This is a genomic window from Larkinella arboricola, from assembly GCF_003259745.1.
GTDB lineage: Bacteria > Bacteroidota > Bacteroidia > Cytophagales > Spirosomataceae > Larkinella > Larkinella arboricola.
In genome coordinates this window covers 57,672-115,342 of sequence record NZ_QLMC01000007.1, presented here as the reverse complement: position 1 = coordinate 115,342, position 57,671 = coordinate 57,672, and the positions used below count along the sequence as shown (strand labels likewise).

Here is a 57,671-nt window from a genome sequence, read left to right as displayed (position 1 = left end):
ATCTGGCCCATGCGCTCCATATGTACGCCCACGACCTGATGAAGACGGGGGATGTGGATCGGGCCATCGCGGAAATGAAACAGACTGACGCCATCGAACGGGATTTGTACCGCAGCGAAAAATACGATGCCATGTACGACTGGCATCATATCCATAACATCTCGCTGCTGGCGCTTTGCTACCAATACCAGGGCCGGATTGGGGAAGCGGAAAAACTGGTAAAGGAACGGTTTGAAACCAAACGACCTATCAATCAGGAGCGTACATTTTACAACAAGATGGGTTACCCCACGCTGCTGATTTCGCAGAACCGTTACGCCGAGGCTACGCCCATCGCCACCGAACTGACCCGGGGAAAAACGCCGGGCGAGCGCGTGATCGGGCATTACTTGCTGGGCTTGATGGCCCTTAAAAAGAATCAGCTTGAAGCGGCCCGAACGTCGCTGAAAGCTTCGCAAACGGAACTGGTGCAGGCCAAAAACGAAGCACATACCGACTGGCTGAATGCCTGGCTCGACCCGCATCCGAAGTTTCTGGCCGCACTCATTGCCCTTCACGATCCGAATGGCCGGGAAAAAGGACTGGCCGACATTCGCAAGTTCCAGACCAGCGCCCGCGACCAGACCGGTCCTGACCCCTGGATTGAGGCCCTGTTTCAACTGGAAATGATTGCGCAGGTGGCTTATCAACTTGAGTTAAACGGCTTTGCGGAAGAAGCGGCCAGCGTGTTGGCCGAGCACGACCCGGCCTATCCGGGCACGCATTTCGCTCTGGCCCGAATTGCCGACCGAAAAGGCGACAAAACAACCGCCAACCGGGAGTATCAACTGGCCCGGCAAGGCTGGTCGAAAGCCGATGCCGTCTTTCTGGCCCAAAACTTCCCGAAAAAATAAGCCGTAAGCCCCTAAAACCGTCCGTTCTGAGCGTACCCGCGCCTAGCCTGCCGGTTTCACCCGCCTTTTTAAGTAAGAGAAATTACAACAAAAGGCTTCCGGGTAACAATGTATCCAGGCCATTGCTCGTTGCAGCAAAGGAGCGCACCTACTCCTGATCTATGAGACAACTCTTCCTGCTGGTTTTCTTTTTCTTTGGCCTTCTGATTCAGTCACGGGCGCAATCGTCCAGGCAAAAACCGATCAGTCGGGCCGAATTTACGCGGTTGATGCAAACCATTGCCGACGGTTTAAACGAGAATAATGGACGGAAAGCCGCCGACTGTTTTGCGCTGGACGCCATTTATTCCGAACCGCCTAACAAACAGATTTACCGGGGCCGCGACCGGATTTTCGAGTTTTTCGGAGGCTGGAAAGGCCGCCCGAAAATTACGCAGATGGTGTGGCACCACCTGGCGTTTGATGAGCAGACACAAACCGGTTCCGGCGAATTCTCGCTCACCTATGGCTCAACGGTACACGGTATGGTCAGCATCCGCATCCGCGACGGACTCATCGGCAACTGGCGGGAATACGTCTACCAATCCGCACTGGACTGGAACGGTTTTGTGTTACAGAATCCGTTTTAATTTCAAAAATGCCTACCAGAAATTAATCCATTCTCTGGTGCAATATAAAAGCCCGTAGCAGACTGCCACGGGCTTTTGTGCTGTTTACTTCTTTATTTTTCAACCCGCCCCGCCAGTCGCACGTTCTTTCCCTGCCGTTTCTGCAAATCATCGCCCAAATCGGCGCGTGCTTCATCGGCTAGTTTTTCAAGAGCCGCCACGATATCCGGATTCTGCTCACGCACGTCATACCGTTCGCCGGGATCACGCCGGAGGTTGTACAGGGCCATCGGAAACTCGTGGTTCTCGGTATTCGGACCCGGTTGGCCGCCTTTGCCCGGCAGAAACCCTTCGTACGTACGGCCCGGATGCGCAAAAACCAGCTTCCAGTCGCCTTTCCGAACGGCTTCCAGGCTGTTCTGGCGGTAGTAGTAATAGAAATGGTCGCGGGGCGTAACCGTATCGTCACCCTTCAGCAGGGCCATCATGTCTACGCCGTCGATGGCTTTCTTCGGCAACCGGGCACCGCACAGTTTGGCCACCGTTGGCAGGATTTCCATTGTAGTCAGCAGTTTGTTGCAGACCCGCCCCGCCGGAACCACGCCCGGCCAGCGAATGATGCACGGAACCCGGTGGCCGCCCTCAAACGAGGTCCCTTTCCCTTCCCGAAAACCGCCCGCCGAACCGGCATGATCGCCGTAATTCAGCCACGGTCCGTTGTCGCTCGTGAAAATCACAATCGTATTTTTATCCAGTCCCTGCTGCTTGAGTTCCTGCAAAATCCGGCCCACCGACCAATCCAGTTCCATCATGACATCGCCCAGCAGCCCCGCCGAACTCTTGCCCCGAAACCGGCCCGAAGCCGCCAGCGGAACGTGCGGCAGGGGGTGCGGCACATACAGAAAGAACGGCTGTTTTTTGTGTTTGCGAATAAAACCGACGGCCCTTTCCGTAATGCCCGGCGTCAGCTCACTGGCATCTTCCAGCGTTTTGACTTCTTTGCCGGGTGTGTTGCCTTCGATCAGATGCAGGGGCGGATAATTCGCTCTGGCCTGGTTCGGGTGCAGCGGCCACATATCGTGTGAATGAGGCACACCGTAGTATTCGTCAAACCCGTGTTGCAGTGGCAGAAATTCTTTCTGACTTCCCAAATGCCATTTGCCAAAAATGCCGGTGGCATACCCTTTTTCTTTCAGTAATTCGGCAATCGTTTCTTCTTCGGGATTCAAACCAACCGGCGAGCCGGGCCCCAGCGCACCGGAAATCCCGATTCGGTTGGGGTAGCAACCCGTCAGCAAAGCCGCCCGTGAAGCACTGCAAACCGCCTGAGCCGCCAGAAAACTTGTGAATCGGGTGCCTTCGGCGGCCATCCGGTCGAGGTTGGGTGTCGTATAGCCCGCAGCGCCGTAGCAGGATAAATCGCCGTAGCCCATGTCGTCGATGAAAAACAATACCACGTTGGGCGGGCTGGCTTTTGGCGGGCTAACCCAGCTACTTAGCGGTGCCCAGACACCGGCAATTAAAAGCACATACAGAGACAGTCGAAGCAAGTTGTTTTTGGTTCGGGTCATTGAATTCGGAGCGGTTATGCGTCGAAGTTTTAGGTACCTGACTAATTCCGACTTGTATTTCAACTGCGAATGTATACAATTCCTGTAGTTTTACAGATTTTCAAGATAAACCGCCGGAAATACGACATTCGAAAGTAAAATCCGAATCATCCCAGGTACCTCGAGTTACAGCAACTGATGAAGCTCGACGGTTTTCGACTTTCGGGTCAATAAATGAATAATGACCCAAACCGTCAGGTACGTAAATCCGCAAATGGTGAAAAGAAGGTTGTAGCCACCCGCTAAATTCCCGGCGGCTTTGTAGGAATCAAGTAATTTCCCGACGAGCATCGGGAAAAAGATGCCCCCCACGGCACCGGCCATGCCCGCAATCCCCACGACGGAACTGACCACCTGTTTCGGAAATAAATCCGATGCAATCGTAAACACATTCGTAGCCCACGCCTGATGCACGGCGACGGCCAGACTGATGAGCGCAACCACCATCCAGACATTAGTCGCAAACTGCGCCAGAATAATCGAAACTTCCAGGATTGCAAAGACAATCAAGACGGTTTTTCGGGCTTTCAGGGTCGGCCAGCCTCGTTTGATCAGCATGGACGATAGATAGCCGCCCCCAATACTACCGACGGTCGTTGCCGTGTAAATAATCATCAGCTCCGGGCTAAATTGTTTTAAGTCGAGCGCGTAGGTTGTTGAAAAATACGAGGGGAGCCAGAACAGGAAAAACCAGAAAATTGGGTCGATAAACGCTTTGCCGGTGATGCAGGCCCAGGTTTGGGGCAGCGTAAAGAGCTTAAACCAGTTGATGGAAATTCGTTCGGATTCGCGCTCACTTTCGTCCTGCCCATTGGTAATCAGCGCAAATTCTTCGGCCGAAAGCCGCTTTTGTTTGGCCGGAATGTCGTAAAAAATAAGCCAGAAAATAAGCCAGACAAACCCCAACGCGCCGGTAATCCAGAAAACTTCCTGCCAGCCGTAATTCCTCAAAATCCAGGGAACCAGCATCAGCGCCACCACAACGCCGACGCTGGTTCCGGAGTTGAAAAGGCCGGTGGCCAGGGCCCGTTCTTTTTTGGGAAACCATTCCGCCACGGTTTTAACGGCCGCCGGAAAGTTGCCGGCTTCGCCCAGCCCCAGCCCCAGCCGGGCCAGCGCAAAGCCGGACGCCGAGCGGGCCACCGCGTGCAGCATTCCGGCCACACTCCAGAACACAATGGTAATGGCGTACCCCAGCTTCGTGCCGGTTTTGTCAATCATCCAGCCCGACAAGGCCAGACCAATGGCATAGGCCGCCGTGAAGGCCATTACAATCTGGGCGTAATCCGTTTCGCTCCAGTTAAATTCTTTTTCCAGAATGGGTTTTAATAAGCCGATAATCTGTCGGTCGAGGTAATTAATGGTCGTCGCAATAAAGACCAGTGCGACAATGAACCAGCGGTAATAGGTAAATTTAAAGGTAGACACAAGGCGAAGGGTTAGGTGAAAACTGGCAGGAATTAAAAGATTACGGGGTGGACTTTAATCCGTTTACAAACGATTGAAAATGGGTTTTTAAACCGTCCCAATCCTGGTTTTTAATCAGATTCCGGTCAAACAACTGCCCGCCAATGCCCAGCCCGTCGGCTCCGGCTTTCAAAAAATCGGCCATGTTCGTGAGACCCACTCCACCCGTCGGCACCAGCTTGATCTGGCTCAGCGGAGCTTTTACTTCTTTGATGTACGACGGCCCCAGCGAAGCCGCCGGAAACACCTTAATCATCGGCGCCCCGAGCGACCAGGCTTTGTAGATTTCGGATGGTGTAAAAGCACCCGGAAAAATGGGAATCTGGCGCTCTACACAGGTTTTAATGACGGTTTCATCGAGAATGGGCGTAACAATAAACTGCGCGCCCGCCAACAGCGCGCGTTCCAGATCCCGCTTTGTGCACACCGTTCCGGCGCCAATATTCAAGCCGCCCGGCTCCCGTTCGCGGGCATACCGGATAAGTTCTTCGGCACCGGGCGTGTTCATGGTAATCTCAATTGTGCTCAATCCGGCTTCGCGGTAAACCGGTAGCACCTTGACCACATCGTCCACCGCCATATTCCGGACAATCCCGATGATCGGTGTTTTGGTAAATAACTCCCACGAAAATTTAATCGGACTCATTTCGATAGACGGATACATTTAAATTCTGATTCTGAAAAACGATAACCTGACCCACTATCGCAGCCTGATCGACAACTTCCGCCGGAATAACCGTTGTCCGATCCGCCAGATTCAAATCGTTGATTGCCTGTTGATAAAAAGAAAACAAATTCGTGCCGCTACACAACACCAACTGCCAGTTTTGTTTTTCCCGCAGTGGTTTTAATTCGGCCCCAATCAGCAAACCACTCAGATAAAAAGCGTTCTGCTGCTTGTTTATTTTCCCGAATAACTGGTTGGTCCGGACTGTAAACAGGCGATTGAGAAGCGACGGCTCGGCCTGCTGAACCCCCGCCCGAAAAGCCGCCAGATTGCCCGCCGAGAAATCGTCCAAACGGTTTAACTCCACGGAATCTTTCAGAATGCTGCTGGTGGCCATCAAGTTGAAAACCTCGCCGGTCATGTAGGTTTCAAAATTGAGTAGTTGCCCACCCTGTACGTACATATGCTTGGAATGTGTTCCGGGAAAAATAAAAATGGCATCGCTGGGCCGCTGGCCTTCCCGATCAAGCAAAGCCGTCAGCCCGATCAACTGCGTTTCTTCCCCGCGCATGACATCTTCCTGACTTTTTACCCCCGAAATCAGAATCAGTTCGTGGGGAAACGTTTCGTCGGCTTCAATGTGCCGGACGCTGGCCTGGCTGCCATCCATCGCAAACGGCAGGGTTCCATACGGTATTTCTTCCATCCCGATGGAGGAAGAAGCCATGCCCGACACCGCCACCGGAATCTGGTCCAGATTGAGGGCCGTTTTATTGGCCAGAACCTCGATTTGCCGCTTCAGATTTTCCCGAAAAAACTGCTCCCTCGAAATACCATTCTTCTCACCGGCATTCTTCCAGGCATCAAAAACGGCGGCAACCCCCTGCTGCCCAATCAGTTCCTCTATCAGTTGATACGTCGCGCTATCGATCAGCCGTAGCCGAAACGAGGACGTACCCCAGTCGCAGCATAGTAAATAAGTAATCATTTAAATAGTTGTTTATTAGCTTCGGTTTTTCAGTTTACGGGATGCCGGGTTGCCCTGTCAACGGGCAGCCACGAATCCCGTAAACCGAAAACGGCAACCGTATGATTCATTACCAGTCGACCACCGAGCCATCCAGCGCGTTATAGCTTTCCGGATTTTTCCAGTCGTGACCGATTTTATCCTTCATCTGCGCGTCGTCCAGTTCAATGCCCAGCCCCGGTCCTGTCGGAACCAAGACCGTGCCATCCTTCTCCAGCTTAAACGGTTTTTTGAGGTAGCCTTCACCCAGCGACACCTGTTCCTGCACCAGAAAATTGGGCACACTGGCGGCCAGGTGCAGCCCCACGGCCAGCGAAATCGGCCCCATCGGGTTGTGCGGGGCAATGGGCACGTAATAGGCTTCGGCCATGCCCGCGATGATGCGGCCCTCGGTGATACCGCCCGCGTGGCAGAGGTCCGGCTGGATGATGCTGGCAGCCCGTTTTTCCAAGATTTCGCGAAAGCCCCATTTGGTAAAAATCCGCTCCCCGGTCGCAATCGGCAGGTGGGTTCCGCGGGCAATATCCACCAGCACATCCACGTTCTGGGCCTGCACCGGTTCCTCGACAAACATCGGTTTATACGGTTCCAGCTCCTTGATCAGCAGCTTGGACGTTTGCGGAGGAATTGCCCCGTGGAAGTCGATGGCAATGTCCATGTCCGGGCCACCCGCTTCCCGCAGCGAGGCAAAGTTATCAATAGCGTACTGAATGAATTTCGGATTTTCGACAATGTTGGCCGGATTTTTTTTGGCAACACCGGTTTTGATCACGGTATAGCCTTCGGCCTTCCGCTTCTTAATATCCTCGGCATTGCTGGCCCGCCCATAAATCCGGACCCGGTCGCGGGTGGGGCCGCCCAGCAGTTCGTACACCGGAACGTTGAGCAATTTGCCTTTGATGTCCCACAAGGCGTGGTCGATGCCGCTCAGGGCACTCGTCAGAATCGGGCCGCCCCGGTAAAAGGCGTGCCGGTAAATGGCCTGCCAGTGGTGGACAATGGCCCGGGGATCTTTGCCGATCAGGTACGGCTCCACCTCTTTGATAGCGGTCTGGATGGTTAAGGCCCGGCCTTCGAGCAGCGGTTCGCCCAGGCCCACAATGCCTACATCGGTGTGTATTTTGAGGAAAATCCAGCGGGGTTTGACCAGAAAGGTTTCCAGTTTGGTAATTTTCACTTTGCCATAATCGCGGAACTGGCCGGGGTTATGGGCGTACGAAGTTTCGGGTAAGGCCATGAGTCCGGCACCGGCCACGCCCAGAACGGATTGAATGGCGGAACGGCGGGTTAGTCTTGATGATGCCATGTATTAGAAAGGGTTTAAATTTATGGGAATAATTACACAGAGTTTATCAGAGGAGATCGGAGGTAATCAGGGTTGCTCTGCGTTACTCTGATGTTCTCTGATAAACTCTGTGTAATAGCTTAAATTCATTTCTTATCCCACCAGACGCGGGTGCTCAGTGTATTAGGCCCCTGCCGGGCGATGGCTTCGTTGACATTCTGCTGATTGACCACGGTTTCGCTGTCCGGGTACGGCATCCGGCGGATAAAGTCCTCGGTAATCTCCGAAGCCGGATACGGATTTTTCGCCAGGGCCGGAAAACCGCTCCGGCGGAAGTTGGCAAACAGTTCGGGGCCGTTCAGGAAGGAAGCCACCCAATATTGCGTGTTGATCTGCTCCAGCGCCCTGGCCGGATCGAACGGGTGGGCCGTCAGATACGCTTGGATAGCGGCTTCAGGAATAGCAGCAGCCGGGTCGAAAGTGGCCATTTGCTCCATGTTGGCCCGGACGCCTTTCGTGTAATAATCGGCGGCACTACCCGTAATCCAGCCCCGCTGAGCGGCTTCGGCCAACAGCAACTGGGTTTGGGAATAGGTGACGTGAAATTCCGGCGCATCGAGCTTTAGCACGGTTTTCAGGTTGACCTGCGAAAAATCCCACAGACTAGCCACCCCATACTGCGCCAGAACCGCCGGGGTCGAAATCGTCACGTTGTCGTAGCCCATCGGCATCCCAACCTGTACTTTCGGGTCGCTCGACGCCCGGGTATCTACCTGTTCCGGCCCACCTTTGGCCCCCACATACCGCACGGCAATCGATCCCAAACGCGGGTCGTTGTTGGTTTTCAAATAGTTTACAAAAGGAGCCGCCAGATAAAAATTGGTTTTCTCACGGGCCTGCAAGTGGTTGGCAATCCAGTTGTTATACAAAGCCGTATGCCGCATCACCGCGTTGTCGTCGTTGGACTGCATCACGCCCCCGGTTACGGCTTTCGTTACGTAATTTCGGGCCGTCGTGGGGTCTACTTTGACCAAACGCATTCCCGCCCGCAGCATCAGCGAATAGCCAAACCGCTTCCATTTCACGACATTGCCACCGTACAAAATATCAGTCGATTCGACGGCTTTGGCGGCATCCAGCCCCGCCGAGGCTTCGTCCAGTTCTTTCAGAATATCCCGGTAAATAAACTCCTGGCTGTCGTATTTCGGCGACGTAATTTCGCTGATGTACCCTTTGGCGGCTTCCGTATACGGAATATCGCCGTAGGTATCCGTCAGAATCATGAACGAATAGGCTTTCCAGATGCGGGCCATGTGGTACAGGTTGGTGCGGTTGGGGTCGTCTTTGGTTTTTTCCACCACATCCACGATCTGTTTCAGCACGTTCCGATAGAAATTCTGCCAGACGAGCGGGGTGTTGCTCACGTTGTTCTGGTTGTAATTGGCCCCAGCCAGCGAACTGCCGTAGGGCGTAATAATCTGCTGCACAATGCCAAACTCGTAACACAGCATTTGCAGCGTTCCAAAACCGTCGAGGTAGGTCGCGTCGATGATCGCTTTGTTCATCACAAACGACGGTGCCAGCGTGGTCGGGTCGACTTTATTGGTATTGATCTCGTCGAAATTATCGTCACAGCCGGAGAGCAGACAAAGCGCGGTCAGCAGGCCGAACAGGTAGTTGGTTTTCGTTTTCATGGCGAAAGTTGTCTTTTGTTCAACGGCTTAAAACTTGATGTTCAGGTTGAAACCCATGCTCCGCGTGGGCGGCAAACTCGGCCAGAAATCCAGCCCCGTTGCGTTGTCCGACGCGTTGTTGACCATTTCGGGGTCCATGTTTTCGGTCCATTTTTTCAGCACCGCCACGTTGTTGGCCACGGCGTTCAGCCGAAGTCCCTTGATGAAAAATTTCTGGGGCAGCAGCTTCGTAAAATCGTAGCCAATCGTAATCTGCCGCAGCTTCCAGAACCCGGCGTTGTAGATAAAGTCCTCGTAAATGCCGAGCACGTTGGGCGTTTCGTAGAACGGCTGAATTGGTGAGCGGGTGGTGTTGATTTCGCCGTCGGGGTTCACACCCTCGCCGATGACGTACCCCTGCTCCCGGCCCACCAGCGTTTTCTTGTGCAAACCGTGCCGCAGGTAATTCATGTTCTGCCCGCCAATCATTTTAAAGCCTAACTTGAAGTCAATCAGCGTTGTGAGCATAATGCCCTTGTAAGAGAAGCTGTTCGTAATCCCGCCAAAGTATTTCGGCAGGGCGTTCCCGACATTGACCGGCGTGTTGTTGCGCAGGGGCCGCCCGCTGCCTTTGTCGAACACCTGCCGCCCCTGCTCATCGCGGAGGTAGTTGAACGTAAACAGTTGCCCAATCGGTTTGCCCACCACCTGCCGGAGCGTACTGCCGCCCGAACCGCCGACAGTAATCATGGTATCGGCCGGCGACAGGCCCAGCGTCAGGACCTCCGAGGTGTTGTAGGCCAGGTTGGCGCTCACATCCCACTGAAAAGCCGAGGTCTGGATAGGCGTTCCGGTCAGCAGCACCTCAACGCCTTTGTTCATGCTCTTGCCGACGTTAATGAGCTTGTTGGTGTACGACGATGCATCCGAAATCTGGGTCGCCAGAATCTGGTCTTTCGTGATCTTGCGGTAATACGTGAAATCCAGTCCCAGCCGGTTATTGAAGAATTTCAACTCCGCTCCCACCTCGGCTTCCGACACCCGCAGGGGGCGTAGGTTTCGGTTGGGCACCGACGACGCGTTGATACCGCCCACCGGCACGAGCTGGCCCGAAGGAGTCGGGAAATTGTTGTTGTTGACGGCGTAAAACAGGGCGTTGGAATACGGGCTCACGTTGTCGTCGCCCACCTCGGCGTAAGCCGCCCGCAGTTTCCCGAACGTCAGCCAGGTGGGCAGGTTGCTGAAGGCCTGCGAGAACACGAAACTTCCGGTTACCGACGGGTAAAGAATGCTGCGGTTTTCGGGCGAGAGCGTCGAGAACCAGTCGTTGCGGGCCGTGGCATTCAGGTACAGAAACTCCTTGTACGAAAGGGTGGCAGCCGCGTATAGCGAGTTAATTTTCCGCTCCGACAGGCTGTACAACGGGTTTTTCACCCGGCCGTTCATGACGGTATACAAACCGGGCTGCACAAAATCCTGCACCGTTACGCTGTTGTAATCCATCCGGACAAACCGCTGGTTACCGCCCAGCGTCACATCCACGCCAAGGTTGCCGAAGGTGTGATTGCCGCCCAGAATAAAGTCGTAGTTCCGTTCGACAAACTTGCGCACATCCTGCGTGTACGAACCGTTGACGTAACCGGCGGGGGCTTTGGCAATGGGCGCATACCCGTTCGGAATGTTGTAGTCCTGATTCCGGGTGTACAAATCCTGCGCGAGTCGTCCCTGCAAATAGAGCCATTTGGTAAACTGATACTTCAGCGCGACATTGCCAAAAAGCCGGTCGCGCTTGATGTTTTCAAAGTGATAATAGGCGGAGTAATACGGGTTATTGCGCACCAGAAACCGGGAAAACACAAATTCATCGCCGTTGGGCATCACCGGGTGTTCTTTCAGCGCTTCGAGCGGCATGGAGTTGGCCAAGGTCATAATAACCGTCGGAATGGCAAAATCCTGGGTGTTGAGCTGCGTCGGGTTGCGGTTGTACTCGTTCGAGTAATTGATATTTCCGGAGGCCACCAGGTTTTTGTTGATGTTCTGCGAAAAGCCCAGGTTGATGGTTTTACGGTTAAAATCCGAGTTGGGCGTGATGGCCTTGTTGTCGGTATTGGCGAAGGACAGGCTGAAACCGCCGTTCTCACCGTTGTTGGAAACCGTCACGGTATTCGTAAAATTGGTGCCGATGTTATAGAACTTCCGGATTCGGTTACGCACCGGTTCGTAGGGGTAAACATCTCCGTCGAACAGCACCTGCGTCATACCGGGTTGAAACTTTTCGCCAAAACTCCAGACCCCCGAGGTCGGATACGGCGTGGTGGGCCGCACACCGCCCTCGCCCTGACCGTATTCGTACTGAAAATCCGTGAAATCCAGCGGAGTTTCGGTGGTAAAATTGGCATTGTATTCCACCCCGAACCCTTTGCCCGCGCCCCGGCTTTTGGTCGTAATCATCACCACACCGTCTTTGGCCCGCGAACCGTAAAGAGCGGCCGCCGTGGCTCCTTTCAATACCGTCATCGTCTCGATGTCGTCGGGGTTGATGCTCGAAAGACCGTCGCCCCCGTCGGAGTTGTTGGCCGACCGGTTGCCGTAGTTCCCACCGATGGCGTAGTTCGAGTTGTCGACCGGTACGCCATTAATCACGATCAGCGGGTTATTCTGCCCACTAAACGACGACTGCCCCCGAATCCGGATTTTGGAACTGCCGCCCGGTCCGGTCGACATGGTGGAGATGTTTACTCCCGCCATTTTCCCCTGCAAACTCGTCATCAGGTTCGGACTGCGGTTGGTCGAAATCTGGTCGGCATTGACGGTGGCTGTGGCATACCCCAGCGTTTTCGATTCCCGCTTGATCCCGAGCGCCGTCACCACCACTTCATTCAGACTCTTGGTATCCTCCACCAACTGAACGTTGATCACCGACCGGCCATTGACCGGAACCGTCTGGCTCACGTAACTGATATACGAGAACACAAGGGAAGCATTGGCCGGGGCATTAAGCGCATAATTGCCATCGGCGTCGGCCACCGTTCCCTGCGATGAGCCACTGATGAGCACGTTCACACCGGGCAGCGGTTTTCCATCCGAACCCGTTACATTACCGGTCACCCGGCTGGTCTGGGCAAAGCCGTAACCCTGCCCCAGCAACAGGAGCAGAACTAAGAGTTTTACAGGTTTTTTCATGGTTATGTTTAGGAATAATTGGTGAAATGAATGATGAGTTAGGAGTGATGAATGAAGAGTTAAGAGTGGGCTAGCGCGTCTTTTAACTCTTCATTCATCACTCCTAACTCCTACTTTTACCAGTTGTGGATGGAGCCGTCGGGGGCTTTCAGAATCGGATGCGGAAACTTGGTGTTGGACGCAATTTCCATCACAAATGTCGCCTTCTTCGGATCGAATTTCACCCCGAGACCAGGTTCGGGATTCAGGTAGAGCTTGCCGTTGTTAAACCGTATAAAGTCGTCGTTGAAGTAGGGTGGCCGTTCGGGTTCGCCCCCACCCAGTTCCATCAACGCGCGGGCCGGGCTGCTGGAGCCCAGAACGTGCACCAGCGTCGCCGTTGCCAGCGGACCGGTAAAGTGCGGTATCATGCCCACGTAATGGGTTTCGCACATTGAAGCCAGCTTTTTGAATTCCGAAATACCGCCGGTATTGGGGAGCGTAAACCGGGTGTAGTCGATCAGGTGCTGTTCGATAAAGTTATTGCTGTCCCAGCGGTCGCCAAACTGCTCGCCCACCGCAATCGGCACGGTGGTCATCTGTCGCACGGTTTTATACACATCCGGATTTTCCGACCGAATGATGTCTTCGACAAAATACGGTTCGAGCGATTCGAGCGCCTTGCAGATTTTAACGCCTTCGGTGGTGTCGAAGCGGGTGTGCAGGTCAATGGCCCAGTTGCCACTCCCCCCTACAGCGGCATCGATACGTTTGCAGAACTCAATGGTTTTCCTGGCGTTCTGGTAAAAATCAAACGGCTGATCGCCATTGCCGCCGGTGGGCCCAATGCGGTACGACCGCAACCCGGCTTTCAGGCAATCCTGAGCGCGTTCTTCCTCGGTTTTGGCTTTCGACGCCCGGAAGCCGGTGGCATAGCATTCCACATAATCGCGGGTGGCGCCCCCCAGTAATTCATACACCGGAACGCCCAGCGCCTTGCCTTTAATGTCCCAAAGCGCCATGTCGAGCGCCCCCTGCGCGTGCAGTTTTTCGCGGCCCGGCGGGTAGAACATACCCCGGTACAGGTTCTGCCAGATGTGCTCGATGCGGAACGGATTCTCGCCAATCATCATCTGGGCGCATTGTTCAATCATGTCTTTGGAACCACCTTCGCCAATGCCGATGATACCGCCGTCGGTTTCGATTTCGACAATGCCGCGCGCCTGGTTGAACAACGGCTTGTTGTAACCCGGAGCCGCATAATACCGGATTTTGGTAATTTTAAGTTTAGGAACAGCGGCTTCGCTTAACAATGGAAAACCGGTTAATAAAGCGCCGGAACCCAGCACGGCTGATTTCAGGAAGTTTCTTCGTAGCATAAGGCAAGCGTAAGGAATACGAGTTTAAACGATTAAGCACGACTATAAAATGAAAGGCAATCAGGCAACCGGCACTTTGAGTCGGGAGGAATCGCGTACCATGACCTGAGCCTGCATCAATATTTGCTGCTGCTCCGCATTCGAATTTTTTAGTTTGCTGACGAGAATTTCAACCGCCGTTTTGCCCAGTTCCTCCATAGGTTGCAGCACGTAGGTGATCGGGCAATAGTAAAGATCAAAGGCTTCGGCCTGCCCGAAACTGACAATGGCCAGATCATCCGGAACCTTCAACCCCAACGAATTAATGTATTTCAACCCAGCAATTGCCAGCCGGTAGGTCGCAAAAATCAAGGCATCGACTTTGTGATCGGAAGCCAGCATATCGTCGATGCCCGCTTTGATTTCCTCCTCAACGGTATGGAAAGCCACTTCTTTCAGCCACTCCGGCTGAAATGCAATCTGGCCCACTTCCAACGAATCCCGGTAGCCCCGAATCCGCTCCTTCATGTGAAAAAGCCGGGATTTGTACGCAATCAATCCGATGTTTCGGTAGCCCTGCTCAATCAGGTGCGCCCCGGCATCAAAAGCAGCTTTGTGGCTATCCAGGGAAACAAAATCGGTCGGCAGGTCGGGAAAATGACGGTCCAGCAAGACGAAAGCCACGTTTTTGTCGATCAGGTACTGAATCTGTTCTTCCGTGTTTTCGGAGGAGACGATGATAAAACCGTCCACCTGCCGGTTCAGCAGTACATTGATCAAATCCCAGGATTTCTCGGCCTGCTCGTCGGAACTCCCGATGATGACCGTATAGCCGTATTTTTTAGCTTCATCTTCCACAATCCGGGCAATGTTGGCAAAGAACGGATTCGAGATGTCGGCAATAATCAGCCCGATGGTCTGCGTTTTGCCACTGCGTAAACTTTTTGCCAGGTAATTCGGCTCGTAATTAAACTCCCTTGCAATCGCCTTGATTTTAGCCGCAATCTCGTGCCCCACCCGGCTTTCCTTCTCTTTCCCGTTCAACACGTACGAAACCAGCGCAGTTGAAACCTGCGCCTTTTCGGCAATATCCTTCAGGGAAACTTTCTTTTTATTCATAATAGAGGAAGCGGCTGTGCCAAATGTATGTTTAATCGATTAAACAAAAAACAAAATGGTATATTTTTTTTATTTACTTCTATTATTTCAATTCCAATCAATTAATTGTCTGAATCGGTAGGGCCAAAAACGGCTCAGCCCACGCTTGAAAGCGTGGGCTGAGCCGTTTTTAAATAGGTAGGTAACATGGATTAATCCATCGCTTTTCTGACTTTCCTCAACAACCGCCCAATGACCACATGCAGAGCGCCGTTTTCAAACCGGACCAGCATACTCCCGGTTTTGCCCCGAATGCATCGGCCATCAGCGCGCCGGACGGCATCGCACCCTTTTCCCTTTAATTGGGAATCGGTCATGCGATCTCCCAGGTACGTATATTCCATCGTCTGGCCTTGTGGATAAACCCTCCGGTCAAACCGTTTATTTCTTAAAACCGGATTGAAAAACGCGGTCCCAGAGGTCCGAGCTAACGCCGTAGCCGTGCTCCGGATCGGAGTAATGGTGCAGCATATGGTGCTTTTTAACGTTCTTCATAAACGAGCTTTTAAAGTTGTAATGGTGAATGGCATAATGCGTCATATCATACACCAGATAACCACTGATAAAGCCCGTAAAAAAACCGTAGTTATAGGTTGCCGGAAGCAGCCAGTCAAACAAAAAATAAAACAGGGCCGCCAGCGGAATACTGGCCGACGGCGGCATCACCAACCGTTTGGCGTCGTTCGGATAATCGTGATGAACACCGTGAAAAATAAAGTGCAGCCGCCTGCCGATTTCGTTTTGCGGTTCATAATGAAAAACAAACCGGTGCAGCACATATTCGGTCAGCGTCCAGATGAAAAGACCAGCCGCAAAAAGCCCAAGAAACTGCCAGATAGTCAGCCCGGCCACGAAGAGCCCCTGGTAAATTAAAAAGAAAATCAGCGGAATATAAATGACCAGAGGAACCCAGAAATGGACTTTTGAAAACACTTCCAGAAAATCGCTTTTAAACATCCGAATCGATTCCTGGGAATTAGAGACATAATTTTTGGCCATATCAGGAAGGTTTAATACGCTGCGTGACGGTTTTTCCCGTATCGGGATTTGTGCCCCTCAGCTCAATATAAAGGACGTTGGGGTGCCAGAAGGTTCCGCCGTCAATGCGAATAAAAATACGGTTTAAAATGCATTCCTTTTTATCAATATCGACATAAACATGATATTGATTGTCTGAATCTTTCCGGAGATACAACGGGATTTTATTGTACGCGACCGAACGCAATTCATAGGCATCGTTTCCGATGGATTTAGAATTAATACCGTAGGCAAACTTCCGCTGGATAAAGTTCAGATCTTTCCGGTGACCTCCCTCGGGATACCGGATCCAATATCCATGAATCGGATTGTTCTTTTCAAGTTTACCTCCTTTATCCAGATTCAATTCATAGCAAATGGTATTGGTATTCGGATCACGCTGGATGTAAAACATAAGACCGGGCGTTTTCTTCGGTACAGGAAACGCTTCCGGGCTCATCAGCGGGGTACGCGGGCGGGGTTCATCTTTCTGAGCAATGGCACGAGTGCCGTTTAATAGAACCAGCCAGAAAGTCACTACCAGAAAAAGAATACCCGCGTTTTTCATCGTTCGTTGATTTTATCGTGTTTTTTCGATTAAAAAGAAGACACCGTTGACGGTTTTTTGTTTCTGAATTTGCCGACCCGACGGTTTTTTAACACGTCTTCCACCGTCTCCGCCGTTCCGGAAAACGGCCCGGATGATTCGATTTTGAGCGTTGCCATCGCGGCACCAAATTCGCCGGATTCCTGTACGGAGGCTCCTTTTACCTTTTTCCACAGGTAACCCGCCATGTAGGTGTCCCCGCAACCGGTCGCATCGACCACCGCCGAGGGTTCGAAAGCCGGAATGGAGTGAAATTCACCGCCGGTGTAAACAATCGACCCTTTGCTGCCCAGTGTAATGATCACTTCCCGAACGCCCAGATCGGCCAGGTATTTCGCGCCTTCGTGGGGGTCTTCGCGGCCGGTAATCACTTCCATTTCGTGCTCGTTGGCCTTCAGAATGGCTACGTGCGGCAGGGCTTCCTGCTTGTCAACCCAGTCGCGGTACAGGACTTTTTTATTGCTCACATACCGCAGATAGCCCTGAATATCCAGCGAAACCAGCCCCTTCTGCGCCAGTGCTTTCAGCAGGTCCACCGAAATGTCGTCCGAAAGCAGGGGACCCAGATGGTAGATTTTTGCGTCGATGGCGGGCATCCCGTTCACGTCAAACGAATCCGCCTGATGGTGTACGTTCTGCTCCCGGTAATCCTGATCGAGGCTGTAGATATTTTCGAAAAATACCGTGTATTGGCTGGGCAACGCGCTGACGTCAATACCGTCCTGGCGAATACCGTCTACAATGTGGCTTTCCTTATCAGCCAGCGCCGTTACCAGCTTGTAGGCAACATCGAACTGCCGGAGCGCCTTGGAAAAATAAAAAGAGGTTCCGCCGGGCATGTAGTTAACCGATTGGCCGGTAACCACTTTGTCGAGGGTAATATGTCCAATCGTGCAGATATCGTACATGATCTTTAAGGTTAGTGTCGCACAATGCAATAACTTACTGGTAATCAGAAACCGTCTGAGCCGCCTTTCCCGACAAGCGAGTCAGTTGCTCCGGCAGTTGGGCAAAATCGGTAATCTCGGCATCCACTCCCTGAACGGATTCTCCAGTCCGGGACTCTCCAGTCCGGGGAGTATCTTCCCAACCGGCTACGTTGAGCCAGACGGTGCGGCAACCAAGCTGGTGGGCCGGTTGAATGTCTTTCGTATAGGAGTCGCCAATCACCACCGTATTTCCGGCGGGGAGTTGCAGGTAATCCACTCCAAGCTGGTAAATGGCCGGATCGGGTTTGCGGACGCCAACGACAGCGGATTCGATCACGGTCTGGAAAAGGGACCGAATACCGAAATCGTCCAGAACCGTGTTTAGATTCCCGTAAAAATTAGAAACCATCACCAGCGGATACTGTTTAGCCAGTTCCAGTAAAATGGGTTTAGCTTCCGCCACGGTTTGCCGGGCAAACGCGTTACAATCGGCCGCGATGGCTTCAACCGCGCTTTGATCGAGTGCAAAACCGGCTTCGGTCAGAAACTGGAACTGTTGGTCAATCTTTAGCCGCAACACCTCGTAAAACGTATGGTTTGGTTTCACAAGGGGGTTAATCGCCAGCGCCCGCTCTCCGAACGCATAGGCTTTATTAAATATGGCCTGATCGACCGGCACGCTGTATTTCTGATACCGCGCCCATAACACCCCGCCCCAATGCAGGCCGTTGGTGTCGATGGTGCCGCCGTAATCAAATAAAAGTCCTTGTATCATGGTTTCCAGTGGGTTATTCGTTTGTAATCAGTTCGGCGGGCTGGGGTACGGGTTTGGGACGCGCCACCCGCAGCAGGGCCAGTCCGATCAGAATCCAGACAAATTCCCGGATGCGCATGATTACGCCCATAAAAACACCACTCGCAGCCGGAAAACCGATCCACCGCAAGGCCAGCGCCAGACCGCCTTCGCGCGTGCCGAGCTGCATCGGAAAAAAGAAAATCAGGTTGGCAAACAGCGACGAGCCCGAACTGACAATCAGCGACTCCACCACCGACATATTCAGGTTCAGCGCCCGGGCAATAAAATAAATCTCCAGACAGCCCACTACCCGGCCTACAAACTCCAGCAGCAGCGACGCGTAAAAGCGTGGTTTGCGGTCGGCGTACAGAATCCGGATCTGGTGGTCGATTTCCAGCAGCGTTTCCGCTTTGTCCTGAGCCAACGCCCGCGCTTTTTTTCCAACCAGCGGCAATTTTTGGAGCAAACGAACCGTGCTGACGGTAAATCCTTTTTTATAGACCCGGATAAACCAGTAGCCCAGCGCCAGACCGACGGTCAGCAGGATGCCGCAGCCCCACAACATCAGGTCGGTCAGCGGCAGAAACGCAACGATCAGCACGATGGATACCAGCCAGAAAATAATGTGCGAAAACATATGCATCAGGCTGTACAGAATCACCGACGAGCTGGCTTTCCGAACGCCCAGCGCGGGTTTTAATTCCATAATCCGGTAGGGTTCGCCCCCCAGCGCCACAAACGGCGTGATGTAATTGATGGCATACCCGGCAATGGTGATGCGCAGCACCTGACCGAACGGCAGGTTGGTTTCGGGTAATTGCGGTTCCTGAATAACAGCATGGAAGGCCAGCGCATTCAGTACGTAGATGACAAGCCAGCTACCGACCACCGGCAAAAACCAGATGCCGGTTTTGGTGATGTTGAGCCAGATGGCCGCAAACCCCATGACATACATCATGTAGACCAGCGTAACGACCCCGATGGCAAAAAATAAGGCTTTATAGAGCTTTGTACTCATTCTCACGGGACGTTTGTAGCTGCTGGTAAAAATGACGGCTGACGGCTTCCTGCTTCACACACATGTAAATCAGAATGGGGTTCAGCACAAAAATGTCGAAGAGGAAATAAATCCAGGCCTGGTCGATGAACAGCCAGAGAAACAGAAACAGCACCCGCGTGTTGAACTGGACAATGTTCGTGTACTTCATCAGCGGCTTGTTCTGCGCCCGGAAGTCGGTCACCAGCTTAGGCGGCAAACCGTTCGGAAACCGCTGCCGAATGACGGCCAGCAGTTTTTGCAGATTGGGCGAAAGCCGTTCCTGTAACTTGGTATAATTGAGGTAGGTACGCGCAAATAGTTTCATTCCGAAGTCCCTACTCCACGAAAGCCGATCAAAGTCCTTCTGCAAATCGCGGCTGTTGTCCAGTTCACTGCCCGACGTTCCTTTGATGAAAAACAGGTGAACATTCCGGTAATAATCCGCCATAGCCGACTGCACCACGTGCGACAACCCCGCCAGCACCCCCGGCACCCAGATCAGCGCCGACCAGCCTTCGTTCATGCTCCGCAGACAGATGGCCACGTGGATGGAAATAAACCAGAAATCACCGGCTACCCCGTCCAGAATCCGGCCCAGACGGCTTTTGTTGTTGGTCATCCGGGCGAGCTGCCCGTCGGCACTATCCAGCGAATTGGCAAACACCAGCAGGAGCATTCCGATCACGTTGATCGTCAGCGACTGACTGTAAAAGAGAATACCGGCGGCCACCCCGAAAAAGATGCTGACGATGGTTACGGGGTTCGGGGTGATGCCGACCCAGGCACAAAACCGGGCGATCTGGTACCCAATGGGGCGGTAAAACCAGATATCGATTTGTTCCTCGGTATCGGACGACTTCAGGGAGTTCTGGAACGCGCTATTCGCAGGCTCCACGGTATCCGGTTCCGCAGGCTTCTTGCTCAACGTATTCATAACACAGGTTGGGTAAATTTCTGATACAATAAGGCGGCTATCGCGTCGGCGGCTTCCTGGCGGCAGGGCGCAAAACTCGGCCAGTCGTTCAGGTCAATGATGTAAAAAGAACCGTCTTTCGTCACGATGGCATCACCGCCGTAAATATCGACGCCCACCGCCTTTGCCGAAGCCGTCGCCACCCGTTGCAATTCCGCTTCGTCGAACGCGTGGTGGTGCGACTTTCCGTTTATAGCCTCATACTCAACGTACTTGTGATGATTATGTTCGTAGGGGTAAAACCAGAAGAAGAAATCCGTTCCGCGCACGCCGTAGAACTTAACCAGATCACCGGCCAGATGCTCGGAAATCAGGACATCAGGAATGTCGCGCCGGGCGTATTCCCGCAACATTTCGCGTCCCTCCTGACGGCTCCGCACAAATGTCACGTCCTCGCGGTGAATGGCGTGAAAATCGCCCCGTTTGATCCAGAAACCTTTGTCGGGCCACTGCTCAAGCCAGTCGTCATCTGTTGGTGTGGTGGGCACCACCAGGCTACGCGGCACCGGGATATTATTCTCTTCCAGGGCGTTATGCATGTTAATGCGGAAACAGTTTTCAATGCCAAATCCGGAATTGACCACCACCGTTCCAGCGTTTTCGACGGCCTGCAATTTCTGCACCACGGCCTTTTGCCGGGCCATCGTAAAAATGTACGGTTCCGGAATGGTTTCCAGTTTTAAAAATTCGTCTTCACTACAAATGCGAATCTGGTTTCCCAGTTTTTCGAGCGCCTGAGCGGTCAACGAAAAAATGGCATCATCATTTCCAATGTGATTCGGTGAAAACTTCTGATTTCTATATACTCCAAGTAATTTCAATGTGTTAGCTGGTAATCAGTGATTAATTAGTTGACCTCGCTTAAGAAAAGCTCCGCCGTCCGGATGTCCTGCACATGATCGACATCCACAATTTTAGAAAACGGAAAAGCCTTGATCGTTAAGCCGCTTTCGAGCAAATACCGCTGGTAATTCCGCATCCGGCTGGTTCCGCTCTGGATCACTTCGGCCACCGCATCCAGGGCTTTTCGGCGCAGGCAGTAGATACCGCCGGACACAAAAGCCGTTTGGTCGGTTTTCTGGTCGGTAAAAGCCGTGATGGTGCGATCCGGGCCGGCCGAAATAAACAGCGGGCTTTCGTCATCGACAAACGTGGTCACGGCCATTAGCCCATCAAGCTCCGGCTGGCGCTCAAATTCGGTGATGAAGGCCCCAAATTCATCCGCCTTAAATACCGTATCGGTTGTTGCCAGACACAAGGCGTCTACATCCGGGGCGGTTTTGAGCAGTTCGTGGAAACTGTGCAGCGAACTCGGTGTGGACTTCCGGACCAGATCGACGGGAAACGTTCTGCGCAGGGCCGACAGATGGTCTTCCAGCGGGGCCGACTGTTCGTTGATAATGACCCGAATGGACGCCGGACGGTTTTGACTAAAAATGCCGATCAGCCGGTCAATCAATCGTTCGCCGTGCAGGCTAACCATCGGTTTGGGTAGCGTAAAGCCTTCCTGAGCTAAACGCGACCCCTCTCCGGCGGCTATTATCGCGTAATTCATCATTCTCTATGTAGTTGGTGTCTACGGTCTGACGGGTAGACCGTTAAAAATCAAACTTAAACCGGGCCCGAATGCCCCATTCCGATACACCGGGATGGTCGAGGTACGTGAATCGCTTGACCAGATCGACCCGCAGCAGCTTGAAGATGTTGGCAATGCCCACGCTGCCTTCGATGTAGGGTTCCTTGCCCAGCGTATAGCTGATCGAGCGCCCCTGCTCATCAACCGGGAAACGGTAGACATCGGCCACCTTCGCCGGATCGTTCTCCGCCCGTAAGCCCCCCGCCAGCGCCTTAAAGCTTACAACCTCCCGCAGCTTCAAGTGTTTCAGCAGCGGCAGCTTGTTGAACAGAAAACCGTTCAGGTAATACTGCACGTTCACGCTGGCGTAGTGGTCGCTGACAAACTCCAGGAAGTTCATCAGGTTGTAGGAGTTCAACTGGTAGGCGTAGGTCTGGTTGGCCCGGTGAATTGTCAGCAGCGGAAACGGGATGTTCTTGCCCAGAATGTAGCCGCCCTCGGCCGTGGCATCCATATACCCAAACTGCGACAGATAAAACCGCTTCTCCACATTGGCCGCCAGGTTATGGTACTGATAGTCTCCGCCCAGCAGTTTCAGACCCGTGCTGTAGCGCAGGGTAAAGATCGGATACTTGTTGACAATCGGCGTGCGGTACACCTTGCCCTGGTAGAACTGTTCGTTGGGTGCATACCGCAGTTCCAGGCTCGCTTCCGAGTTGTGGAGCACTTCACCGGTGTTCAGATGGCCTTCCGGCACCGATTTGGTGTACTCCAGAATACCGGCCGGGCGCTGGGTTAACTGGCTAAAGCCGACTTTATACGAAAAATGGTTTTCAAACTCCTTGATGTATTCCAGGCGGTAAACGTCGTTGTATAACCAGCGGTTGTTCTCGCCCCGTTTGAACGACAACAGAAAGTTGTCTTCCTGCACAAACTGCAAATCCTGCCCCGGAATCTTGGTATCGCGCTGAAAGCTGGCCTTGACGAAGTGCAGCGGAAAAGCATACACCGACTGGTTGTTGATCGAGTAGGTTCCGCTCAGGAAATACTTCCATTTCTGATCCTTAAAGCCGTAGGCCGCGTAGGTTTCTCCGTACAGGCGTTTGCTTAAGGAAGGCGTGGTGCGCCCCCCAAACCGTAGACGGAAACCCTCGACGGGGTTAAAGCTGTAGAAGGCATTGACCGGTCCGATTTCAAAGGGTCCGGTGTTTTTATAGCCCGCAATCAGCAGCGTGGCATAACTCATCGTGCGCCGGAACGACGGGATGGTTTGCAGCGTGTCAACATTGTGGTAAATCCGGGTTTCCGACTTCTCCAGGGGGATCGGCCGCAGGTTGTTCCATACCGTTTCGTTGGGCTTTTCGGCCGGATTAAAGGCCACTTCTTCTAACGGTCCTACGTATACGCTATCAGGCCGAGTCTGATCAATCTGATAGTCCGAAAAGTGCACCACCCGCTGACCAAAAACACCCGGTGTATTGGGTCCTAAGGAGAACTCCATCGCCAGCGAGGTCTGGCTGGGATGGTAGCGGCCATTCGAACTTTTTTCAAACTCCAGCCGGGCCTCCAGGTCCTGCAAATAGTTCAGGTTGATGTCCTTGTTGACCGTCAGATAGGCATTCTGCACCGCATAATTACCGTCCAGCGTGACAAACAACTGGCCTTCAAACAGCAGGTCGGTTTTGTTGCGGGGCACAAAGCCCAGTTCAATCAGCCAGGGCTGCTGGGTTTTGACCGTATCGCGGATAAAGAACTTATAAAACGTCGGAGCGCTGTTGGCAATGGGACTCAAAAGCTGGTTGGTAGCAATTGAGATGTTGTTGTCATAAATATTGATGTTCTCGTAGAGCCGGTTGAAATACTTGCTCAATCCCTTATTGTCCACAAAGCGGGGGTCAAATTCGGCCCGTCGCTGGGCTTTGACCTGCTGCTTCCTGGCTTCGGGGCTCTTGCGGTAGTAGACCTGCGAGAGCTTTTCTTCCAGATACGCCGGCAGACGGTTTTTACCGTCGGTGGAGTCCGGTTCGGAAAACAGAAACTGATAGTTGCGGAAAATACGCCGGTTTTTAAACCGGTCTGAGAGATTGCTCAGGGCCAGCGATATTTTCTCGTACTGCTGGTATTCGACGTAGGCGTTGCTGCCCATCTGGTTCTGCTCCTTGTGGTCGATCACCTGCCGGATGAGCTGCACAGCCGGATTGTCGCGGTTGCGGTAATGGCTCTTGCCTTTGACCGTCACTTCTTTCAGCAGCGTGGCATCGACGGCCAGCTTGATGTTGATAACCTGCGTCTGACCAACGGTAATGGTTTTTTCCTGACTCAGGTAGCCGACGTAGGAAAACTTAATACGGTTTTTATCGGCCGGTACGCTGAGGCTATATTGTCCATCGGTATCGGAAGAGGTTCCGATGGTGGTTCCGGGTACGACCACACTCACAAAGGGCAGCGTTTCGCCGGTTTTGGCATCGGTAATCACGCCCTTGACGAGCGTGGATTGTGCGGAGGCTATTCTACTGATCAATAATAAGATACCAAGAATAAACGCTCCATTTTTCTGAATAGATCGTAACATTTTAGTACTGATTTCGGCAGTGGCCTTGGCCAGTCACTTCCAGGTGTGTATTCATTGTATTTTTAAAGCCATTGGTTGGCCCGGTACCACCGCAGCGTTTCGTCCAGTCCCTGCTTCAAGCCGTATTTTGGCTGGTAATTCAGGTCCCGTCGGGCCGCTTCAATGCTACAGATCCAGTTGGGAGCCATCAGCTCCCGCAATTTTTCCGGATTGAGTACCGGAGTTGATTTTGAAAACGAGTACCCGGTTTCTAGAGCCCCCGCCACCCCTTTCATCAGGCCGACGGGTAAATGGAGTCGTAACGCCCGGGTACCACTTAACTCCTGAAACAAGTCGGCCAGCGCATACCGGTTATAGGCTTCACCGTCCGAGATGTTATAAATTCGGTTCTGATCGTGGTTTTGCAGCAGTGCCGCTATCGTCACCTCGGCCAAATCCTTAACGTACACAAAACTCAACCGCTGCGGACTGCGCCCAATGTACAGGTCGAGTCGCTGGTGCAGGGTCTTGAACAAAATAAACAGATCCCGTTCGCGGGGTCCGTAGACTGCCGTTGGCCGGATGATGGTTAGCGGCAATCCCTGAACATTGGATACATACTGCTCGGCCAGGAGCTTACTTTTTCCGTAACTGGTGAGCGGCTGGGGCCGGGTGGTTTCGGTAATGGGCTCCCGTGCATCATACGGTATTGGGCCCAAGGCCGCCAGGCTGCTCATGAAAACAAACCGCTTCACGGGTTTTGAAACCCGTTGAGCCGCCTGCACCAGCCGCAGTGTGTACTCGGCATTGATGCGATTGTACGTTTGCTGGTCTTTTGCCCGGGTTGCTCCGGCGGCATGGATCACATACGCGTATCCCCCCTCTTCCAGCATCCGCTGCAACGCTTCTTTTGAACTGAAATCCGGATAAACAAAAGTCAGATTCTGTTCTTTCAGATGGGTCAGATCACTGGAAGGCCGAACGGCAGCCTGTACCTCCAATCCGGCCGCCTGAGCCGCCTGAATGAGATGATGCCCGATAAACCCGCTGGCCCCCGTAATCAAAACCCGTTCCTTCATAGTTCGTTCTCGTATAAGCGATACCGTTTGTACAGCACCCCGTTGATCTGCTCGATGGCATGATTCATCAGGTAATTGTCTTCCAGCATCCACGAACATTCTCCGCCCGTCACTTTGGTGCCGTAGGTGTTCTTGATGACCGACGCATACAGACACGCTTCGATGCCCATTTTGCGGTAGCCTTCCAGCACCCCCAAGGTCAACACCCGGATGCGGGTGATATTTTTCCGCTGCGTCAGCAGTCGGAAAAGTCCCAGCGGAAACAAACGTCCCCGCTTGTTTTTAATCAAAATCTGGTTGATGTCCGGAACGCCGAGAATAAACCCAACCACCTGGTCGTCTTTTTCGGCCACCAGACAGAAATTCGGGTCCAGAATCATCTTGAGGTCTTTCGCCAGATAATCGAACTCACTGTCGGTCATGGGCACAAATCCCAGATTTTTATCCCAGGCCCGGTTGTAGACCTCCCGGATTTTGGGCACTTCGGCTTTAAAATTCTTTACATCGACCTTCCGAATAACGATTCCGCTGCGTTTGAGCCGGTTCTGCAACGTGTCCAGCAATCTCAGCGAGCGTTCGTTGGCCGTAGCCACATTCAATTCGTAGGCCAGCAAATCCGTTTTTTTCCGAAGGCCGTTGGTTAGCAGAAGTTTGTCATAGTATGGTGCGTTATAAGGCATCATGGCCAACGGCGGACGATCAAAACCGTCGATCAGAACGCCACAGACATCATTGGTAGTCGGACTGGTCGGTCCAATTATTCCGGTAAGGCCCTGTTGTTTCAGCCAATCCGACGCGGTTTTTAGTAATAAATCGGCGGTTTCCTGATCATCAATGCAATCAAAAAAACCGAAAAAGCCGTCGTTTCGACCCGTAAACGCATTATGATTCCGGTTATGAATGGCCGCAATGCGCCCGATGATGGTGTCGCCCTCATACGCCAGAAATAATTGCAGCGTGGAGTGTTCGAAAAAAGGGTGTTTACCCGGGGTCAGCAGATCCCGCTGCCCAATGAAAATTTCCGGTACATAGTTTTTGTCATCCCGATATAAACTATGGGGAAAATCGATAAATTGAGTCAGTTCCTTCTTCGAGCTTACGGGGACTACACGCTTCATACGCTTTCCTGAATCGGCATGTGTTTAATGGTCCGGTACGCCCAAGTCAGTTTATCAATTGCTTCTTCAATCTGAGCGAAGGTGTGCGTCGCCATAATCGAGAAACGGATCAGGGAATCCTGCGGAGGAACAGCGGGTGATACCACCGGGTTGACAAACACGCCCTGATCCTGCAACATTTTGGTAATCAAAAAGGTATGCTCGTTATTCCGGATATATACCGGCAGAATCGGGCTCTCGCTCGGCCCCAGATCGAAATTGTTTTCGACCAGCAGGTCTTTGGCATACCGGGTATTGGCCCACAGCCGCTCGATGTGTTCGGGTTCGGTCTGCATGATTTCCAGCGCAGCCAGGGTGCTGGCTACCGCAGCGGGCGTCATACTGGCGCTGAAGATCAGGGAACGGGCCCGGTGACGCAGGTAATTAATCGTTTCGGCGTCGCTGGCGATAAAACCACCCAGGGAAGCCAGCGATTTGCTGAACGTACCCATAATGATGTCGGTCGTGTCGGTCAGTCCGAAGTGCGAAGCCGTTCCGGCCCCCTGATGCCCGATCACGCCCAGACTGTGCGCATCGTCCACCATAACGGAGGCATCAAATTCGGCGGCAATCTGGTTGAGCAGCGGCAGCTTGACAATGTCACCCTCCATGCTGAAAATACCGTCGGCCACAATCAGCTTGATGCCTTCTTCGGGCAACTGGCTCAGTTTTTTCCAGAGATCGTCCATGTCGTTGTGGGCGTACTTGATCACCTTCGAGAAGGACAACCGGCTGCCGTCGATGATGGACGCGTGGTTGCTTTCGTCCAGAATCAGGTAATCGTGACGACCCGTCAGACAGGACAGTGCGCCGAGGTTGGCCTGATAACCCGTGCTGAAGAGTGCTGCGGCTTCTTTGCCGGTAAAGGCCGCCAGCCGGCGTTCGAGCTCTTCGTGAATGTCGAGCGTTCCGTTCAGAAACCGTGATCCGGCGCAGCCTGTACCGTATTTTTCGGTTGCTTTTTTGGCTGCTTCTACCACCGCCGGATGGTTCGTTAGTCCCAGGTACGAATTGGAGCCAAACATCAGAACCCGTTTTCCGTCGATGACTACTTCGGTATCCTGGCCTGATTCAATGGGTCGGAAATATGGATAGATTCCCTTTGCTTTCGCCACCGCGACATCGGTATAAGCAGCGACTTTCGTGTGCAATTTTTTTCTCATGAATTCATTGGTGTCAGAAATGGGGCATTCTTTTCTTTACATACCATGGGTCCTTAATGTTTATAAATTTAATACAACGGCTTTGCGTACAGATAGCCAGTTGATTAGGATTGATTTATTCATGCAAAAACCGTTATGTAAATTCGTTATCAGATTGGCGAAAGGTAGACCCAAGCTCCCTTTTTTTGCCGTACATTTTGGCTGAACCGGCGAATCAACACCGTCAAGCACCCAATTTTTTAGATCAGTTAACAATCCGGTTTAAACAGATACGTCAGAATCATATCGGTAAAAACATTCTTGTTTTCCTGGGTAAAAGCGATAAATCCTTCTTCGTTCAGGTTAAATACGTGCATATACAGCGTCTTGCCGGCGAACGACTGCTTGATAGACGAAAAAACCGTCGACAGCAGAAACATCGGATTGACGGGCCGGATTTGCTTCTGCTGAATGGCTTCTTCCACCTGCCGGAAAAAACACGATTCTTGCAGGGCGGGCGAAACACACATTTTCTGCAACATCCCTTCGGGGTCGCGCTGCGTTTCGTTCATCAGAAATAAGATTATATCGGGATTTTGGGCGTGAAAATTAAATTGACGCTCAATCAGCTCAACTATTTTTTCTTTCAGGTTACTCGTCGGATTGTCCAGGGTAATTCGAATGCCTTCAATCCACTGCTCTAGTAAACTTTCAAAAACCAGCCAGAACAATTTTTCCTTACTCCGGAAATAATAGTGCGTGAGGGCACTGTTCATGCCAGCGGCATTGGCGATGTCCTTCATGGTGGCACCGTCAAAACCCTTCTCAAGAAAAACTGCCTTAGCGGCCTCCTTGATTTTTTCCTCCGTTCCTATTTCGTTCACTCTATGCGTCATGGCGCAAAAGTGTCACCTAAAAATAGAATTTCCAAAAAATTAACTAACTATTTTAACTAAACAGTTAAACCGTTACAAAAACTAGACAAAACCTAAATTAATTTACAATTAAAGAATCTATTTGCCTGTATTCAACTAAAAAATACAACTTACAGGAACGGCGATCAGAGCTGAACAGCGGTTAAGGTCGTCGCGTCACACTAGGAAATGTACTATTTCCAGTCTTTTTTAATATAGACCGTATTACCCGATTCGGTGGCTGGAAGTACTTAGCCAACAAAACGGCTTTGGGAAGTGAACAAAAACAAACCGCATTCTATTCCCGCATTTTAAGTACTTATCGACTTTATTTCCTAGCGCATCGCCCTGACAGGTTCCGGCTCCTGCTTTTTCATAAGACCGAATCCTCATCAATGCAGCCCCTTTTTCCAACCTTACTTCGCTATGCTGGTTTACTAACCAAATTCTGCTCCGATTGAGCAGAACTGAACAGAGCGACAACGTGGCCCCGACACCGGCCACGGTACAACGAAATCCGGATTCAATGGGAAAGAAACTACAACTGTATTCAATTGGCTTACTACTTCTGGGACTTGTTACAACAACCCGGGCCCAACAAACTATTTTTAACGTTTCCTCTTCCGACATTACCAAAGAAGGCAAAGTACTGGCGCAGGAACAACTCGAAATCCAGGACATGATCCGTTCGACCACGACGGTTTCCTACGGATTAAGCAAAGACTGGGAAGTGGGGCTTAACCTGTACAACCTGGATTTTACGCGGCAAAAACCCCACTTTATTCGCAACGATACGACGACCTCGATCCCTTTCGCCCCGCTCCTGCTGGTCAACGCCCAGAAAGCATTTAACCTCTCCCAAACCTTTAAAATCGGTATCGGCGGTCAGGGTGGTTTAAATCTTTCATCCGGGCGCTCGCAGGCGGTTTACTTCGCCTATGCCAATCTGGCCGCTTCGCTGATTGAGGAGCACTACAAGCTGGCGGTAGGCAGTTACAACGGAAACAGCCGCTTTCTGGGGGATGGGCCCCATACCGGTATTCAGGCCGCAGTGGACGCGGGACTTTGGTATCATAAAGTACATCTGCTGGCCGACTGGCTGTCGGGTTCCCATCAACTGGGACAGTTGTCGGTTGGCGTAGAGGTATTCCTGGGCGAGCATCTTCCCGTGGCGGTGGGCTGGCAACGGTCCAACCAGGATGGTTCGCAGGGTTTAATTTTACAAGTAACCTATACTCCTCAATAAACCCAGTGATTGACCGGCGGAAACCTATTATCCGCTTCCTTTTATCTATCATTTATTTTTATGCAGACAGTAGACATTCATAAACGTTCGCTTGGGGTCACCTTTCAGGACGGCATGGCCCGCGTACGGGTTTGGGCACCCGAGGCTGAATCGGTGGCCGTCACGCTGGAAAATCCGTCGCGCACCTTGCCACTCGAACCGCAGGAATATGGTTACTGGGCGCTAACGACCGACCAGATCAAACCCGGCAATCTTTACAAGATCAGGCTGAATCAGGAGCAGTCGTATCCAGACCCGGCTTCGATCGCTCAACCGCAGGATGTTCACAGCCCCTCGGAAGCGATGTGTCTAAACGAGTTTATCTGGAAAGATCAGGACTGGACCAATGTTCCGCTTGAGGAGTACCTGATTTATGAACTCCACGTCGGGACGTTTACACCCGAGGGTACCTTTGCCGCGCTGGAAGAAAAGCTCGATTATCTAAAGGAACTGGGTATCAATGCCATCGAGATTATGCCCGTGGCGCAGTTTCCCGGCGGGCGTAACTGGGGGTATGATGGCGTTTATCCCTATGCCGTTCAGAACACCTATGGCGGGGCGCGGGGCTTGCAGCATCTGGTCGATGCGTGCCACCGGAAAGGAATAGCCGTGGTGCTCGATGTCGTCTACAACCACATGGGGCCGGAAGGCAATTACTTCAGCCAGTTTGGGCCGTATTTTACGGCCAAATACTGCACCCCCTGGGGTAACGCCCTGAATTTCGACGACGCCTGGAGCGACGGGGTCCGGCAATATTTTATTGAAAACGCACTGATGTGGTTTCGGGATTTTCACATCGATGCGCTCCGGATGGATGCCGTTCATGCCATTAAGGATTTTAGTTCGAAGCATATCCTGCAACAAATCAGGGAGCATGTCGATCAGTTGCAGGCCGATACCGGACGGCCATACTACCTGATGGTTGAATCCGACCTGAACGACCCACGGTTTATCAACCCGCCCAACACGGGTGGATACGGGATGCAGGCGCAGTGGATCGACGAGTTTCACCACGCGCTGCGCGTAACGGCGGGGGAAGAACAACGGGGCTACTATTCCGACTTTAACGGTATTGTACACCTGGCCAAATCCTACCAAGATGCCTACGTATATGATGGACAGTTCTCGAACCACCGCAAGCGCGTTTTTGGTCTCAAAGCGGAAGCCAATTCCGGTCATCAGTTCATCGTCTTTTCGCAGAATCACGATCAGGTAGGTAACCGTATGCTCGGCGAGCGCACCAGTCAACTGGTGAGTTTTGAGATGCAGAAGCTGATGGCCGGAGCTGTGCTGGTAAGCCCGTACCTGCCGCTCCTGTTTATGGGAGAAGAGTGGAGCGAACCCAACCCGTTTCTCTATTTTATAAGCCATACCGAAGAGGAACTGGTGGAAGCCGTCCGCCAGGGCCGCAAGTCGGAGTTTGCCGATTTTCACGGACAGGGCGAGGTGCCGGACCCCTTTGCCGACGAAACCTTCCAGCGGTCCAAACTCCAGTGGGAACTGCTCCGGCAGGACCCTCACCAGACCATGTTCCGGTATTACCAGGCGCTTATTGCGCTGCGCAAACAGCAACCCGCCCTGCGCCAGTTGTCCCGCCAGCATCTGGAAGTTACCGTTCAGGAGGATCAGCAAACACTGGTGCTGCGTCGCTGGCATTCGGATCAGCAGGTGGTCTGTCTGATGAATTTTTCCAAACAGCCGCAATCCGTTTCGGTCCCGGCTTCGGCAGAACCCTGGGTTAAACTGCTGGATTCCGCCGATCCGATCTGGAAAGGGGCCGGTACGGCTCCGGAGGCTGCATCAGGCGGTTTTGTCATTTCCCTGCAACCCGAATCCCTGGTTATTTACACGACCACTCCGGCCCACCCCGAACAGGCAGGGCCCCGATCAGATAAGTAAAAAAAATTCAGAACAAGAGCTTGATTCACTTCAGGATTTCATACCGTTATGCTTAAAATCGGCTATCATGCTTCCCATGAACAATTTGCGCCCAGCACACTGCTGACGTACACTCAACTGGCCCAGCAGGCTGGCTTTACGGCGGGCTCCTGCTCCGACCATTTCCATCCGTGGAGTTCCAAACAGGGCGAAAGCGGTTTTGCCTGGTCGTGGCTGGCTGCGGCTCTACAGGCCACCACCTTACCCTTCGGGGTGGTTAACGCGCCTGGGCAACGCTACCATCCGGCCATCATTGCCCAGGCCGCAGCCACGCTGGCTGAAATGTTTCCGGAACGTTTCTGGATAGCCGTCGGTACCGGGCAGGCCCTCAACGAACACATTACCGGCGACAGATGGCCCTCCAAAGCCGACCGCAATGCCCGTTTGAAAGAGTGCGTCGACATTATCCGGGCGCTGTGGAACGGCGAAACCGTGTCGCACAAAGGCTTGGTAACGGTTGAAGATGCCAAATTATACACGCGTCCGGCGGTAAAACCCCTATTGATCGGCGCGGCTGTCACCAGCAAAACCGCCGAATGGGTTGGCGGCTGGGCCGACGGTTTACTGACCATCTCGCAGCCCAAAGACGAATTACAGCGGGTTATAGATGCCTTCCGCCGGGGCGGAGGAGAAGGCAAACCGATGTACCTGAAAGTGCAGTTGTCGTACGCTCCTACCCTCGACGAAGCGCGGCAGGGCGCGTATGAACAATGGCGGGCCAATATTTTCCCCAACAACATGCTGACGGAACTTCGTTTGCCGGAGCAGTTTGACGCGGCTGGCCAGTTTGTCAACTTGAGCGAGGTTGATAAAATGGTCCGGATTTCGGCCGACCCTTCCGAGCACATCGACTGGCTACAGCAGGATGCTGAAATGGGTTTTGAAAGGCTGATGCTGCACAACGTCAACCGCGACCAGCAACGCTTCATCGAAGATTTCGGCGCAAAAGTCCTGCCCGACCTGCTTAAATAATGGAACCGAACCTCCCGCAAACAACCTGACTGATGGCACAGCCGGAACCTTTTCAACATTCGTTTAAATACAAAGCCTGGCAGCGCAAACTGGAGCAAAATCAGATCCAGTTGAAGAATGTGCAGGACGTTTACACGCGTCACGGTAACGAGGGCCAGGTGCTGCATACCCTGGTCAAACTGGATGCTACGACGCCCGACGGGGCTAAATTGTCGCCCTTGTGTTTCATCAAGGGCGACGCAATCTCGATCCTCGTCGTTTTGATTGACGAAGAAACAGGCGACAAATTTGTGCTGATGGTCCGGCAACGGCGCGTTTGCGACGGTTCGGAAACCTACGAACACCCGGCGGGCATGATCGATGAGGGCGAAACCCCACCCGAAGTGGCTCTGCGCGAATTGAAGGAAGAAACCGGCCTGGAAATTCCACCGGATGAACTGATCCCGCTCGGCCCCAGGGCCTGGTATTCGGCCACCTCCACCAGCGACGAAGCCCTCTACTTCTTTTACTGCGAACGCCGGATGAGCGGTCCGGCCATTCGGGCGCTACACGGTAAATCGACGGGTAAGGCGTCGGAGCAGGAACAAACCCGGCTGCACGTCGCGCCCTTTGCCGAAGCCCACCGTCTGGTCAGCAACCTGCACGGTGTGCTGGGGCACTTGCTGTACCTGCGGGTCGTGGGGGATTATGCAACCCTGGAAACGCTGCCTTTTTAGCCTGCTTCCGCCCCCGGACCGTTTGCTTACGGGAACGCAGGCGGTTAAACGTTTTTTTTAGTACCCGGTTTTCCCTGAAAAAGCGCCGTGTGATTATGAGTGAGACTAGTGTGAGCAGTTGGAATGAGTTAATGGATTGCCTGTACGAGCATGCCTGGACACCGGCTCTGAACCGATTCCGTTCACCCTACGCCTTTCGGGGGTTGTCGAATGCTTCCTATTCGCTGAATACCTCCCTGATGCGGCTGGGGGATCATTATGCCCAACTGGAAGGTCATTTGCTGCGGAATTTCAAGAAATACGCCCACCAGGTCGTTACCAAAAGCGATTCGTTCTGGTACTGGCTGTCGGTGGCCCAGCACCACGGCCTGCCTACCCGGCTCATGGACTGGACGTTTTCGCCGTATGTGGCCCTGCATTTTGTTACGGCCTGTATTGACCAGTACGACCACGACGGGGTGGTGTGGTGCGTGGATTACAAGAAGGTGCACGCTCATTTACCCAAACAACTCACCGAATGCCTGACCACGGAAGGCGCCGATGTGTTCACGATTGATATGCTCACTCCGATCACTTCGCTTGCGGAGTTCGATGGGCTGACCGACCCCGCCTGTGCCTTATTTTTCGAGCCGCCTTCCATGGACGAGCGCATCGTGAATCAGTATGCCCTGTTTTCGGTGGTTTCCTCACCCACGCTGAGCCTGGACGAATGGCTGAAAAACCACCCGGACTGTTACCGCCGAATCCTGATTCCGCACACGCTCAAATGGGAAATTCGCGATAAGCTCGATCAGGCCAATATCAACGAACGGGTGTTGTTCCCCGGTCTGGATGGCCTGAGTAGCTGGCTGCGTCGTCAATATTTCCCAACGGTTGACCCGGAAACGGGCCGACCCAATCAGCGCGAGGAGGATATACAGCAGGAACGGGAAAAACAGGGGTTTCAAAACCTGTCGTAAGACGGTTTACGTCCAGTACAGAATAGGTGCGTCGGGAAACCGTCTGCGCCATTCGGTGTAGAAAAACGTTCGAAGCTCCTTCATGTCGTCGGGTCGATACACGTACTTCAGCCCCCCAAATTTGTTGCGTTTTTCCGCGCGTCCGGCTTCTTCCATTTCCAGGCTGGTGTTGGGATACCACTCCTGCAAAACGGTTTTACTGCCGGGTGTGAAGCGGTGCGTAATAAACTCAACGGTCAAATCGCAGTCAAAATCCAGCGCGTCCGCCAGCCGGTCGAGCAATTCCGTGTAGTGTTCCCGCCAGTTCGGAATCGGCATGATTGGGGCCAGCACCACCCCGACCGGATAGCCTCCTCCGCCCAACGGCGGGGGTAAAGCCAGTTTCCGGAGTGCCTGTAACCGGGCTTCGACCGAAGCCGTCCCGCCCTCCATGCGTCGGGCGATGGACTCGGCATTCAGACTCAGCCGGGCGCGGGTCCGGCCATTGTGCGGCAGGTCCAGCAGCGATTCCACCTGATCGTACTTACTCACAAACCGCAGATGGGCGTCGGGTCGACTACCAAAATACCGGATGCACTCAGCCAGACTTCCCGTCAGGTGTTCAATTCCGATCACGTCCGTATAGCAGCTTACTTCAAACGTGGTGATTTTTCCGGGTTGCTCGTACGAAGCCGTGTTTGCCAGCAATTGGGGCAGGTTGGCAAACACACGGGTAACCGGCGGCCCCTGCAAACTACCCGCCAGGTAACAGTACTGACAATGGGCCGGACAACCCTCGGCCAGGTTCATCTGCCAGTCGGCGGAGGGCGGAACGGGTTGCAGCCGCAACGAACTCGGGGGCGCCTTGACCACCGCCAGCGTATTTTTGGCAATCCGGTACGTCTCCCGATCATCTTTTCCGCGCAGGCCGGTCAGCCGGTTGTTTTTCAGGATTTCGATGGGCAAGTCCAGGGCGGACACCCGTTCATAAATCTGCTGTCCGAACGGTTCCTGCAACGCATCCGGCGTAAACAGTACCCGCTTGGGAAGCCAGAGCCGGGCGGAATGCTGGAGAGAATTGGATACGGTTTTTGACGGAGTAAGCAGTTCCGGTTGTGTAGGCATATCGCTGTAAAAAAGCTTTCTGGACGAATCGACTTTAATTGAATGTCGTCAATAAAATAACACGTTTTATCGCGATAAAATTCATCCAGACAGCTTGGCAATCACCAATCAAACCATTGATAAACAGTAGTTTATATAGCTATTAAAAAACAATTGCTAAAACATTACCATCCTCAAAACCACACCCTTAAACCGGTATAAAAACAGAGGGATAATCTGAAAGCTACGAAGCTGGAAGGCTCCCATTTCTCAGATTGTCCCTCATTCTTTAACCGGGTCCTAAAGGCGGCTTTGGCTATTCTTCCAGCGCCTGCCGAATGGCTTCTTCTACGGGTGAATAACCTCCTGTCGAACCCTCAATGACGGGTTCCTCCCTGAACAGCAAGGGCGGCTGCGCCAAAAACCGGGGTTCCGTTCCGTGGTGGGGCTGGGCTGCATGGACCAGGAAAGGATGGCACAGATAAACCGTACCCGCAGCCCCGGTGGCCAGTTGTTCGCTTCGTTCGGGCAGTTCGGCCAGTTGTTGGGCCAGCTCCAGAAAGGATAACCCCGGTTCTCCGGCGGGTTTGAGCAACCGGGCCACATCCCGGTGCGATCCGACACGAATCCGGGTTGGCGCGTCGTGTTCGCCCACGTCCGAAAACAGAAACAGCATCAGCAGCGCACGGGCTTTAGAACGAACATTCACCCGCCAGGCAAAGTAGTTGGCCGGATCGTCGGCCGGAAAACTGGCATCAACGTGCCAACCGCCGTCGCCGGGATCTTCTTCGGACGGAAACCGAACCGGAAAGGTGCCCATGCTCCGGCAGGGAAGCCACCGCCCCGGTCCAACCAACTGGTCAAAAGCCCGGTGTAACACGTCGGTATTGGCAGCCTGTACAAACGGTTCCTGCGAATACATACCCAGCCGGACGACCGGCCGGGTCCAGGTTGCCGGATTAGCTGGATCGGCGTCTATTTCCCGCCAGAGAATCGTTCGAACCGCGCGGGCGATTTCAGGAGAGAAAGCCTGATCAATGCGGACAAATCCATCCCGGATGAATTGCTCAATCTGGTCTTTTGTTAAGTCTTGCATAAATTTGAAGTGATGCAGTTGAAATGAGATTTTAGCTTTCACGCAGCCGTTGAACAACAACGAATCATTTCACCGTAGCGAACGGCGAATAGTCTGCGTAAAGACAATAGGGAACTGGGCCTTAGAAAAGGCAATCTGTCAGGGCGACAGCCGGGAAGGATTTTAGAGCATTGGTGCCATTCTCATACCCGTAAAGATAGAAAATGCCTCCCATGTAAGTCAAGCAGTGGCGGCCTTAAAAATCATCCTTTGTCGGCCCATCTCTCGTCCGCTTTTTACCCGTACCCTCAATTTTCGCTTATGATCCCAAACGCATTAACCGACAGCCGGTTGTTTTTTCAACTGCTATGCTGCAATAATCATATGCTGTAATAATCAACGCTCATGAGAAACATACCGCGCATAAGCGCCTGGAGTAGTGCTGTCGGCCTGGCTCGCGAAGGCTTCCCCTTTATCTACAACCGCTGTCGGCGTTTCCAGTCCGACCTTTTCGAAATCAAAGTTCCGTTTCTAAAAGTGCTTTGTATGAGCGGCCCCGAAGCTTCCCGGATTTTTTATGATCCGGAACGGTTTGTACGCCAGGGCGCTATTCCCAAGCGCATCCAGCGGACGCTGTTCGGTGAAAAAGGCGTACAAACCCTGGACGATGCGGCTCACCGTCGCCGGAAAGAACTGTTTATGTCCATCATGACCCCGGAAAATATCCAGCGGCTGTCGGATGTCATGCACGAGCAGTGGCGAATGGCCATCCGGAAGTGGGCGGGCACGGCGGGCCCGATCATTCTGTTCGACGAACTGAAGGAATTGTTGTGCCGGGCGGCCTGCGCCTGGGCGGGCGTTCCCATCAGCGAATCGGAAGTAAAGCAACGGGCGGGCCAGTTCTGGGAGCGGGTCGATGCCTTCGGAGCCGTGGGCCTGCGGCACCTCCGCGGTCGGAAAGCCCGCCAGCAAACCGAAGACTGGATGCGGGGCATCATTCTCGGTATCCGGGAAGGACGCATTACGGTCCCGGAAGGAACGTCGGCCTACGTCATGGCCCTGCACCGCGAACCGGACAGCAAACCGCTGGAGGCACAGGTGGCCGCCGTGGAGCTGATCAATACCGTCCGCCCGATTGTAGCCATTGCCAACTACATCGTTTTTGCGGCTCTGGCCCTGCACGAACATCCGGAGTGCCGGAACGGGTTACAGCATGGCGGCCCCGACGACATCGAGCGGTTTGTGCAGGAAGTTCGCCGGTATTATCCGTTTGCGCCGTTTCTGGGGGCCAAAGTTCGCTCGGCGTTCGACTGGCGAAACGTTCACTTTCCGAAAGGAGCGATGGTTCTGCTGGATGTATACGGCACCAACCGCCACCCCGATACCTGGGAACGGCCGCTCGAATTCTGGCCCGACCGGTTTCGGCAGTGGGACGGCAGTGCCTATAACTTTATTCCGCAGGGCGGTGGGGATCATTACAAAAACCACCGCTGCGCCGGTGAGTGGGTCACCATCGAAACGCTCAAAATAGCCCTGACCTACCTGACCAAACACATGGAATATACCGTACCACCCCAGGATTTATCGTTCAAACTGTCCCGTATGCCTACCTTTCCCCGAAGTGGATTCATCATAACTCAGGTCCGGGAGAAACTATAATCTCTTTCTCTCACCGAATGATCCGCACCTCTTTCGGACCGCTGACTTCCGTTTGAATTTTGCCGCTGGCCAGTTTGGTATGCTTCACCTTCACAATACCGTATGGCGTCGGGAAAGTACCTTCGGCGAAGGTCAAATCTTCCAGATGCGGTTCAATCTTGATGGCTTTGCAACCCGGTTCCACCACCTTGATACCGAGCACGTGCTCCGTCAGCCAGGAGGTGGGGCCGGACGCCCAGCCGTGCGCCAGACTGTGCCGAAAACCGATGTAGCAGTAAGCTCCGCAATCGCCGTGGATGTCTTTTTTGCCTTCCGGCACCAGCTCGTCAATGCGCCCGGCGTTTTTCACCCAGTCGAGGTTGAAGTCTTCCCAGAAGGTGGTCGCACCCAACGCCAGCATCCCGCCCCAGAACTGACGGATGTTGGCCAGAGCCCCCTTGTAGTCGCCCGCTTTGGCCTGCGCCTGAAGCATGTAATAGCCGTAGAAGGTCGAGAAATTCTGCGCACCGCCCACAGCCAGCACATCCCGGTTGGCTTTTTCGGCGGGCATCAGGCCGGAGAGCGCCAGCAAAGACGCCCCCTGTTTGGATTGGTTCGGATCGGGTACATACTGCTTTAACCGGGCCACGGCCTGGTCGCATTTTCGCGCCGTGGCCGGATCGCTCAGAATACGACTGATGTCTCCGGCGGCATTCAGCGACATCGCCATCATGGCCTGCAAACCCGCGTGAATTCCCTTCTGGTTTTCGCTCGAAGGCCAGTCCAGAAACCGGGTTCCGTCCAGCTTCTCGCTGTTTTTGTCATCAATTTTCGCAATCAGCAAATCCACCAGTTTAACCAGATACGGCTGCTGTTCTTTCAGATACGCCAGATTTCCGTTGTGCAGATACCAGTCTTTATGAATCAGAATCCACCACATCGAGTAGGTGCTGATGCCGTTCATCCAGCCGGGCAGGGGCGTAATGTCGCGCGCCAGGTCCAGACTTTTCGGCACCACTTCGTTAGAGCCAAACACGGCATTGATCGTGGACACTTCGGGGTGCATATCCCCCACCCACACCAGCCGGTCGCGTTTGATACCGTCCCAGAGGTAATCCTGCATGTTCAGGTGTACGGTATAGGCACCCGTTGCCCAGATTTGGTTGAGGAGCTGGTCGCTGCTCCGGAACGAACCGAGGTACGGAATATCGCGAAACACGAAAATGGCCCGCAACTCTTTCAATAACAATTCAGTATTGCCGTCCACCAGATCAATCCGGACGAACCGGAAGCCCGTGTTGCCGATTTCGAGTTTGCCCAGCCACGGCACCTGCACGGTCATATCCCGGATGGCGTGGTCGTTGGTCGCATTCTGCTTGGGTTCAATGTCCGCCATCGCTTCGCTGGCCGACTCACCGAACCGAATCCGGACGGTGATCGGTTTGCTTTCCCGCCACTGCCCGGTCACGATCTGTAAACCGCCGTGCAGTTCACGCCCAAAATCAAGCAGCAGACTCGGCTTGCCGTTGGCGTCACTTTTGAGCGAACACATGCCCTGGCCCGACAGATCGGCCTGCCCGTTGCCTACCTTCAACAGCCGTTCGGCGTTCTGGACCGTACCGGTTTGCCACAGAATTTTTACGGGCGACAAAAACCGCCGAACCGTGGCTTCGGTCTGCGCGTCTTTAGCGCGGGATGCTTCAAAAATCGGTGGAAGCTGGGCCTGAGCAATTCCGGCAAAACCAACGCACAGGCAAAAAACGAAGGAAACAAATTTCATAGAAAGGATTAGGTATTCAGTTTATAAGTAAAGGCTTATTGGTAACACTACGCTAGTTATTCCAGCCAGACCTGTTGCGTAAAAGCGCCGTTGACGGCGGCATCCCAGACCTCGACCCGCACCCATTTCCGGCCTTTCAGGTGGGTGTTAAAGGTAAATTGCTGCTTACCAAACGGCCGGGTCTGGGTCAGGTCGATGCGCTCACGGAACACGTTTTTGCCGTCGCCGGAAATGATTTCGGCAAACGTCAGTGGGAAGGTCCAGTCCACATCAAGCCGAATGGTAGTTTTACCGTTATCCGGCAGCCGGACGGTTTCGCCCGCCCCTTTTCCGTTCACCGAAAACGCCGGGAACAGCACTTCGCCGGTGGTAACAAAGAACTTGCCCTGCTTCATCACATCGAGCACCGGCTGCCAGCCCTGTTTGTAATCCGGCAGTTTATCCAGTTGCAGATAATTGACGTTCAGATGGGCATAGGTTTCGTTTTCCGGCTCCATCGTGAAAATATCTGTTTCCGCGATGACGTGTTTTTTGTGTCCCCAGTTGGCCATATCGTCCATCAAATCCAGCACCCGCCGACTCAGCCGGGGTTCCGACAAATCGGCGGGAATGTTTTTCCAGGCTGCACCGAAAAAGTGGTCCGATTTAAAAAACTCCTCTTCTTTGTACAGGTCCGGGTAGCCGGTCGAGCCTTTAGTGCGGGCGTGGGCCGTCCAGGCCAGACCGTTTTCCAGTTGCAGTAATTTCAGCATGTCATTCTTGTCGGCAACCCGGTACACTTTTCCGTACCTCGGATCGTCCGTTACAAACGGCATTTCCGGTTTCCGGGACATAATCCAGTAGACCGGTTTAGGGAAAAACTCCAGCCAGTGTCCGCCAAAAAAGTTATTCGGCTCCTCGCCGGGCAGCAACAGAAAATCCTTCGTCGAAAGCCGTTCACACTGTTCAAACAGAGCTTTCAGTTCCCGCAACCGCTGATCGTCGGGGCCTTTCGGATGGCCGGGACCGTGGAACTCCGCCAGATGCACAATGTCCACCCCCGAATTTTTGAACACGTCCACAAACGCCGGTTTTTCCGGAATCGGTTTGTTGGCCAGCACCACGTTCATTGTAAATTCGTTGTGAAAGTGGCTCGACAGGGTTTTATAACCGGCAATCGTCGGGTATTTGTCGTTGTGTGTAAACTGCTTGACCTCCGCCAGCGCCTGGGCGGGTTCGCCGGGACTCAGCAGGCAGAAAAAGTTGAGCCGCTGGCGGGTTCGGGGGGGCGCATTGACCCACGGCACCCAGCGCCGGTCGCCCATTAAATCCTGCCGGATGCCGATGCCGAATTGCGGAACCAGACTCCGATAACCGGCCCCGTACCATGTAAAATCAAGGTTAAACGCTTCGTCCAGCGGATAAAAATACTGGTGGGGCGCCGGAAAAACCGCCAGACTGCCCCGCTCACCCACGCCGATGATGGTGCGGTATTTGACGGCCTGCGCTTTATTGGGCTCGTCCAGCCGGGCCGGAATCTGTTGCAGTTTGTCATCCGTATCCGACCAGGCAATGTTCTTCCAGACGGGTTCGCGGGTTACCATTCCGGCGTCGTACAGGATGGCCGTTGAATCCACCTCGGTGGCCATCACCGCAGCCACATTGAACAACGGACTGCCGCTATAGACCGTAATTTCCAGTTCCCCGCTGAAGGTGGCGGCCTGAACCTCCGAAACCCGGATGACGGTGCGCGAACCGACCGTCTGGGCGCTGGCCTTCCGCTTGTTCAGGGCAACGGCGTAGGACTTATGGGGCAACCGGTTCGTTTTGTCGAAAAAGATATTCCAGCCATTCTGCGAAATCAGGTCCCGCTTGCCGATGGTCAGCACAAACGCCGGATCGAGGGCGCGGGCCACTTCCTGAAATTTCCCGCCCTGCGTTACCTGTAGGCTGTTAAACAACGGTTTCTGTCCGTCCAGACTCAGCACCAGCCGTCCCTGCTCCCGCCCCTGCGCTGGCCAGGTTACCACCAGATTAGGGCCCTGCTGGACAACCGTGGCCCCGTTTTGTTTCTGAAGCTTCGACAGATCGGCCTGGATTTGCGCCCGGGCCACAGAACTCAGCAGGATGAGCAGGAGCAGGATGTTTTTTTTCATGGAAACCCATTAATGGTGACGCATACATCCTGCAAACACCGCATTATCGGTTTTCTACTGAAATTCCGTGCTGAATCAACTCATCTTTTAATTGCTCCGGATTCAGAAAATGAATACCGTGAATGCCCAATTGCTCGGCGGCTTTGATATTGCGCAGGTTATCGTCGATGAACAGGGCCTCATCCGCCTGGACGGAATACCGGTTCAGGAGCGTCTGATAAAAGGAAGGAAACGGCTTACGGTCTTTTTCGGCCCCGGACATCACAATACCGTCAAACCAGGTCAGGAACTCGAACCGCTCCTGCGCAATCGGAAACGTTTCGGCCGACCAGTTGGTGAGCGCGTACAATTTATACCGACCGCTGGCTTTGAGTTGTTTCAGAATTTCGACCGTCCCGGCGATTTCACCGCCCAGCATCTCCGACCAGCGGCCGTAAAAGTGCCGGATGTTTTCTTCGTGTTCCGGAAACTGGCTGACCAGCAGTTCCGTGGCTTCCGCCAGCGGGCGTCCGCCGTCCTGTTCTTCGTTCCACTCCGGGGTGCAGACGGTCGCCAGAAAGTGGCGCATTTCTTCTTCCTGAAGAATTTTCGAATAGAGATAATGCGGGTTCCAGTCGATCAAAACGGCTCCCAGGTCAAAAATGATGGTGTTAATCATGAAGGCAAATGGCGTTACAACAACAATTTTCAATTCAGGCCCCAATAACTTAAAAATTATCCATTTCACCGCCCGGTGCTTTTGGTTAAACTCACTTGCTCCCACCATGACCCATTTTGAAATACCCAAAAATTAGTTTATGCAACAATGTTGCATAAACTAATTTTTAGTTACTTTTGCATTTCATCCGTGTTTCACGAAACGCACATTCACATGGCAACTTCTTACAGAATAGTCGATCCTGCTTATGAATTCATCAACTCCTCCCTTTGACGTGATTATCGTCGGGGGCAGTTACGCCGGTCTGAGTGCGGCTTTGCTCCTGGGCCGGTCACTGCGGACGGTGCTGGTGCTGGACAATGGCCAGCCCGCCAACCGGCAGACGCCCCATTCGCACAGCTTTCTGACCCGCGACGGCGAGACGCCCGCCCAACTCTCCGCCATCGCCCGCCAGCAGGCCCTGGCCTACCCCACCGTTCAGTTTCGGGACGCTACCGTAACGAAGGCCACGCGCTCCGGCGACGGTTTTATCGTCACAACCCATACCGGGGAAACGTTCACCGCCCAACGGCTTTTGTTAGCCACGGGCTTGAAGGATGTGTTGCCCGACCTGCCCGGTTTTGCCGAATGTTGGGGAATTTCGGTTCTGCACTGCCCGTTTTGCCACGGTTATGAGGTTAAGGATAAAGCCGTCGGGGTGTTGGGGAATGGCGATGCGGGTTTCGAAATGGTTAAAAAGATTCAGCACTGGAATCCGGGGCTGACCCTGTTCACCAATGGACCTTCGACGCTGACGCTGGACCAAACCGCCAAACTTCGCCAGCACGGTATCCGGATTCTGGAAACGCCCATCGTGGCCCTCCAGCACCAGAACGGCCAGCTTCAGGCGCTGGAACTAGCCGACCAGACCGCCCTGCCGCTCGACGCTCTTTACGCCCACCCGACGCTACGGCAGACTTCCGATCTGGCCGGACAACTGGGTTGCGCGCTGGACGAAAAAGGTCTGGTGATTATTGATGGGGCGGGTAAAACCACCGTGAAAGGGGTATTTGCGGCAGGTGATACGCACACCATGATGCGGCAGGTTCTGGTCGCGGCCCACAGCGGCCTGCAAGCCGCCTTTGCCATCAATATGGAACTGTTCGAAGAGAATTTTTAAGCGTATTGCTTTCTACTAAAAAACCGGCCTTGAGCAAGGCCGGTTTTTTAGTACGTCTCTACCTGTCCTGATTCCTTAGTCCACCAGTTTCACCTGTTTGGCTTTCGTGGGCAGCCAGACCTGCATCGGACTTTTGCCCCGGTTGGCCCACACGTAATAGGGAATTGCCGTGACGGTTTTCTTTTCGGTAACCACACTCGTCCCATCCGCCGACGGCCCGACTACCGGCAGGTTTGCCTGAATAGCCACAACGGGTTCGGTAAGGACCTGATACGCCTGGGTCGTAAACGTCGTTTGATCGGGTACCAGCAGGTTCCAGGCCTGGCCGTTGTTATCGGCTCCCTCCACGCAGTAGACCAGCGGCCCGCGCTGAATGGCCACCCGGTCGTTGGCGGCTACGAGTTCTTTGCGGGCGGCCACGCGTTTTACCTCCATCGGCAGGTTTAACTCAATTACGTCGCCTTTCTGCCAGGTCCGGCTGATGACGGCATACCCGTTTTCTTCCTTGTACTCAACCGGTTTTCCGTTGAGTTTAATGGTAAAGGCGGCTTTGCTTTCGTCCGCAAACCGGTACAGATCGCCCGGCACGGGCACGTTGCTCACCCAACCCGGAATCCGCAAACGGAGCGCATACGGCGTCTTTCTGGCCGGGTTGACCGTCAGCCGCACACTACCCTCCCACGGATAATTGGTTTCCATCTGAAGAGGTACATCGGTTTTGCCAATTTTAAGGGTTGTGTTGCTGCCGATGTACAGATTGACCCAGATACCGGAGTCGTTTTTGCCGTAAATATAGTCCCCGAGCGAAGCCACCAGCCGGGCGATGTTCGAGGGGCAGCAGGCCGTTCCGAACCACTCACTCCGGGCATTGTTGCCACTGGATGCCAGCGGATTGCCGTAGAAAAACCGGTCCCCGCTCAGGCTCAGGCCGTCCAGCGCCCCATTGTACAGGCTCCGTTCCAGCACGTCGATGTACTTAGCCTCACCGGTGAGCAGGTTCATGCGCTGGTTCCAGAACACCATCCCGACCGACGCGCAGGTTTCGCAGTAAGCCGATTCGTTGGGCAGGTCATAATCCACCGAAAACCCTTCATTTTTCCCCGACGAACCAATACCGCCCGTGATGTACATATTGCGGTACACCACATCTTCCCAGACGGTTTTCATGGCGTTCATATAACCAGCGTCCTGGGTGGTAGCGGCCACGTCGGCGGCCCCGGTGTAGAGATACATGGCCCGTACGGCATGGCCGGTGATTTCCTTCTGCGCTTTGACCGGCAGACCGTCCTGGCAGTAATCCGGATTTTTCCAGTCGTCCCAGATTTTGCCTTTGCCAAAACCCCGCCCGCGCTGGTCCAGAAACCAGTCGGCCAGTTTCAGGTAGCGGTCGTTTCGGGTCTGGTGGTAGAGCTTCATCAGGGCCAGTTCAATCTCCTGGTGCCCTGTCACCCAGGGGCGGTTCGCCTGCCGGAACGTCGCGTCGATGTGATCGGCAAACCGGATGGCCACATCTAGCAGCTTGCGTTTGCCGGTGGTGTTGTAATACGCCACGGCGGCTTCGATGAGGTGACCGGCGCAATAATCTTCGTGCTTTTCCATATCGGTCCAGCGTTTGTCCAGCCCCACGAGCGTGTAATACGTATTCAGATAACCGTCGGGTTGCTGGGCGGCTGCAATCTTGTCGATCCACTCGTCGGCTTTCTTTTCCAGTTCGGCATCCGGGCGGTTTTTCAGCGAGTAAGCGATGGCTTCGAGGGCTTTGTACACGTCGCTGTCGTCGTAATAAATGCCTTCGTGTTTTTCGTGTTTTCCGCGCTGCACCTTCTCAAAATTCCGGATGCGCCCCGACTTCTGCTCCGTCTGCACAATGCAGGCTTGCAGGGTTGCCGTGGCTACTTTATCGAGTTTTGGCCGCCAGAAGTGGTCGGTGACGGTAACCTGCGAAAAACTAACGGGTTCAAACCGCCGGACGGGGACTTGCGCGTGGGTAGCAAGGTTTATCGTGCTGACCAGAAGCGTGGCAAGAATGGGAAGTCGAATGGTCATGGAGTTTAGGAATCATAAAAGTTTAATCAAAAATAAGGGTTGTTGCACAGAGTTGATCAGAGCGGATCAGAGTTTATCGGGGAGATGCCGGTAACGAAAACGCAACTACCGAAAAATAAAAGGATTACAATTCAAACTTTGTTTCCTGCTACCTTTTGTATGACGTTACCAATCTCTATTCTTTCAACCGCCATGTTATCCTTCGACCGAAAAAAATTCTTCGACACGTACCGCAACCGCTTCGGTAAGCTGACGCAGCCGCTGGTGGACGCCCTCGATTTTCTGATCGACCAGATCGAGCAGGATGATCGCTTTACCAACTCGGAAAAAGACCGTCGGCAACTGGCCTACTGTCTGGCAACCTTCAAATGGGAAACCGCGCACACGATGGAGCCCATCGATGAATTTGGCACCATCGAACGGTTCAACAGACTTTATGGACCGCAAACCAAAGTGGGGAAAGTGCTGGGCAATACCGAGCCCGGCGACGGTGCCCGGTTCAAAGGCCGGGGCTATGTGCAGCTGACGGGTCGGGCCAATTACCGGCGGGCGGGTAGCTTTCTGAACGTCGATCTGACCGGCGATCCGGCTTTGGCCAAAAATCCGCCCCTGGCCTATCGAATTGCCGTACAAGGCATGAAAGAAGGCTGGTTTACCGGCAGACGGCTCGATCAGTTCATCCGGGACAACCAGCCGCCCGAATACGAAAAAGCCCGTTCTATTATTAACGGTTCGGACAAAGCCCAGACCATTGCCGACATGGCCCGCCGGTTCGACGAGGTGCTGCTGTCGGCCCTTCCGGTACCGTTGGTCAAGGCCCAAAACCGGGGTGGCCTGCGCGAAGCCGAGGTTTTAGAAAAGGCCACGGTACCGACTCGTTCCCGGAAAAAAACCGCCCGCGCAAAAGATAAATCCAAATCGACGGTCTGATTTTTTACCGGTCTTGCTAAGTTTGGGGGTTCAAAATGATCGTCAATGACCGTTACTCCTTTACTTTCCCTGCAAAATGCTACCGTTCGCCGACCCACCGGCCTTGTTCTGCAACACCTCGACTGGTCGCTCCGGGCGGGCGAAAACTGGGCCGTTCTGGGAGCAACCGGCTCCGGCAAAAGCTCGCTGCTGGATGCGCTGAGCGGGCGGATTCCGGTGGCAGACGGTCAGTACCGGCACCCGGTCGGACCGTTGCGCGAAGCCGTCGAACAGGTTGCCAATGACTATCAGTTTGACCGGAAAGTGGCGTCGTCGGCCCAGTTTTACCAGCAGCGGTTTAACGCCGATGCCGCCGAAGAAGCCCCGACGGTCTGGGAGGTATTGCAGAATCAGATCAAACCCACGGGAACCATCGACGCCCAGTCTGTCACGCTGCCGCCCCCGGCGTACCCGGAAGCGTGGCTGGCCGAAGTGGCGGAGTGGGTACACATCACGCACCTGATGAACCGGCGGCTCACCTCGCTCTCCAACGGCGAAACCCGCCGGACGTTGCTGGCGCGTTCGCTGCTGCGCCGGCCCAAAATCCTGCTGCTCGATAACCCGTTTGGTGGGCTGGATGTAGCCAGCCGGGAGCGGTTACACGGTATTCTGAACCGCATTGCTGCCGAAGGCACAACGCTGGTGCTGGCAACCACACCCCGCGAAATTCCCGACTGCATTACGCACGTTGCGGAACTGGCCGACGGACAAATCAACTGGCAGGGACCGAAAGCAGACAGGCCCGCCCTGTCCGAATCGGCCCCCGAAACCCTTACCGATCCGGCCCTGCTCCCCCGCTGGCTGAACACCTCGGCCAGCGCGTTCGAGTATGCCATCCGGATGCGGAATGTAACGGTAAATTATGGCGAAAAGACGGTTTTGGAAGACATCAACTGGCAGGTACGCCGGGGCGACAAATGGGCCGTTCTGGGGCCGAACGGTTCGGGCAAATCGACGCTCCTGAGCCTGATTACCGCCGACAACCCGCAGGGATACCGCAATGATTACGAATTATTTGACCGCAAACGGGGGTCCGGTGAAAGCATCTGGGACATCAAACGCAACATTGGTTTTGTGTCGCCCGAACTGCACCTGTATTTTCCCCGCGAACAATCGGTCTGGAAAGTAGTCGCATCGGGGCTGTTCGATACGGCGGGCCTGTTTCGCAAAACGACGCCGGAGCAAACCGAACAAATTGATTTCATGCTGGATTTGCTGCGGATTCAGCACCTGCGCGACAAACGGCTTTCACAACTCTCAACGGGCGAACAACGCTGGGTGCTACTGGCCCGGGCACTGGTAAAAAACCCGCCCCTGCTGGTGCTGGACGAGCCCTGCCAGAACCTCGACCCGGCCCACATCATCCGCTTCCGGGATCTGGTCGATGAACTGTGCCAGTCGTCCGACCGGACGTTGCTGTACGTGTCGCACTATGCTGAAGAAATCCCCCGGTGCGTTACGCAGGTGCTGCGGCTGGATGCGGGAAAAGGATCGATTGAAGCGTTTGATTAAAATCAATAAAGGCTAACCGGAAACGTTGTAGCTGCGCTATTTTGTCACGTTTTCGGTTAGCCTTTTACGCCATTGCGGGCGCTGTTGGCCTACTTCGGCATGGCCCTGACGAAAAACTCTCCGGTGATGGGCGGGCCTGATTTGGTACACAGGTCCTCGTAATCAATCAGATTGCCCGAGATGGTGCCTTTTACAAATTTACCCGGCTCGTATCGTTCCAATACGACCTGTCCGTTGGCAATCATATCCTCGCCGTTACACCAGTCGTGTCCGGAGTCGTATTGCTTGCCGTTGTTGTACTCAAAATTGACGCGGCATTTTCCCGACTCTGCCTCATCGTGAAACCGCAGCACGCTCCCCTCCTTCCCGTTGCTGAAATTGATGCTGAACATTTCCGAAGGTGTTCCGCCCACAATGGCCGAATATTCCGGTTCTTCATCGTCCAGGAAGACGCCCAGGGTGTAGATGCGCTCCTGCCCCAGAAAGTTGATTTTGACGTAACCGGGACCGATAAAAAACTCCCGCACCAGAATCAGTTTGGCCGGGCTGTTGGTAAACGTCAGCTCAACGGAAACCGTCACCGGGTTCTGCTTCGGCATTGAACGCGGGGCGGTGTAGGTGGCCGTGTAGGTCTGCGGGGTCAGATTGCCGTCCCCGATCAACGACCATTTCAAACCGGAATTCGTCGGCCCACCCGTTATTTTTATGATCAGCGGTTCCTCACCTTTTCCGGTTAACGGAGCGATTTGAACAATTTCGAGGGTTACGGACTCCCCATAATTCAGAAAGCCAACGTTGTTTCCGGCCTGGGTAGTGAGGTAAAACTCTTCAAACAAACTCCAGTCGCTGAAGTGGGGCATCGATACCGACACCTCCCGTTTCTGCTTATCAACCTGTTTTCCGGGAACGGCATACCAGATTTTATTTGTTCGCTGATAGGCAATTCCCAGGGCCGATGGATCGCTGTCTTTTACGTCAGAATCCGTGTATTGAAACGTCAAAACCGCCGGTTTGCTAAACTGGAGTCCATCGGGCAGAAACCGATACGATGCCCCCACACCGCTGGGCGTATGATTGCTAATGGGCTGAATGGAAATGGTCGTAGCCTTATCCACCGCCCCGGCCGGAATGGTCAGTTGCACCCGCCCATCCGTGGTAGCCAGCGTGCCCCCCTCGGGTCCGATGAGTTTGCTGACGGCGACGCCCTGGGGCTGCCCTACTTCGGTTACATCGCCCGACTCCTGGGGCTGTTCGGTACCGGGTTTTACAGGCCCGGGGTCGTTCTGGTCAGGACGACAGGCATTCAAACTGCAAATCAATAGCCATCCGGCTATTCCGTAGCGCAATACGTTAATCATGGTTCTTTTTCAGCGTAGATGTATTTGTTGCCGGGGCAAAAATGGCATCGAGACCGCTCCGAACCGATGAAAAACCGATTGATTTGCGAAAAGTAAGAACCAGAATGTCGGATTGCTGCCCTGAATTGAATACCGGAGCCGACCGGGCGTTTCCCGTTTTTCCGGATCAGGTCCCTTTTCAAATGGGCAGCGGTATTAGGGTTTTATCTCCGCCGTCGCCACGGCAATTTTGGAATCGGCGGTTCCGTAATATAAAAACCAGCGGCCTTTGTACGGAACGAGACCTTCGATAAAACAGACGTTATTAACCTGACCGACAATCTCATACGGCTGATCGGGCTTCATGAAATACGTCTCCGAACGGTCGATCAATTTAGTCGGATCGTTGGCATCAAACAGCAACTGTCCGGCGGCATAGGTTCCTTCGGGCAGATTGGGGTCGCCGTCTTTGGGCAGGTTCATACCGTTGTAGAGCAGAACAATACCGTTGGGGGTGATGAGCGCGGGCGGGCCGGGTTCCAGCAACCGGGAATCGTGCTTCTCTTTGCGTCGTTCGGCCACCGCGTAGAGTTTGCCGTTCGGCGTTTCCACCGGCGTCCAGTGAATCAGGTCCGGCGACGATGCGCAGTAAAGCTGCGGCTGATCGCCCCAGTACATCCAGTATTTGCCGTTGATCTTCTGGGCGACTATCCGACTGCCAATCCGTTTGCACACAATCGAACCCGATTTCGACCATTCGTTGCGGTATTTCAGATCGTCAAACGCCAGCCCCTGCTTTTTCCAGTTTATCAGGTTCCGGGAAGTAGCCACGCAAAGCCGGGCTTTGTCGCCGTCGTAGGATGTGTAGGTCATCACGTACACCCGGCCCGGGCTTTCGACAATGCGCGGGTCTTCGCAGCCGCCCTCCCATTCGTACTGTTTCATGGCGTCGTTATCGGGATAAAAAACCGGTTGCGGACGTCGTTTGAAATGCAGGCCGTCGGTGCTCGTTGCCAGTCCGAGCCGCGAGGTTCCGGCGTGTTTGCCAACGGTATCTTCGGCGCGGTAAATCATGTGAATTTTGCCTTTTCTGACCACCACCGCCGGATTAAACACGTCCTTCTCTTCCCAACGCACGGTTTCTTTCCGCACCGGGCAGGCAAACGTACTCGTATTCCGGGCATCCAGAACCGGGTTGGCCGCATTCTGTTTGGCAAACTCGCCAATCATCCACGGTTTGTAGGGCGACTGGGCGTGGGCGGTAAACCAGAAAAGCAGCGCAAAAAACGGCAAAAAGGAGCGATGCGTCATGGGCGAAAGGTGATTGAACGGTATGGTTTAGATACGCTATAATACGGTTCAGCATCGGAAATCGCCAGTTGAGTCGATAAAAACTTGGCCAATAACGAGTCTGCGGCCAATTTTGCGGCACGACAAACAACAAATACCATGAAACGAATCCAGTTTTTCTTCGCCAGCCTGACGGTTTTTGCCGCTCTATTAACCAGTTGCAACCGGGAAGATGTTGGGCCATTGCAGGAAGGGCAGCAAACCTTCGCCCTGACCGGCTTCGACCGGCTCGACATGGGCAGCGGTTTTGATGTCAATGTACAGCCCGGCGCCACTTTCAGCATCGTTGCCAAAGGCGACCAGCGCAACCTGGACGATCTGGATGTGGTGGTGCGCAACGGTACGCTGACGGCCGAATACCGTACGTACCGCAACCGTAAATTCGCGACGACCTTCACGATTACCATGCCGACGCTGCGCGCGGTCAAGTTTTCGGGCGGAGTACATGCCACACTCAAAGGGTTTGCCAACGCGGCCAGTCTGGATCTCGATCTTTCCGGCGGTACACACACAACTTTTGAGGGGCTTGCATCCCGTACAAACGTCCAGCTATCCGGTGGCTCAAAACTGGAACTGAAAGCCCCGCAAGTAACTACCGGCGATGATACGGTAACGGGCCGAATCGATGAATTACTGGTCGATGCGTCGGGCGCATCCAACGTTCAGGCCTTTTATTACGCGGCCAGTGAGGTAAACGTGAAGACCTCGGGGGCCAGCCACGCCGAAATTACCGCCACCCAATCGCTGGTGGCGGAAGCCAGTGGGGCCAGCAAAATCCGGTACCGCGGTAATCCGGCCAAGGTCAACCAGAACGCCAGCGGGGCCAGCAAGATCGAGCGCGACTAATTCCGATCTGCCGTTTCCCGACAACACTTTATTGGGCAAAATACAAATCAAATTGGTACGCAACCCCGGCAGCGCCACCGCTCCTGTCGGGGTTTTTGTTATTCCTTTCTTTTTACATGGCAAAAACGGCCAGCTTTCCGTACCTTTGCAGCTTCATTTCAATGCAGCTTCATTTCAATAAGGAGAACCAGCGAATGATTTCAGTACAAAACGTCTCGCTCCGCTACGGCAAGCGGGTTTTGTTTGACGACGTCAATATAAAATTCACACCGGGTAACTGTTATGGTGTCATTGGTGCCAACGGAGCCGGTAAATCAACGTTCCTCAAAATTCTGTCGGGCGATATCGAACCGCAGACGGGTTCGGTTGTCATCTCACCGGGCGAACGGCTTTCGGTCCTGAATCAGAACCAGTTTGCCTACGATGAATTTCCGGTGTTGCAAACCGTCATCATGGGCAACAAACGCCTGTATGACATCATGCAGGAAAAAGATGCGCTCTACGCCAAAGCCGACTTCACGGATGCCGACGGCGAACGGGCCGCCAACCTCGAAGCCGAATTTGCCGAGATGAACGGCTGGGATGCCGAATCGGATGCGGCCAGCCTGCTGAGTGGTCTGGGCATTAAGGAAGACCTGCATTACACCCAGATGGCCGACCTCAACGGTTCGGAAAAAGTGCGGGTGCTGCTGGCACAGGCGCTGTTTGGTAACCCCGACATCCTGCTGCTGGACGAACCGACCAACAACCTCGACGTGGAATCGAGCCTGTGGCTGGAAAACTTCCTGGCTAACTTCCAGAATACCGTCATCGTGGTGTCCCACGACCGGCACTTTCTGGACCAGGTCTGCACAAACATTGTCGATATTGACTTCTCAAAAGTTAAGCTGTATACCGGTAACTACACCTTCTGGTACGAATCGAGCCAGCTGGCCCTGAAACAACGGCAGGATCAGAACAAACGGACGGAAGATAAGCGGAAAGAACTCGAAGAATTCATCCGTCGCTTCTCGGCCAATGCATCCAAGTCGAAACAGGCCACCAGCCGCGCCAAGTTGCTGGAAAAACTGACCATCGACGATATTGCGCCTTCGTCCCGGAAGTACCCCTACATCAACTTCAAACCGGAGCGCGAACCGGGCGACCAGATTCTGAGCGTCGAAGGACTGAGCTACACGAGCGACGAGGGCGTTAAGCTGTTCGATAACCTGTCGTTCTCGATGCGGAAAGGCGACAAGATTTTCCTGTTCAGCCGCGACGGTCTGGCCGTAACCGCCCTGTTCGACATTCTGGCGGGTGAGCGCAAGGCCGATAAAGGAGAGTTTAAATGGGGGGTTACGATTACGCCCTCCTACTTCCCGAACGACACGGGCCGTGACAAGTTTTTCCAGAACGATCTGAATCTGGTGGACTGGCTGCGGCAGTTTTCGGTGGAGAAAGACGAAAGCTTCATCCGGGGCTTCCTGGGTCGAATGCTGTTCTCGGGTGAAGAGTCGCTGAAGAAATCGACGGTTTTGTCCGGTGGCGAAAAAGTGCGGTGTATGCTGTCGAAAGTGATGCTTTCGGGTGCGAACCTGCTCGTCCTGGACGAACCCACCAACCACCTTGATCTGGAGTCCATTACGGCCCTCAACAACGGTCTGATCGATTTCAAGGGGCCGGTTTTGTTTACTTCGCACGATCACCAGTTTGCGCAAACCATCGCCAACCGCATCATTGAAATCGCGCCGAACGGTCACCTCGATAAACTGATGACCTACGACGAATACCTGGCCGATGAGAATGTAAAAGCACAACGGGAAGCGTTGTATAAATATAAATAAAACAAAGTTTTCAGCGTCTATGGCGTCTATGTCAGAATGAAGATCCTGACATAGACGCTTTTTATTTCCTGCTGTCTTCTGCTGTTTACGCTACAGAAATTTTCAGTACGCACAAAGCCCGGTTGCGGGGAATATGGTTGGGCTGGAACGGCGAGCCGACGTTATTCATCCGTTGTTCCGTTACGCACCAAACCACTGCATAGCCTCCTCAATTGCCCGGCTAACCGGCGATGCGGGCATCTTCAACTCGCTTCGGGCTTTTTCACCGGAATAATAATTTTCCTGGGTTACTAGCGTTGCGTTAATCCGGTTCATGGGAAACCCACGCCGAAATACCCGCTCCCCAAACGAACCCAGCCCACCCGCCATCTGAATCAACGGTACGGGCATCCGGAACAGGCTTTTTTTCCGCCCGGACAACTGAGCCAGCAATGGAAAAAAACGGTCATACGGTATGTTTTCACTCGCCAGCAAATAGCTCTCCCCCGTCCGGCCCATTCGCAACGCATTGACCGTCGCCCGGGCGGCATCGCGGACATCGACAAAGCTTTTGCCACCCCCGCCCGGATAAAAAACGGCCCGGTTTTGCAACACATACCGGATCACCGCCCCGGAACTTGGTTTGAAGTCGTACGGCCCCAGCATAAACGTCGGATTAACCACAACGGCATCAACGCCCTGCTGAACGGCAGATACTATACGTTGCTGCGCTTCGTACTTGCTTGCAATGTAGCCCGACGCCATCAGGTTAAAAGCATACGGACTTTCTTCAGTAGCCGGATTGGTCAACGTGCCAGGCCGGAAAACGGAAGCCGTGCTGACATACACCAGCCGAACGCCTTCTTTTTTCCGGACAATTTCCAGAAGACGCTCCGTACTGCCCACATTGACGTCGTAATAAGCCGCCAGATCGGTCGGGTACGGGTCCGTTCGGGCGGCCGCGTGGATAACAGCCTGGCAATCGTCCACCGCTTTTTCCAGATCAGCCCGTTCGGTGATGGCGGCTTTCACCCACTCCACTTCGGTAAACCAGGGCAGCTTATCCATTTGCCGGGGAAACGAACGGTATACGGCCTTGACATCGTACCCCTGCCGGAGCAACTCCCCGGCTACATGAACGCCCAACAGGCCGGTGGCACCAGTTAACAGGACTTTCATACGGTGGTGGACGTGAGTTCTTTCCGAAGCATGGATACCATCAGCGGCTGACGCCACGACCACGGAATCCAGCGCGTCATCCAGTAGCCAACCTTGTTGGTCCAGCCCGGAATAATGACCGGTTGCCCCTGCTGCACCCGCTCAAGAGCCGTTCGGGCAATCAGGTCGAGCGGCACGGTCGCCATTCGGCCCAGCCGACCGTGTTTACGCAGCCGGGCCTGGTTTTCGGGCGAGTGCGGCATCGGGCCGGGATGTACCACGCTGACCTGTACCCCCAGTGCGCTGAGTTCGGCCCGCAAACCAAGCGAAAAGGAATAAATAAACGCCTTGGAAGCTGGATAAACGGTTTTGTACGGTATCGGCGAAAAGGCCGCCATGCTCGACACATTCAGAATATACGACTGCGGAAATCGGGTCAGAAACGGCAGAACCAGACGGGTCAGCAGCGAAGTTCCGATAATGTTCAGTTGAAGAATGCGCTCGATGCGTTCGGTATCGGCCTGATCGAACGCCTGTGAACCACCGATGCCCGCGTTGTTGATCAGGTAAAAAATCTCGAACCGGGAAACCCGAAGCCAGGCCACCAATGCCTCTATATTGGGACGCTGGCACAGGTCCGTTTCGTAGTATGACACGCTTACGTTGCAGGTCATCCGAATGTGTTGCGCCAGGATTTCCAGATTTTCGTGGGGTAAGGCCACCAGAATCAGGTGGTGCCCCTGCCGGGCCAGTTCGAGGGCAAATGCTTTTCCTAAACCGGCGCTGGCTCCGGTAATCAGCACGTATTTTTTCATGATAAAAGAGACTTATGGATAGACTGCCGCTCAATACATAAGATGCATCAAGTCGCTAAAAAGTTGCCTGGACGAGATTGGTTTTCAGAGGGATAACAAACATAAACCCGCTTTCAGGGCGGACCAAAAAGAATGACCCAGACGGCCCGGACGGAACGAGCCCGGCGCAAATCCCGCCAGATGTCGGCCCAGACGTGAAAGTTCAGGTACACGGGATTGAAGGATTCAACCGGTTTGGTTAAGCCGTAGACCGGTTTTTCGTCCTCGATCTGAAAGGTGCCGAACAGCCGGTCCCAGATGATGAGCGACGAGCCGAAGTTTTTGTCGATGTAGCGGTCGTTGCTGCCGTGGTGAACCCGGTGGTGCGAAGGGGTCACGAAGAAAAACTCAAACCAGAGCGGCAGCTTGCCAATCATTTCGGTATGAATCCAGAACTGGTACAGCAAATTGATCTGGTAGCAGGTCAGCAGCACCACCGGGTTGATGCCCGACGCCCAGGCCGGAATAAAGAAAACCAGCTTCAGATGCTGCGTCCACGAATTACGGAAAGCCGTCGAAAAATTGAGGTGCTCCGAGGAATGGTGCGTAACGTGGGTGGCCCACCAGACGCGCTGCTTGTGCGCCGTAAAGTGAGCCGAATAATTACAGAAATCGATGATCAGATACGCCAGCAGCCAGGCCCCCCACCCCGTCGGAATCCGCCAGGGAATGATTTTGTAGAAAAACAGGGCCATCCCGAAAACGCTGGTTTTCAGCAGACCGTTGATGATCAAACTACCGGCTCCAATGCCCACCGACGACCAGAAATCCCGGCTTTCGTACCGGTGTTCTTCATCGTGGCGGTTCAACCAGAACTCCAGCAGCACGGAACCGAAAATGACCGGAGCCGCATAGGCCGTCAGCGGGAGTAACTCCCGTTCCAATTGTTGCAAGTCCATTAGTGCGTTGTTTACTGTTCGCCCTAATGACAGCCATGCGCCGGATTACCCCTATCATATGAAGAAAAAAATGAACAATAAATAATGAACGGCAAAAAACAACCGCACAAACCCTCTATCTATCAGACCATTACCCCCTCACCATTTATTGTTCATTTTTCGGTCTTACAGCTGTGCGGTCTCGGAAGAAAATGCCTGAACCGTAGTTTGTTCGCCTTTTTCAATTACTTCCTTAAACCGTCGCAGGTCCTGCTCAATCAGTTGAGAAAAAGCCGGGTTAAAGAGCTTCATGATGGCCCCACCGAGGTGACCAACGGGCGGACGGTAGCGGATGGTTGCGTGAATCTGGGTTCCGAAGCCGTCGGGCGAATCCGTAAACCGAACTTCCCCCGCATTGTCGATGCTGGCTCCTTCCACGGATTTCCAGACCAGCCGTTCGTTGGCCGTTTCGTGAATGATCTGGGCATCCCAGGCCACCGAGCCCACGGTTTCGGCCACCTTGCCCTCACCGAGTTGCGCAATCCAGTGCGAATGCGTCGAATCCAGCTGCCGGACTTCTTTCAGGTGCGACATAAACAGGGGCAGGTTTTCGAGTTTCCGCCAGAACTGGTACACTTCTTCACGCGGTTTGTACACCGTCAGACTGGTCGAAATTTCGATGGGCTGAATCGGTCCGGCCTGTTCGCCGGCGGTATTGCGGCCAATTCGCTCGCTAACGGGACAATGGCCGGACATTCCGCGGTAAGCCAGATAGCCACCCGCAGCCGCCAGCAGAATACCGCCAATGGAAGCCCGTTTCAGGCCATATGTCA

At 53.8% G+C, this 57,671-nt stretch carries 48 protein-coding genes (2 of these 48 cut by a window edge); 13 read left to right on the top strand and 35 right to left on the bottom strand.

Features of this window, described 5'->3' with window-relative positions:
* Together LX87_RS24290 and LX87_RS24285 are read left to right on the top strand one after the other, a co-directional pair.
* Positions 1 to 893: the 3' portion of a tetratricopeptide repeat protein gene (locus LX87_RS24290; protein ID WP_111630896.1), read on the top strand. Its footprint begins 799 nt before the window's first position; only the last 893 of its 1,692 coding nucleotides appear in the window; its start codon lies beyond the left edge, outside the window; its stop codon occupies positions 891 to 893.
* A 161-nt stretch (positions 894 to 1,054) separates the two neighbouring features.
* Positions 1,055 to 1,522, top strand: coding sequence for a nuclear transport factor 2 family protein (locus tag LX87_RS24285; protein ID WP_111630895.1), 468 nt, complete (start codon positions 1,055 to 1,057; stop codon positions 1,520 to 1,522).
* Positions 1,523 to 1,614: 92 nt separating this feature from the next.
* On the opposite strand, the gene LX87_RS24280 is transcribed toward LX87_RS24285, so the two are convergent.
* The 23 genes from LX87_RS24280 to LX87_RS24170 form a co-directional block, all read right to left on the bottom strand.
* Positions 1,615 to 3,072 carry a sulfatase family protein gene (locus LX87_RS24280; RefSeq protein ID WP_111630894.1) on the bottom strand — a complete coding sequence of 486 codons (1,458 nt, stop codon included), beginning with the start codon at positions 3,070 to 3,072 and terminating at the stop codon, positions 1,615 to 1,617.
* A gap of 165 nt (positions 3,073 to 3,237) precedes the next feature.
* The gene (locus tag LX87_RS24275) at positions 3,238 to 4,539 is read right to left on the bottom strand and encodes an MFS transporter (RefSeq protein WP_111630893.1); all 1,302 of its coding nucleotides are present in this window, start codon (positions 4,537 to 4,539) and stop codon (positions 3,238 to 3,240) included.
* A 40-nt stretch (positions 4,540 to 4,579) separates the two neighbouring features.
* On the bottom strand, positions 4,580 to 5,224 hold the full coding sequence (locus tag LX87_RS24270; RefSeq protein WP_111630892.1) for a bifunctional 4-hydroxy-2-oxoglutarate aldolase/2-dehydro-3-deoxy-phosphogluconate aldolase: 645 nt from the start codon (positions 5,222 to 5,224) through the stop codon (positions 4,580 to 4,582).
* Positions 5,211 to 6,233, bottom strand: coding sequence for a 2-dehydro-3-deoxygalactonokinase (locus LX87_RS24265; protein WP_111630891.1), 1,023 nt, complete (start codon positions 6,231 to 6,233; stop codon positions 5,211 to 5,213). The genes LX87_RS24270 and LX87_RS24265 overlap by 14 nt, the downstream gene beginning before the upstream one ends.
* Before the next feature lie 109 nt (positions 6,234 to 6,342).
* Positions 6,343 to 7,578 (bottom strand): galactonate dehydratase, encoded by a 1,236-nt coding sequence (gene dgoD / locus LX87_RS24260; protein ID WP_111630890.1) that lies wholly within the window; start codon positions 7,576 to 7,578, stop codon positions 6,343 to 6,345.
* Between the two features lie 125 nt (positions 7,579 to 7,703).
* On the bottom strand, positions 7,704 to 9,251 hold the full coding sequence (locus tag LX87_RS24255; RefSeq protein ID WP_111630889.1) for a SusD/RagB family nutrient-binding outer membrane lipoprotein: 1,548 nt from the start codon (positions 9,249 to 9,251) through the stop codon (positions 7,704 to 7,706).
* Positions 9,252 to 9,278: 27 nt separating this feature from the next.
* Positions 9,279 to 12,413, bottom strand: coding sequence for a SusC/RagA family TonB-linked outer membrane protein (locus LX87_RS24250; RefSeq protein ID WP_111630888.1), 3,135 nt, complete (start codon positions 12,411 to 12,413; stop codon positions 9,279 to 9,281).
* Positions 12,414 to 12,529: 116 nt separating this feature from the next.
* Positions 12,530 to 13,771, bottom strand: a complete 1,242-nt coding sequence (locus LX87_RS24245; RefSeq protein ID WP_111630887.1) for a mandelate racemase/muconate lactonizing enzyme family protein — start codon at positions 13,769 to 13,771, stop codon at positions 12,530 to 12,532.
* Between the two features lie 60 nt (positions 13,772 to 13,831).
* Positions 13,832 to 14,869 carry a LacI family DNA-binding transcriptional regulator gene (locus LX87_RS24240; RefSeq protein WP_111630886.1) on the bottom strand — a complete coding sequence of 346 codons (1,038 nt, stop codon included), beginning with the start codon at positions 14,867 to 14,869 and terminating at the stop codon, positions 13,832 to 13,834.
* 191 nt (positions 14,870 to 15,060) lie between these two features.
* Positions 15,061 to 15,252 (bottom strand): hypothetical protein, encoded by a 192-nt coding sequence (locus LX87_RS24235; RefSeq protein WP_111630885.1) that lies wholly within the window; start codon positions 15,250 to 15,252, stop codon positions 15,061 to 15,063.
* A gap of 37 nt (positions 15,253 to 15,289) precedes the next feature.
* Entirely contained in the window at positions 15,290 to 15,907 is a 618-nt protein-coding gene (locus tag LX87_RS24230; protein ID WP_111630884.1) for a sterol desaturase family protein, read from the bottom strand.
* Between the two features lies 1 nt (position 15,908).
* A complete protein-coding gene (locus LX87_RS24225; protein WP_111630883.1) occupies positions 15,909 to 16,493 on the bottom strand; it encodes a DUF4833 domain-containing protein in 585 nt (194 codons plus the stop codon).
* A 29-nt stretch (positions 16,494 to 16,522) separates the two neighbouring features.
* Positions 16,523 to 17,440: a PfkB family carbohydrate kinase gene (locus LX87_RS24220; protein ID WP_111630882.1), complete on the bottom strand. Its 918-nt coding sequence runs from the start codon at positions 17,438 to 17,440 to the stop codon at positions 16,523 to 16,525.
* A 34-nt stretch (positions 17,441 to 17,474) separates the two neighbouring features.
* The gene (locus LX87_RS24215) at positions 17,475 to 18,236 is read right to left on the bottom strand and encodes an HAD family hydrolase (protein WP_111630881.1); all 762 of its coding nucleotides are present in this window, start codon (positions 18,234 to 18,236) and stop codon (positions 17,475 to 17,477) included.
* Between the two features lie 13 nt (positions 18,237 to 18,249).
* On the bottom strand, positions 18,250 to 19,275 hold the full coding sequence (locus LX87_RS24210) for a lysylphosphatidylglycerol synthase transmembrane domain-containing protein (RefSeq protein WP_111630880.1): 1,026 nt from the start codon (positions 19,273 to 19,275) through the stop codon (positions 18,250 to 18,252).
* Positions 19,256 to 20,230: a CDP-alcohol phosphatidyltransferase family protein gene (locus LX87_RS24205; protein WP_111630879.1), complete on the bottom strand. Its 975-nt coding sequence runs from the start codon at positions 20,228 to 20,230 to the stop codon at positions 19,256 to 19,258. The genes LX87_RS24210 and LX87_RS24205 overlap by 20 nt, the downstream gene beginning before the upstream one ends.
* Positions 20,227 to 21,090 (bottom strand): ATP-grasp domain-containing protein, encoded by an 864-nt coding sequence (locus LX87_RS24200; RefSeq protein ID WP_111630878.1) that lies wholly within the window; start codon positions 21,088 to 21,090, stop codon positions 20,227 to 20,229. Before LX87_RS24200 ends, LX87_RS24205 begins: the two co-directional genes overlap by 4 nt.
* A 26-nt stretch (positions 21,091 to 21,116) precedes the next feature.
* Positions 21,117 to 21,827: an NTP transferase domain-containing protein gene (locus LX87_RS24195; RefSeq protein ID WP_229310804.1), complete on the bottom strand. Its 711-nt coding sequence runs from the start codon at positions 21,825 to 21,827 to the stop codon at positions 21,117 to 21,119.
* 40 nt (positions 21,828 to 21,867) lie between these two features.
* Positions 21,868 to 24,417 carry a DUF5686 and carboxypeptidase-like regulatory domain-containing protein gene (locus LX87_RS24190; RefSeq protein WP_111630877.1) on the bottom strand — a complete coding sequence of 850 codons (2,550 nt, stop codon included), beginning with the start codon at positions 24,415 to 24,417 and terminating at the stop codon, positions 21,868 to 21,870.
* Positions 24,418 to 24,479: 62 nt separating this feature from the next.
* Positions 24,480 to 25,475, bottom strand: coding sequence for an NAD-dependent epimerase/dehydratase family protein (locus tag LX87_RS24185; RefSeq protein ID WP_111630876.1), 996 nt, complete (start codon positions 25,473 to 25,475; stop codon positions 24,480 to 24,482).
* Complete coding sequence (locus LX87_RS24180) at positions 25,472 to 26,593, bottom strand: GNAT family N-acetyltransferase (RefSeq protein ID WP_111630875.1); 1,122 nt, start codon at positions 26,591 to 26,593, stop codon at positions 25,472 to 25,474. Before LX87_RS24180 ends, LX87_RS24185 begins: the two co-directional genes overlap by 4 nt.
* Positions 26,590 to 27,795, bottom strand: coding sequence for a serine palmitoyltransferase (gene spt, locus LX87_RS24175; protein ID WP_111630874.1), 1,206 nt, complete (start codon positions 27,793 to 27,795; stop codon positions 26,590 to 26,592). Before spt ends, LX87_RS24180 begins: the two co-directional genes overlap by 4 nt.
* A gap of 248 nt (positions 27,796 to 28,043) precedes the next feature.
* Complete coding sequence (locus tag LX87_RS24170) at positions 28,044 to 28,670, bottom strand: TetR/AcrR family transcriptional regulator (protein WP_111630873.1); 627 nt, start codon at positions 28,668 to 28,670, stop codon at positions 28,044 to 28,046.
* Between the two features lie 475 nt (positions 28,671 to 29,145).
* Here LX87_RS24170 and LX87_RS24165 point away from each other — a divergent pair, with 475 nt between their 5' ends.
* From LX87_RS24165 to LX87_RS24145, 5 genes are all read left to right on the top strand, one after another.
* Positions 29,146 to 29,934, top strand: a complete 789-nt coding sequence (locus tag LX87_RS24165) for a hypothetical protein (protein WP_229310803.1) — start codon at positions 29,146 to 29,148, stop codon at positions 29,932 to 29,934.
* A gap of 60 nt (positions 29,935 to 29,994) precedes the next feature.
* Positions 29,995 to 31,872, top strand: coding sequence for a malto-oligosyltrehalose trehalohydrolase (gene treZ, locus LX87_RS24160; protein ID WP_111631044.1), 1,878 nt, complete (start codon positions 29,995 to 29,997; stop codon positions 31,870 to 31,872).
* A gap of 48 nt (positions 31,873 to 31,920) precedes the next feature.
* The gene (locus tag LX87_RS24155; RefSeq protein WP_111630872.1) at positions 31,921 to 32,883 is read left to right on the top strand and encodes a TIGR03885 family FMN-dependent LLM class oxidoreductase; all 963 of its coding nucleotides are present in this window, start codon (positions 31,921 to 31,923) and stop codon (positions 32,881 to 32,883) included.
* A gap of 32 nt (positions 32,884 to 32,915) precedes the next feature.
* On the top strand, positions 32,916 to 33,599 hold the full coding sequence (locus LX87_RS24150) for an NUDIX hydrolase (RefSeq protein ID WP_111630871.1): 684 nt from the start codon (positions 32,916 to 32,918) through the stop codon (positions 33,597 to 33,599).
* Between the two features lie 95 nt (positions 33,600 to 33,694).
* Positions 33,695 to 34,558 (top strand): FRG domain-containing protein, encoded by an 864-nt coding sequence (locus LX87_RS24145; RefSeq protein ID WP_111630870.1) that lies wholly within the window; start codon positions 33,695 to 33,697, stop codon positions 34,556 to 34,558.
* Between the two features lie 6 nt (positions 34,559 to 34,564).
* Here the strand turns inward: LX87_RS24145 and LX87_RS24140 are convergent, their stop codons facing one another.
* Together LX87_RS24140 and LX87_RS24135 are read right to left on the bottom strand one after the other, a co-directional pair.
* Positions 34,565 to 35,662, bottom strand: a complete 1,098-nt coding sequence (locus LX87_RS24140; protein WP_229310802.1) for a spore photoproduct lyase family protein — start codon at positions 35,660 to 35,662, stop codon at positions 34,565 to 34,567.
* A 295-nt stretch (positions 35,663 to 35,957) separates the two neighbouring features.
* Positions 35,958 to 36,737: a phytanoyl-CoA dioxygenase family protein gene (locus LX87_RS24135; protein WP_111631042.1), complete on the bottom strand. Its 780-nt coding sequence runs from the start codon at positions 36,735 to 36,737 to the stop codon at positions 35,958 to 35,960.
* 384 nt (positions 36,738 to 37,121) lie between these two features.
* On the opposite strand from LX87_RS24135, the gene LX87_RS24130 reads away from it, so the two are divergent.
* Positions 37,122 to 38,375: a cytochrome P450 gene (locus LX87_RS24130; protein WP_111630869.1), complete on the top strand. Its 1,254-nt coding sequence runs from the start codon at positions 37,122 to 37,124 to the stop codon at positions 38,373 to 38,375.
* 10 nt (positions 38,376 to 38,385) lie between these two features.
* On the opposite strand, the gene LX87_RS24125 is transcribed toward LX87_RS24130, so the two are convergent.
* From LX87_RS24125 to LX87_RS24115, 3 genes are read right to left on the bottom strand one after another with little or no spacing between them, the layout of a single operon-like run.
* The gene (locus LX87_RS24125; RefSeq protein ID WP_111630868.1) at positions 38,386 to 40,134 is read right to left on the bottom strand and encodes an alpha-L-rhamnosidase-related protein; all 1,749 of its coding nucleotides are present in this window, start codon (positions 40,132 to 40,134) and stop codon (positions 38,386 to 38,388) included.
* Positions 40,135 to 40,190: 56 nt separating this feature from the next.
* Positions 40,191 to 42,269 (bottom strand): CehA/McbA family metallohydrolase domain-containing protein, encoded by a 2,079-nt coding sequence (locus LX87_RS24120; RefSeq protein WP_111630867.1) that lies wholly within the window; start codon positions 42,267 to 42,269, stop codon positions 40,191 to 40,193.
* A gap of 43 nt (positions 42,270 to 42,312) precedes the next feature.
* Positions 42,313 to 42,927: an HAD family hydrolase gene (locus LX87_RS24115; protein ID WP_111631041.1), complete on the bottom strand. Its 615-nt coding sequence runs from the start codon at positions 42,925 to 42,927 to the stop codon at positions 42,313 to 42,315.
* A 247-nt stretch (positions 42,928 to 43,174) separates the two neighbouring features.
* On the opposite strand from LX87_RS24115, the gene LX87_RS24110 reads away from it, so the two are divergent.
* Positions 43,175 to 44,086: an NAD(P)/FAD-dependent oxidoreductase gene (locus tag LX87_RS24110; RefSeq protein ID WP_111630866.1), complete on the top strand. Its 912-nt coding sequence runs from the start codon at positions 43,175 to 43,177 to the stop codon at positions 44,084 to 44,086.
* Between the two features lie 75 nt (positions 44,087 to 44,161).
* Here the strand turns inward: LX87_RS24110 and LX87_RS24105 are convergent, their stop codons facing one another.
* On the bottom strand, positions 44,162 to 46,132 hold the full coding sequence (locus LX87_RS24105) for a glycoside hydrolase family 127 protein (RefSeq protein ID WP_111630865.1): 1,971 nt from the start codon (positions 46,130 to 46,132) through the stop codon (positions 44,162 to 44,164).
* A 192-nt stretch (positions 46,133 to 46,324) separates the two neighbouring features.
* Here LX87_RS24105 and LX87_RS24100 point away from each other — a divergent pair, with 192 nt between their 5' ends.
* Positions 46,325 to 47,062: a hypothetical protein gene (locus tag LX87_RS24100; RefSeq protein WP_111630864.1), complete on the top strand. Its 738-nt coding sequence runs from the start codon at positions 46,325 to 46,327 to the stop codon at positions 47,060 to 47,062.
* A gap of 45 nt (positions 47,063 to 47,107) precedes the next feature.
* Positions 47,108 to 48,613 (top strand): ATP-binding cassette domain-containing protein, encoded by a 1,506-nt coding sequence (locus LX87_RS24095; protein ID WP_111630863.1) that lies wholly within the window; start codon positions 47,108 to 47,110, stop codon positions 48,611 to 48,613.
* A gap of 89 nt (positions 48,614 to 48,702) precedes the next feature.
* Here LX87_RS24095 and LX87_RS24090 read toward each other — a convergent pair whose 3' ends face one another.
* Entirely contained in the window at positions 48,703 to 49,971 is a 1,269-nt protein-coding gene (locus LX87_RS24090) for a hypothetical protein (RefSeq protein ID WP_211325370.1), read from the bottom strand.
* Between the two features lie 195 nt (positions 49,972 to 50,166).
* Positions 50,167 to 51,261, bottom strand: coding sequence for a glycoside hydrolase family 130 protein (locus tag LX87_RS24085; protein WP_111630862.1), 1,095 nt, complete (start codon positions 51,259 to 51,261; stop codon positions 50,167 to 50,169).
* Between the two features lie 138 nt (positions 51,262 to 51,399).
* On the opposite strand from LX87_RS24085, the gene LX87_RS24080 reads away from it, so the two are divergent.
* Together LX87_RS24080 and LX87_RS24075 are read left to right on the top strand one after the other, a co-directional pair.
* Positions 51,400 to 52,146, top strand: coding sequence for a head GIN domain-containing protein (locus LX87_RS24080; protein ID WP_111630861.1), 747 nt, complete (start codon positions 51,400 to 51,402; stop codon positions 52,144 to 52,146).
* 194 nt (positions 52,147 to 52,340) lie between these two features.
* Entirely contained in the window at positions 52,341 to 53,969 is a 1,629-nt protein-coding gene (locus tag LX87_RS24075; RefSeq protein ID WP_111631040.1) for an ABC-F family ATP-binding cassette domain-containing protein, read from the top strand.
* Positions 53,970 to 54,149: 180 nt separating this feature from the next.
* Here the strand turns inward: LX87_RS24075 and LX87_RS24070 are convergent, their stop codons facing one another.
* The 4 genes from LX87_RS24070 to LX87_RS24055 all read right to left on the bottom strand — a co-directional run.
* Entirely contained in the window at positions 54,150 to 55,127 is a 978-nt protein-coding gene (locus LX87_RS24070) for an NAD-dependent epimerase/dehydratase family protein (RefSeq protein ID WP_111630860.1), read from the bottom strand.
* On the bottom strand, positions 55,124 to 55,921 hold the full coding sequence (locus tag LX87_RS24065; protein ID WP_111630859.1) for an SDR family NAD(P)-dependent oxidoreductase: 798 nt from the start codon (positions 55,919 to 55,921) through the stop codon (positions 55,124 to 55,126). The genes LX87_RS24070 and LX87_RS24065 overlap by 4 nt, the downstream gene beginning before the upstream one ends.
* Before the next feature lie 113 nt (positions 55,922 to 56,034).
* On the bottom strand, positions 56,035 to 56,859 hold the full coding sequence (locus LX87_RS24060) for a sterol desaturase family protein (RefSeq protein WP_111630858.1): 825 nt from the start codon (positions 56,857 to 56,859) through the stop codon (positions 56,035 to 56,037).
* Positions 56,860 to 57,024: 165 nt separating this feature from the next.
* A protein-coding gene (locus LX87_RS24055) for an SRPBCC family protein (protein ID WP_111630857.1) crosses the window boundary here: on the bottom strand, positions 57,025 to 57,671 show its 3' portion. It continues 133 nt past the right edge of the window; the window shows 647 of its 780 coding nt (coding positions 134–780); its start codon lies off the right edge, out of view; its stop codon occupies positions 57,025 to 57,027.

Bases quoted from the DNA above. Each gene is read 5' to 3' on its own strand.
- LX87_RS24285 (WP_111630895.1), top strand. From the start codon at position 1,055: ATGAGACAACTCTTCCTGCTGGTTTTCTTTTTCTTTGGCCTTCTGATT.
- LX87_RS24280 (WP_111630894.1), bottom strand. From the start codon at position 3,072: ATGACCCGAACCAAAAACAACTTGCTTCGACTGTCTCTGTATGTGCTT.
- LX87_RS24270 (WP_111630892.1), bottom strand. From the start codon at position 5,224: ATGAGTCCGATTAAATTTTCGTGGGAGTTATTTACCAAAACACCGATC.
- LX87_RS24265 (WP_111630891.1), bottom strand. From the start codon at position 6,233: ATGATTACTTATTTACTATGCTGCGACTGGGGTACGTCCTCGTTTCGG.
- dgoD (WP_111630890.1), bottom strand. From the start codon at position 7,578: ATGGCATCATCAAGACTAACCCGCCGTTCCGCCATTCAATCCGTTCTG.
- LX87_RS24255 (WP_111630889.1), bottom strand. From the start codon at position 9,251: ATGAAAACGAAAACCAACTACCTGTTCGGCCTGCTGACCGCGCTTTGT.
- LX87_RS24250 (WP_111630888.1), bottom strand. From the start codon at position 12,413: ATGAAAAAACCTGTAAAACTCTTAGTTCTGCTCCTGTTGCTGGGGCAG.
- LX87_RS24245 (WP_111630887.1), bottom strand. From the start codon at position 13,771: ATGCTACGAAGAAACTTCCTGAAATCAGCCGTGCTGGGTTCCGGCGCT.
- LX87_RS24240 (WP_111630886.1), bottom strand. From the start codon at position 14,869: ATGAATAAAAAGAAAGTTTCCCTGAAGGATATTGCCGAAAAGGCGCAG.
- LX87_RS24235 (WP_111630885.1), bottom strand. From the start codon at position 15,252: ATGGAATATACGTACCTGGGAGATCGCATGACCGATTCCCAATTAAAG.
- LX87_RS24230 (WP_111630884.1), bottom strand. From the start codon at position 15,907: ATGGCCAAAAATTATGTCTCTAATTCCCAGGAATCGATTCGGATGTTT.
- LX87_RS24225 (WP_111630883.1), bottom strand. From the start codon at position 16,493: ATGAAAAACGCGGGTATTCTTTTTCTGGTAGTGACTTTCTGGCTGGTT.
- LX87_RS24220 (WP_111630882.1), bottom strand. From the start codon at position 17,440: ATGTACGATATCTGCACGATTGGACATATTACCCTCGACAAAGTGGTT.
- LX87_RS24215 (WP_111630881.1), bottom strand. From the start codon at position 18,236: ATGATACAAGGACTTTTATTTGATTACGGCGGCACCATCGACACCAAC.
- LX87_RS24210 (WP_111630880.1), bottom strand. From the start codon at position 19,275: ATGAGTACAAAGCTCTATAAAGCCTTATTTTTTGCCATCGGGGTCGTT.
- LX87_RS24205 (WP_111630879.1), bottom strand. From the start codon at position 20,230: ATGAATACGTTGAGCAAGAAGCCTGCGGAACCGGATACCGTGGAGCCT.
- LX87_RS24195 (WP_229310804.1), bottom strand. From the start codon at position 21,827: ATGATGAATTACGCGATAATAGCCGCCGGAGAGGGGTCGCGTTTAGCT.
- LX87_RS24190 (WP_111630877.1), bottom strand. From the start codon at position 24,417: ATGTTACGATCTATTCAGAAAAATGGAGCGTTTATTCTTGGTATCTTA.
- LX87_RS24185 (WP_111630876.1), bottom strand. From the start codon at position 25,475: ATGAAGGAACGGGTTTTGATTACGGGGGCCAGCGGGTTTATCGGGCAT.
- LX87_RS24180 (WP_111630875.1), bottom strand. From the start codon at position 26,593: ATGAAGCGTGTAGTCCCCGTAAGCTCGAAGAAGGAACTGACTCAATTT.
- spt (WP_111630874.1), bottom strand. From the start codon at position 27,795: ATGAGAAAAAAATTGCACACGAAAGTCGCTGCTTATACCGATGTCGCG.
- LX87_RS24170 (WP_111630873.1), bottom strand. From the start codon at position 28,670: ATGACGCATAGAGTGAACGAAATAGGAACGGAGGAAAAAATCAAGGAG.
- treZ (WP_111631044.1), top strand. From the start codon at position 29,995: ATGCAGACAGTAGACATTCATAAACGTTCGCTTGGGGTCACCTTTCAG.
- LX87_RS24155 (WP_111630872.1), top strand. From the start codon at position 31,921: ATGCTTAAAATCGGCTATCATGCTTCCCATGAACAATTTGCGCCCAGC.
- LX87_RS24150 (WP_111630871.1), top strand. From the start codon at position 32,916: ATGGCACAGCCGGAACCTTTTCAACATTCGTTTAAATACAAAGCCTGG.
- LX87_RS24145 (WP_111630870.1), top strand. From the start codon at position 33,695: ATGAGTGAGACTAGTGTGAGCAGTTGGAATGAGTTAATGGATTGCCTG.
- LX87_RS24140 (WP_229310802.1), bottom strand. From the start codon at position 35,662: ATGCCTACACAACCGGAACTGCTTACTCCGTCAAAAACCGTATCCAAT.
- LX87_RS24135 (WP_111631042.1), bottom strand. From the start codon at position 36,737: ATGCAAGACTTAACAAAAGACCAGATTGAGCAATTCATCCGGGATGGA.
- LX87_RS24130 (WP_111630869.1), top strand. From the start codon at position 37,122: ATGAGAAACATACCGCGCATAAGCGCCTGGAGTAGTGCTGTCGGCCTG.
- LX87_RS24125 (WP_111630868.1), bottom strand. From the start codon at position 40,134: ATGAAATTTGTTTCCTTCGTTTTTTGCCTGTGCGTTGGTTTTGCCGGA.
- LX87_RS24120 (WP_111630867.1), bottom strand. From the start codon at position 42,269: ATGAAAAAAAACATCCTGCTCCTGCTCATCCTGCTGAGTTCTGTGGCC.
- LX87_RS24115 (WP_111631041.1), bottom strand. From the start codon at position 42,927: ATGATTAACACCATCATTTTTGACCTGGGAGCCGTTTTGATCGACTGG.
- LX87_RS24110 (WP_111630866.1), top strand. From the start codon at position 43,175: ATGAATTCATCAACTCCTCCCTTTGACGTGATTATCGTCGGGGGCAGT.
- LX87_RS24105 (WP_111630865.1), bottom strand. From the start codon at position 46,132: ATGACCATTCGACTTCCCATTCTTGCCACGCTTCTGGTCAGCACGATA.
- LX87_RS24100 (WP_111630864.1), top strand. From the start codon at position 46,325: ATGTTATCCTTCGACCGAAAAAAATTCTTCGACACGTACCGCAACCGC.
- LX87_RS24095 (WP_111630863.1), top strand. From the start codon at position 47,108: ATGACCGTTACTCCTTTACTTTCCCTGCAAAATGCTACCGTTCGCCGA.
- LX87_RS24090 (WP_211325370.1), bottom strand. From the start codon at position 49,971: ATGATTAACGTATTGCGCTACGGAATAGCCGGATGGCTATTGATTTGC.
- LX87_RS24085 (WP_111630862.1), bottom strand. From the start codon at position 51,261: ATGACGCATCGCTCCTTTTTGCCGTTTTTTGCGCTGCTTTTCTGGTTT.
- LX87_RS24080 (WP_111630861.1), top strand. From the start codon at position 51,400: ATGAAACGAATCCAGTTTTTCTTCGCCAGCCTGACGGTTTTTGCCGCT.
- LX87_RS24075 (WP_111631040.1), top strand. From the start codon at position 52,341: ATGATTTCAGTACAAAACGTCTCGCTCCGCTACGGCAAGCGGGTTTTG.
- LX87_RS24070 (WP_111630860.1), bottom strand. From the start codon at position 55,127: ATGAAAGTCCTGTTAACTGGTGCCACCGGCCTGTTGGGCGTTCATGTA.
- LX87_RS24065 (WP_111630859.1), bottom strand. From the start codon at position 55,921: ATGAAAAAATACGTGCTGATTACCGGAGCCAGCGCCGGTTTAGGAAAA.
- LX87_RS24060 (WP_111630858.1), bottom strand. From the start codon at position 56,859: ATGGACTTGCAACAATTGGAACGGGAGTTACTCCCGCTGACGGCCTAT.